The following is a 57671-nucleotide window of genomic DNA, read 5'->3' on the forward strand; positions in this document are numbered from 1 at the left end:
CTAAACAACTGATCTGGGAAGGTAAAAAACTAAATGCAACTCAAGCGCTAGAAATCGGTTTAATTGATGAAGTAATTAGTGGGGATTTTGAACAAAAAATTAATGAACGAGTGAAGTCTATACTTCAAAAACCAGTAAGTGCGATGATTCAAACAAAACAAATTTATTGTAACGGTAACTTAGAGTCTTTAAAAAATGTCCTTTTATTTGAAAAAGAAGGACAAAGTGCAATGAGAAGAACAACAGATCATCAAGAAGGTGTTCAGGCATTTTTACAAAAGAGACTGCCGGTTTTTACTGGTAAATAAGGATAATGAAATCGACTGGATTCGGTCGATTTTTTTGGTGAAGAAGGAAAGAAAAGATGTACAAATAAAATGAACAAAAGTACAATTAAATAACTTAAAATAGTAATTAACAATAAATTTGATATAATGACTATTTACTATTACACTACTATTTTCTTTCTGTAATTCTATGTTTTTAATATAAATAAGATTAAATCATTAAAAATTAGATTGTCTATTTTCTATTATGCACTAGTCTTTGTTAGTTAAATTGTGTCTAAAAATGAATAATAAACTTAACAGTTGTTTTACGAAATGGTTAATTTTAAAATACAAGACTACAAGTTTTTCTTCACTCATGGTAGAATGTTGACATTCTCAGTTTTGGGAGAGTGGTTAGATTGAAAAAGATTCAAAGTAATTCACGTTCAACGTCAAGAGCGAAAAGAAAAAAAACTAAACTCATTTTATTTGGATCAATTGGAATCGTACTGATCCTAATAGCATTTATTTCGTATTCCATTTTTTCGCCGAATGATAATAAGGCAGGATCTAAAAATAGTGCTTATGCATCGGCCAAAAACAGCGAAAAGAATGATGATAATGGTGTAAAAGAGACATCAACAACAGTTCAAACTGTTGATGATGACGATTCAGATGGCACGGCACCTGAAACACCGGAACAAACGGGTGCACAAAATGGTGCGAAGCATGTTACAAGCTATGATCGAAATTCCCAAGACTGGCAGGCGATGCTGCAGACAATCTCTTCTGCTGCTGGAATAGATTCAAGCAATATGACTGTATGGTTTTTAGGAAGTGACAAAAGTAATCCAGGCGGCTCAGTCGGGACTGTATCAGCAAAGACAAGAGGCTCGCAAAAATATCGAGTACATCTCATATGGGATGGCTCCGGCTATAAAGCTACAAAAGTTGAACCTGCTTCATAAAATGTAAATAGGATGCACGTAGGTAATCCTAAGGCTGTCGAGAATTTCTCGACAGCCTATTTTAAATCAATTATTTATTGTCTTTTAGTTTTATGTAAATCGAAAGGAGAAACAACAAGGTATGAAAAATCAAAAAACAGCATTATTAGTAATGGATTTACAAAATGGTATTGTATCCCGTTTTGGTGAAAATCAAGATATCCTGAAACCATTTCAAAAAGCTGTTGAAGCGGCTCGTCAAAATCATATTCCAGTTGTTTTCGTTCGAGTAGGTTTTAGTGAAGGCTATCCGGAGGTCAGTCCACAAAATAAGATTTTCTCAGCAATGACTAAAACAGGTGGCATGACTTTCGCTGATTCAGCAACACGTATTCACGATTCAGTTGAGCCAAAACCAAACGAACCAGTAATTACGAAGTATCGTGTTAGTGCGTTTGCAGGTAGTAATCTTGAAATTATTCTTCGTTCACAAAAAATTGATTCACTTGTACTTTGCGGTATTTCAACAAGCGGAGTCGTTTTATCGACTTTAAGAGAAGCTGCAGATAAAGACTTTTCTCTTACTGTACTTTCGGATGCATGTCTCGATATTGATCCTGAAGTTCAGCGTATTCTCATTGAAAAAATATTTCCACGCCAAGCAGAAGTTCAAAGCGTCAACACATGGATAGGTACTTTAAACTAATTTAGATAAAAAACAAAAAAGCTGCGATAAATTTTCGCAGCTTCTTTTTTATTATGGATGAAATAAAAGAAGTTTACCAGTTTGACTAATGCAACGGTGGGTTTTATCAAGTGCACCGATTGTAGTAAGTTTTTCTGTACCAATATTTTTTGCTTCTAAGTCAGAATTAGCTTCAAATTGTTCATCGACAATTGATTCTCCACTTTTTTCAAAAGCAGTAATTCGATAAGTTGCCATGTTCTAGACCTCCCTAAAGTAGTTACGATATTACTATTTTGGCATAAATTGAAAAGCTGTGTAAAGTAATAAATTGAATTATAAAAAAATTCAGTGCAGATTTAAAATTTTGACGTTTGGAGGCTTTAACAGATTTTAAGAATTGTTAGATTATGTCTTAATTTTTTGTATGAACATTGTTGGGCTAAGTATCTATTTTAACGTATAATAGGATAAGTAAAACGACTAATACATAATTTGATTTTCCTTTTTTTATTTTGTGAAATTGATTTTCCAAAATATTTTAAGCTAATTACTTAAGTAGAGCTTAAGGAAGCATATACAAAATGGAGGTACTTATGGATAAAAAAGTATATGATCATGAAGTTGGCGAACGTTTTGTAACATTTTTATTTGTCAAAGCTGTTACGAAAGGTGTAGCAAGTAATCAAAAAACATTCTTATCTTTAACTTTACAAGATCAAAGTGGAGATATTGAGGCGAAGCTTTGGGATATTTCTTCAGAGCAAGAAGAAGCGTATGTAGAAGGAACTGTTGTAAAAGTTGAAGGGGAGCTACACGATTATAGAGGAAAACTTCAACTTAAGCTACGCCAAATTCGTCCAACTAAAGATACAGACGAAGTTAATCCAGAAGATTTTTTCGCAAGAGCACCAGTTTCTAAAGAAGAATTATATGAGAAAATTACTTCATACATTAATAATATGACCAATGAAAAACTTAAAAAGCTTACCGAGTATCTAGTATTAAAAAATCAGGAGGATTTTCTTGATTTTCCAGCGGCAACTAAGAACCACCATGAATTTGTTTCTGGTTTAGCATACCATGTTTTTTGTATGTTGAAATTAGGTGAATCAATTGCAAATTTATATCCTTCGATCAATAAGGATTTACTATATGCTGGAATTATACTACATGATTTAGGAAAAGTAAGAGAATTATCTGGTCCAGTTTCAACAAAGTATACTGTCGAAGGTAATTTGTTAGGCCATATCTCACTTATGGCAATTGAAATTGGAAATGTCTCAATCGAACTAGGTATTGAGGGAGAAGAGGTTACTGTTCTGCAGCATCTTATTTTAAGTCATCATGGTAAGTATGAGTACGGTAGTCCAAAACTACCTTTAATTAAAGAAGCGGAAATTTTACATTATATTGATAATATTGATGCAAAAATGAATATGTTAGACCGCGCACTTGAAAGAGTTGAACCAGGAGAATATACAGAGCGTATTTTCCCATTAGAAAATCGTAGTTTTTACAAACCAAAATTTTAAATTAATCATACTTCCTCCTTATTAGCCATATAATGAAGCAAATGCTTGTCTACTAAGGAGGAAAATCAATGCCAATATTACCATTTTGGATGTATATCGTGATCTTAGGAATTTTTGTAAGTGGATTTATGGTGCTTTACACTTCTAAACAAGAAAGAGATGCAGATGAAGCTTTCATTGAAAAAGAGGGAGAAATTTACTTACAAAGAATTAAAGAAGAAAGAGAACGAAGAGAGCAATTACTTATTAACTCTGAGATTTCATCCAATTAAATTAAAAAACCTGCCAATTAGGCAGGTTTTGTTTTTTATGATTTTTTCTCTTGGCTTTCTAAGTCTTTATCTTTTACTTTAAATTTAGCTTTTTTAAGAAGTTCATCAGAGAATGCTGAGAAGTTTTCTTGACTTAGCTTAGACTCAGCAATTTTTTTGCGAGCATCTTTTTCGTTAGCAGTCTTTTTACCAGTTAATTTAATAACATGGTATCCAAATTGTGATTTGACTGGTTGGCTAATTTCTCCAACTTTTAATTTATAAGCAGCTGCTTCGAATTCAGGTACCATAGCACCTTCTCCAAAATAGCCTAAATCTCCACCTTTATCTTTTGAACCAGTGTCAGTAGAATATTTTTTTGCTTCTGCAGCAAAGTCTGCGCCTTTAGCTAATTCTTCTTCGACTTTTTTAGCTGTAGCTTCATCTTTTACTAAAATATGGCTAGCTCTAATTTCTGGTTTATATTTTGCAAGTTCAGTTTTTGTTACTGAAGCTTCAGCAGCTTTTTCAGTTAATAAATCAACTTTAACACGATCTTTAAATGCTGCTTCATCTTTAAATCCATACTGAGCTAAGAAAGCTTTAAATTGGTCACCATTTTGTGTTTTATACTCATTGAACTTTGCATCAACATCTTTATCACTAACTTTGTAGTTTTTCTTTAAATAATCTTCAATAGCCATTTGCTTAAGCATAGCTAAGCCTGCTGTATCCTTCATCTTGTCATATAAATCTTTTGATGTGATATCTCCCGCACTAGATGTAGCAACTACATCGTTACTAACACCAGCAGTTCCACATGCTGCTAGTCCGAATACTGAGGTAGCTAAAACTGCAGATACGATTAACTTTTTCATTTAAACATCTCCTAAAAAAAAATTTTGCTTATTAAAGTATAGAGCGTAAACCTTAATTTTTCCTTTATTTAGACATACCTTTTACTGGAAATTACTTCACTTAATATAACATATTTTTCCTCAATGTGACAAAGTTTATCCAAAAAAAGAATAATTTGGTATACTTTTTAATTAAAAATTAGTCAATTTTAAGGAATCTTGAACTAGTTATTAAATGAAATATAGGCAATTATGAGAGTAATAAATGGAAGGATAAATTCTATTTTTTATAGCTCTAATTTTATACTTTATCCCCAGACCTCACCTAAAAAACTGGCTTATCCTACAAATAAAAAACTTGTCAATCGTGACATTCGCCCAATCAATTAAGACATTCGTCTATATATTATTAAGAATTACTTTTAGGAGGGTGGAAAAATGGAGGGGAAAGCATCGAATGAATTTGTATTAATCGTGATCCTATTTATTTTGTTAATCATTATCGGGTGTTCGTTTTTATAAGTAGTATGAATCTTCAAAAATGAAGGTTATTTATACATTTGCCCAGACCATTTTTTAATACACGCATAAGATAAGATATGTAGCAAAAGGAGGTGTGAATGATGGGCGTAGGATTCCATGGTGGAGGATTTGCGTTAATCGTTGTATTGTTCATCTTATTAATTATCGTAGGAGCAGCTTGCATCTAATTTGTAAATAAGACAATTATTCGACCGGAGGTATTGTACCTCCGGTTGAGTTTTTATTCCAGATTAAAATAAGTTAAAGATGTACATATTCTTTGATTAGTTAAATTTTGAACTTGAAATGAAAAGGAAATGAGCCTGAGGGTTTCAAAGAGGTATTTATGTGAAATTTTGAACAAAAGTGGCCGAAATAAAAAGCGGAAGGATTTAATTAATCTTGCCCCGCTTCTATTTGATTGTACAATTTCAAGGACAGATAAACTGAAATTGTAACTTTAAAGAAGATATTAAGGTTTCTTAATTAAACGGTTATCTTCTTCAATAAATTCTTTATCTATGTTACCTAACGTTGTTTCGAATATATCCATAAAATCTTTTCCATAAATATTACGTAAAATAGCCATTATTTCCATGTTTTCTGGGAATTTACCATAAAATTCTTTTAATGGTAAAGTACCTTGAAAAACTGAATTTGTCTCTGGATCAAATTCTCCTAGGATCTCTAGCAGCATATTTTTACCTTTTTCAGTTAATTCAATATACGTATTACGTTTATCTTCTACTTTCTTAGAAAACACTAATAAACCACGTTCTTCAAGCTTTTTAGAGAAGTTAAAAGCAGTCGATACGTGCATTACACCAAATTTAGCAATTTCAGAAATAGACGCACCCTTTAAGTGGAAGGCGATCATTAAAATATGATGTTCATTGATATTTAAATCATAGGGCTTGATCCATTGTTGCCAGTCCTTTTCAACTGACTTCCATAATGCTTTAGAAATTTGGGCAATTCTTTGACTAAAAATCAAAGCTTCTTTCATTGTGTATAATTTTTGTTCAGTTTTCATCAATTCACCTTCTTTTCTATTTAACTATCTATTTATTATTATGCCAATAATATGTGAAGAAATAAAGAACTTTTAGTTAGAATTTTTAAAAATTTTCACAAAGTAGTTGATAAAATTCTACATTTTTATATTATAATTGAGTGTTATAGGTTGTGAAAACTATGTTTATATAATATTTTTAGCGAAACTATAGAGTGATTGTCGATAAAACATTGTTGGTAATATAGTAAATATATAATATAAATCTTTAAAAATATAGTGTAAATTGCAGAATTTAGATGGAATTTAAATGAAAAAAACGAAAACAGGAGATATTCACTCTCCTGTTTTCGTATATAAATGGGACTATTTTATTATTTTTTAATAATGTTATTTTCGATAGATTTTGCAATCTCTTGAAGCGTTTCATTTGTGTATTGATTTTGATTTGAAAGCCATTTTACATCAAAACCATCATTATTTCCGTATCGTGGTAAAATATGCATATGATAATGAAATACAGTTTGACCTGAAACTTCTCCGCTATTATTTAAAATATTTACACCTTGAACATTAAAAGTTTCTTTCATTGCATTAGCAATGTGAGGTATTTTTCGGAAGTATGTACTAGCTGTCTCTTCACTCATTTCGAATATGTTTTCAACATGATCCTTTGGAATGACCAATGTGTGTCCTTTTGTAACTTGACTTAAATCTAAAAAAGCTAAAACATCATCATCCTCGTAAACTTTAGAAGCTGGAATGCTACCTGCAACAATTTTGCAGAAAATACAATTAGCGTCATGTGCCATTTTTTATACTTCCTTTCACTTTTTTCCTTATTTTAACATAGGCGTAGGATAAAGTGGAAATAGGGGTTAAGTAAAAATAAACAAGAAGCAACCTATGTTGCTTCTTGATGAAGGGGAAAGATTATTGGAGTAATTATAAATTGTCTTTAATAGACACCTCATTTGCTTAAATGTTCAATAAATTGGTACACCTTAAAATAAATTTATATGCTCTGGTCGAGACACCTCATTTACAAATTGGTATACTAAAACCTTTGTTTATAAGTGATAATGTTCAAGCTAACCATCTCCTTTGATGTTTTCACTGCTGTTTTGTACAACGATGTTTTATCTTTGGAGATATTTCACTTCAACGAACTACCCTTGCATAGGTTTGAACGCAAATTAAATTACCTTTAACACACACCTCATTTCAAATTTTGAACTGGAAAGTGTGTTGCTTTCCCTTCAAGAATTATGATGCCCTCTATTAAAGAAAGTATGCAAAACAATGAAAAACTTTTAATAACAGTAAAAGCAGGAAAAGGATATATAATATTAAAAAAGGGCTTAGTAATGAGATTTGAGTGGAAGTTACAACTAAATTAATAATAGGAAATTAGATCAATTTTGAGTATTACGTGGAGCGTGAATGCTGAACCCTCGTAGGAACGAACCTAGGAGGAAATGGAGCACCCCGGAGTGGAATCAACATAAAAAAAAGAAGCAACCTAAGTTGCTTCTTGATGAAGGTGAAAGAGTATTGGAGTAATTATAAATTGTCTTTAACAGACACCTCATTTGCTTTAATGTTCAATAAATTGGTACACCTTAAAATAAATTTATATGCTCTGCTCGAGACACCTCATTTACAAATTGGTATACTAAAACCTTTGTTTTTAAGTGACAATGTTCAAGCTAACCATCTCCTTTGATATTTTCACTGCTGTTTATACAACGATGTTTTATCTGGGGAGACATTTCACTTTAACAAATACCCTTGCACAGGTTTGAACGCAAATAAATTACCTTTAACACACACATCATTTCAAATTTTTGAATTAGAAAGTGTGATGCTTTCCCTTCAAGAATTATGATGCCCTGCAGTAACGAAAGGATGCAAAAACAATGAAAAACTTTTAATAACAGTAAAAGCAAGGAGAGAATATTAAAAATCAGGAAAAGCAAGAAAACAAAAAGAGGTTTAGTAATGAAGTTTAAGTGGAAGTTAAAACTAAATTAATAATAGGAATGTATAAAGAGGAGCGTGAATGCTGAGCCCTCGTAAGAACGAACCTAGGAGGAAATGAAGCATCCCGGAGTGGAATCAACATAAAAAAGAAGCAACCTAAGTTGCTTCTTGATGAAGGTGAAAGAGTATTGGAGTAATTATAAATTGTCTTTAACAGACACCTCATTTGCTTTAATGTTCAATAAATTGGTACACCTTAAAATAAATTTATATGCTCTGCTCGAGACACCTCATTTACAAATTGGTATACTAAAACCTTTGTTTTTAAGTGACAATGTTCAAGCTAACCATCTCCTTTGATATTTTCACTGCTGTTTATACAACGATGTTTTATCTGGGGAGACATTTCACTTTAACAAATACCCTTGCACAGGTTTGAACGCAAATAAATTACCTTTAACACACACCTCATTTCAAATTTTTGAATTAGAAAGTGTGTTGCTTTCCCTTCAAGAATTATAATGCCCTGCAGTAACGAAAGTATTCTTAAAAACAAAAGAAAATTTAAAAGCCATCGAAAGTTTAGGGGAAAAGCGAGAAAACGGAGAGTGAAAAGAAGACATAATTGAAAGTAATGGAGCTTTAAGTTAATTATTGTTTATTGGATCAATAAGAGTATAAATAATAGAAGGAAGTAGCTTTAAAGTAAATATCTTTATGATTGGATCGAAAGTATACTCGACTCCATGGAAATGCAAGAAATAAAACCTACATTAAGTGCACATTTATTAATGATTAAATTATCATTTGTGATTTTAATTGATCTACAACTGTTTAAAATTAATTGACAAGATCGTTTTTCAACAAAATAAAACAAGGAGCAACTAATAGTTGCTCCTTGATGAAGGGGAAAGAATTTAGAAAAAATATTAGGTTAATAAGTTAAATTGTCTTTAACAGACACCTCATTTGCTTAAATGTTCAATAAATTGGTACACCTATAAATAAATTATATGTTCTGCTCGAGACACCTCATTTACAAATTGGTATACTAATGACCTTTGTTTTTATAGATCATGTTCAAGCGCACCATCTCCTTAGATTTTTGCATTGCTGTATATGACAACGATGTTAATCTTTGGAGATACCTCATTTCACTTAAACAATTTTCTGACTTAGGTTTGAACGCAAATTAAATTTCCTTTAACACACACCTCATTTCAAATTTTGAACTGGAAAGTGTGTTGCTTTCCCTTCAAGAATTATAATACCCTTAACCTAAAATAGTATTCAAAAAAAGAAGGATTTTTTTTTAGTATTCCATAAATATGATAATAAGGAAGTTAAGATTATTATTTGATACAATAAAATTTATAGGAAAAGTACATTTGAAAGGATTTGTAAAGAATGACTTTATTGCATGTAAAAGATGTCACAGGTGGATACACTAGACAGCCTGTCATTAAAGATGTCTCATTTACGATTAATAGGAAAGAGCTAGTCGGGTTGATCGGGTTAAATGGTGCTGGTAAGAGTACGACAATAAAACATATTTTAGGCCTATTGAAGCCTTCTAAAGGTGACATATTAATTAATGGTGATTCATTTGATAAAGATCCAACAGCATATCGTGCCAGCATATCATATGTTCCTGAAACACCGATGATTTATGATGAATTAACTTTACAGGAACATCTTGAAATTACAGCCTTGGCATATAATATTCCTGAAAAGGATTTTAAAAAACGTAGTGAAGAGTTATTAAAAACATTTAGATTAAATGATAAAAGAAAATATTTTCCTTCGACATTCTCTAAAGGGATGAAACAAAAAGTAATGATCATTTGTGCCCTTATTGTCCAACCACAGTTATACATAATAGATGAACCTTTTTTAGGGCTTGATCCAATCGCGATAAATGATTTACTTGAGATTTTGAACAATGAAAAAGAAAAAGGAGCAGGCATTTTAATGTCTACTCATATTTTATCGACTGCTCAAATTTATTGTGATTCATTTATTATTTTGCATGAAGGAGTCATTATTGCAAAAGGTACATTAAACGAATTACAAACTCAATATAATATGCCAAATGCTTCATTGGATGAAATTTATATATTTGCAACGAAGGAAAAAGAAATATGAGTACGATAAAAGAATTATGGTTAGCACGGTATAGGAGCTTCATAAAGGAAATGAGTAAATATGGTCGTTATATTTTTAATGATCATATAAAATTTGTGATTGTTTTTGGGTTTGGTGGAGGAGCATATTATTATCAACAAATGCTAAAAACAATTTCTCCAGACTTTCCGGCTATTTTATTAATTTCGATCCTTTTCAGTTTTCTTGTTGTAACAGGACAAGTAACTACTTTTTTTAAAGGACCTGATGTACATTATTTACTACCTTTAGAAAAAAAGATGAAAAATTACTTTGTCCGATCCTTTTTAATTACGTACATCGTTCAAGCTTATTTAATGTTAATGATGTTAGGTGTGATCTATCCAATTTATAAGAAATTTTCACTAGGACAAACAACAAGTTTTATTGTCTTTATGGTAATAATTTTCTTATTAAAAGGATACAATCTTTTTGTTTCATTCTTACATCTTACAAATAGTGGTGTATTAAACCGAGCTTTTGATTATTGTTTAAGGTTGCTAGGTACTTTCTTATTTATTTATGGTTTATTAAGTAAATGGAGCAGTTTTTTCCTTTTAATAATGATCGTAATTTTAGCTGTTTATGCATTATCTATTCAAATAGGTAGTAAAAATAAAAGAGTACAATGGGAAAGAAATGTTAAACTTGATACCTCAAGATTAGCGACTTTTTATCGGTTTGCGAATATGTTTACTGATGTGCCGTCTATTCAACAACAAGTTAAGCGAAGAAAATGGGCCGATCCAATCATTAATAAAATTAAAATGAGAAATGCTGCGAATTATTTACTAGTTCGTACATTTATCAGAAATGGTAACTATTTAAGTATGTTTTTAAGACAACTTTTCGTAGGCGGGTTTGTAGTTTACTTGGTGCCAACGACAATTGGGAAAATATTGATTGGCATTTTATTTCTTTACGTAATTTCAATACAGAATATGTCAATTTTAAAACAGTACAACTATCATTTGTTGTGGAAAATTTATCCTTATACAAATGAAGAAAATAAAAAATCTATTTCGACACTTTTGTATATACTACTGATAATATGTAGTTTAGTTTTTAGTATCATTGGTTTAATAAAGGGCTTAACAATTTTAAACTTTATTATTGCAATCGTTGTGTATACTTTATTTTCAATGTGGTTAATTAAATTTTATGTGCATAAAAGGTTAAGTAAGCCACAAAAATTGTAAAGGGTGGACAAAATGGATTCTTATGAACTTCGTATTCAGTACGAACTATCAAGATGGAAACAAAAAGTGATGTCCGATTCAAATATTTTTCAAACATCTGCAAAAAAAGTTCAGTTAAAGCTTCAATCATTATTGCCAGAACAAATCCAAGATCTGCTTACAAAAACCGTTAAAAATATGATGGTTTTATTTATGGGTGGGTCTACAGTTTTTAATGGCAGTGGTGAAGAGTATGAAGCATTAACACTTAGAGAAAGAGATTTAATCTTAGATAAAAAGTTAAACGAGTACAAAAAGATTTCAGCTGTAGAAGGTGCTGGAACGGGAGCGGGTGGAATATTACTCGGTCTTGCCGATTTTCCGTTATTACTGGGAATAAAAATTAGGTTTTTAGTTGAGGCTGCAAAAATATATGGCTACTCGCCTAAAGATGAGCTTGAACGACAATTCATGCTATATATTTTTCAACTTGCTTTTTCAAGTGATAGCCATCGAAAAAAAGTATTTCAGGTTATTGAAAAGTGGGAAGATAAAGTAGATGAAAATCCCCAAGTCAATTGGGAGCAATTACAACTAGAATATCGAGATCATATCGATTTAGCGAAACTTCTACAATTAGTACCTATTATTGGAGCACCGGTTGGAGCTTATGTAAATTATCAACTTCTTGAACAATTAGGTGAAACTGCTAAAAATGCTTATAGATTAAGGTATATGAAGAAGAAGGAAGAGCTTATTTAAAGAGTTACATACTAAAAGGAGAACTAAAAGTTCTCCTTTTTTTATTTTTATTTTTGTTCAACTAATTTTTGTGATTGTTTTAATGAAGCTAATGTCACAGACCCTAGTGTTTTTGCTGCAATTAGCATAGCTTTTTCATCAAAATCAAATTTTGGATGGTGATGAGGATATGCTTCTGTAACGTGATGAGGTTTTGCTCCTGTGAAGAAGAAAGTTCCTGGTACTTTTTGTAAGTAGTATGCGAAATCTTCTCCGCCCATTTTAGGGTCCATTTCTTTTAAGTGACTAACTTCATCAATTGATTCGGCTACTTTAACTAATAAATCAGTTTCTTTTTCATGATTTACTACTGGAGGATATCCATCATCGTACTTATATTCGTATGTAACATCATTTGCTAAACAAATTCCTTTAACTATTCTAGCTATTTGTTTTTTTACTTTTTCCTGTGTTTCCTTTTTGAACGTACGAACCGTTCCTATTAAGGTTGCTCGATCGGCGATTACATTAAAGGCATTTTTTGCTTCGAAACTTCCAATCGATAAGACTACAGTGTCAATTGGATTTGTTTCTCGACTAACAACTTGTTGAAGTGCCATAACAAGTTGACTAGCAATTACAATACTGTCTTTTGTTCGATGGGGTTCCGCACCATGACCACCTTGACCTTGGATTGTGATTGAAAAACGATCAGCTGCCGCCATAATTGGTCCATTTCGATAACCAATTGTACCTAATTCTTCAATTGCCCATAAATGAGTTCCATAAACTTCATCTACACCGTCTAAACATCCATCAGCAATCATAGAAATTGCTCCACCTGGTGCATATTCTTCTGCATGTTGGTGAAGTAACACAACTTTACCGTCCCATGAATCTTTTTTTTCATGAAGTGCTTTTGCTAAATATAATAGTGTAGCAGTATGACCATCATGACCACATGCATGCATAACGCCAGGTACTTTTGAGGAATAAGGAACATTTTTCTCATCTTGAATTGGTAGTGCGTCAAAATCAGCTCGTAAAGCGATTGTTTTTCCAGGGTTTCGACCATTAATTGTAGCAACAACACCATTTCCACCGACATTTGATTTAAATGGAATATTTAATTGTTGATAAAAGTTTTGAATGAATTTTGCTGTCTCGTATTCTTTAAATGAAAGCTCAGGATTTTCATGCAAGTATCTTCGTGTAGATACCATTTCCGGATAATATGAATCTAATAAAGAAAATAAATCTGACATTATTTCACCCTCCTACTTACTATCTATATAACCTATTCAAGAAATGTAATTGATATCCTTCAAAATTATCTTCAATTAGGAAATGACGAAAAATGTATTTCCAAGGAAATATACATCGAAAAAAAGGAAATAATGACTTATTCATGGGAATAAATGGATATACTATTTGTTATATGGTAAGAGAAATGAAGGTGAAATAATTGAAAAAATGGGGATATTTAGCAATAGGACTGTTAAGTGTCCTACTAATTAGCTTTGTAGGATTTATACTAATCGTTTTCTTAGGTAATTATGTTATAGATGAAGATAAGTTAGTCGTCCATTCATCTTCGGAAATGGTAGATTTAGAGGGGAATTTTGTATCAAAGCTATATAATGAAAATCATCAAATCGTTTCAATTAGTGATATACCTGATTATACTAAACAAGCAGTAGTTTCAATTGAAGATGAGCGTTTCTATAAGCACCACGGTATTGATACTCAATCAATCTTTCGGGCTATAGTAAATGATATAAAAGCATTTAGTAAAGTACAAGGTGCGAGTACACTTACTCAACAACTTGCAAAGAATGTATTTTTGACAAACGATAAAACATTTATGAGAAAAACAAAGGAAGTTATTATAGCAATTAATCTAGAAAGAAAGTATACAAAAGATCAAATACTAGAAATGTATTTAAATCAGGTTTATTTCGGTCACGGGGTATATGGTATTGGCGGAGCTGCAAAATATTATTTTGGGAAAGATGTTAAAAATTTGACTATTGAAGAAAGTGCTTCTTTAGCAGCATTATTAAAGGCTCCATCACATTATGATCCAATCACTCAACCAGTGAGATCTCTAGAACGTAGGAATCTTGTTCTTTATAAAATGCTAGATACGCATTATATAACTGAATCTGAGTATGAGAAAGCCAAAATCAAACCAACAGTATTACATATTACGGAACAAAAATTTGAAAACGGATATGCTACATATATTGATATGGTTATAAAAGAAGCAAAAGAGAAATATGGAATTTCTTATGATCAACTTTTAAATGGTGGATACAAAGTTGTCGTTCCAATCCATAAAAAGACACAATTAACCGCCTATAAATATTTTAAAAATGGAAACTATTTTCCTGGAACTGATCAAAATGCAGAAGGAGCCTTCGTATTAATAAACTCCGAAACAGGCGGTGTAGAGGCAGCAATTGGAGGTAGAAATTACTATTTTCAAGGTTTAAATCGAATTAACGTGAAAAGACAACCTGGTTCAACAATGAAGCCTTTACTCGTATATTCGCCAGCGCTTGAAACTGGAAACTACAATCCGTATTCTTTATTACCTAATGAACAGAGTGCGTTAGGAGACTATAAACCGAAAAATTATAATGGAGTTTATACGAAAACGATTTCGATGTTTAATGCATTAATTCAGTCAGCAAATGTACCAGCAGTTTGGTTATTAAATGATATTGGAATTGATAATGCAAAAAAGTATTTAGAAAAAATGGATTTGAATATTCCCGATAAAGGTTTAAGTATGGCGCTTGGAGGACTTAAGATTGGTTTAACTCCATTGGAGCTAGTAAAAGCATATAGTTCCTTTGATCATGATGGAGATGCATTAGAGCCTTTTGTAATTAATGCAATTTATGATCGGAACAATGAATTAGTTGCCGAAGCGAAAATTAAGGAATATAAAGTGTTTTCATCACAAACCTCTTGGTATATGACAAAAATGCTAAAAGGTGTTGTAAATGAAGGTACAGCTAGCAGAGGAAGCTTCAATGGTGATTTAGCTGGTAAAACGGGATCTACAAATATACCTGGCCAAACAAATGGAAACAAGGATGCTTGGTTTGTAGGCTATACACCAGACGTAGTAGGCGCAATTTGGATGGGATATGATAAAACAGATTCACAACATTTTTTAAGAAATGGTAGTACATATCCAACCATATTATTTAAAAAGATTTTAAAAGAAGCAGGAAGAGAACCATCAACAAAATTTAAAAAGCCAAAAAATATAGACGATTTAGAATCACCGATAAATTTAGAGCCTATTTCTAATGTTCAATCAAAAGTATCATTCTCTCCATTTGGATTATTCACTGTCGTCATTAATTGGAATGCACCAACTGATCACAGACAACAATATCGAATCTATCGAGTGAAGAATGGCAAAGAAAAATTAATAGATACTGTTACTGGTTTAGATGAGTACAAAGATTCCTTTGTAAATGTATTTAATGTACCTTCTTATTATGTAGTACCGTACAATCCTCAAACAAAAGAAGAAGGTGAGAGGTCTAAACTTGTCAAACCCAACATAAGAAATAAGGAATAGACATTTTAAGGCTCTCCTTCTTATCAAATGATTTGAAGGGGAGTTTTTTATTTCCTATTACTACTAAAACTATGTTCTTAAAAACTGTATTTGTTAAAAAAGATTAGTAAAGAGATTAAGAAGATTGAACTATGAGATAACGATTGATTGAATCGTTTAAAGTGAATAATAAAACGCTTTATTTTATAAAAAGTATTAATAAATAAAGATTATTAATTCGATATTTTAGACATATTTTGATATAATTTTTAATGGGAAAAGTCTGGTAGTAAAATAGACCTATTAATTGTGAAAAATTGTAAAATCAGTGAACATTATGTGTCAAAATTCGAGTTTTCTATACAATTAATGGTTCAATCAGTATATTTAATAGTAGAGTTTGGAATAGTGAAAGGGAGACTTTGAAGGATGAAAAAAGATTTTAACGATACATTTCTTAAAGCGATTAGAGGAGAAGAAGTAACGCATACACCAGTTTGGTATATGAGACAAGCAGGGCGTTCTCAGCCAGAATACCGAAAAATTAAAGAAAAATATTCTTTATTTGAAATTACACATCAACCTGAATTATGCGCTTACGTAACAGCGCTACCTGTGGACCAATATAATGTTGATGCTGCTATTTTATATAAAGATATTATGTCTCCACTTCCTGCAATTGGAGTAGACGTAGAAATTCAATCAGGAGTAGGACCTGTAATAAGCAATCCTATTCGTTCATTAGCTGATGTAAAAAAGTTAACTGATATTCATCCGGAAGAGCAACTACCTTATATCTATGAGACGATTAAATTATTAACAACAGAAGTACTTTCTGTTCCATTAATTGGATTTGCAGGTGCACCTTTTACGGTTGCTAGCTATATGATCGAAGGTAGACCGTCTAGAAGCTATAATAAAACAAAATCATTTATGTACGCAGAGCCAGAAGCATGGTTTGCTTTAATGGATCATTTAGCAGACATGACAATCAAATACGTAAAGGCACAAGTTAAAGCAGGGGCAAGTGCAATTCAATTATTTGATTCATGGGTTGGTGCTTTGAATGCGAATGATTATCGCATTTATATTAAACCATGCATGGAAAAGATTTTTGCAGCACTTAAAGAAGATAATATTCCAACTACTATGTTTGGAATTGGAGCAAGCCATTTAATTCATGAATGGAATGAACTACCTGTAGATGTAATTGGTCTAGATTGGAGAACTTCTATTACAGAAGCTCGCTCTTTAGGGATTACGAAAACACTTCAAGGTAATTTAGATCCTGCGTTTTTATTAGCACCATGGGAAGAAATTGAGAAACGTGCGAAGGAAATATTAGATGAGGGTATGGCAAATCCAGGTCATATTTTCAACTTAGGTCATGGGGTATTCCCTGAAGTAAATCCTGATACTCTTAAACGATTAACAAGTTTTGTACATGAGTATTCATCAAGGGTTAAAGCTTAATATAAAAGGACTATGGTGATGACATGAAAGAAAAAATCGGTTTATTAGTTATGGCTTACGGCACGCCATATAAAGAATCAGATATTGAGCGTTATTATACAGATATTCGTAGAGGTAGAAAGCCTTCACAAGAGGCGCTAGAAGAACTGACTGAACGATATCGTGCAATTGGAGGAATCTCTCCTTTAGCAAAAATAACAAGCGAACAAGCAAAAGCATTAGAAGAAGATTTAAATAAGATCCAAGACAATGTAGAATTCAAAATGTACATTGGACTGAAGCATATTGAACCATTCATTGAAGATGCAGTAGATGAAATGAAAAAAGATGGTATAACGAAAGCAGTTAGTATCGTGCTTGCACCACATTATTCAACGTTTAGTGTGAAATCGTATAACGAACGTGCTACAAATCATTCTGAAAAAATTGACGGACCAAAAATTATACATGTAGATGATTGGTATAAAGAAGAGCGATTTATTCAATATTGGGTACGTGAAGTGGAAGCAATTCTTGAACCAATGAATGAAGAGCAACGTGTGAAAACGGCGTTTATTTTTTCAGCGCATAGTTTACCTGAAAAAATTCTTTCTTATGGAGATCCATACCCGGATCAACTTAAGGAAACTGCTGAGTTAGTCGTTCAGCAATCTGATATTCGTCATTATTTTCTAGGATGGCAAAGTGCTGGTAATACACCAGACCCTTGGCTTGGACCTGATGTACAAGATTTAACACGTGAATTGAATGATAATTATGATTTTGAAACTTACGTTTATCTACCATTAGGCTTTGTAAGTGAGCATTTAGAAGTACTTTATGATAATGACATAGAATGTAAACATGTAACAGATGAAATTCAAAAAGCATATGTTCGTCCACCGATGCCTAATACAGATCCATTATTTATTAGTGGACTCAGTACGGTTGTATTAAGAAAATTAAACGAACAATAATATGGTTTTGAAATAGGAGGTAAAGAAGTGAATAAGAAGGTTGTCATTATTGGTGGCGGTATTACTGGATTGACATCTGCCTACTATTTAAAACAAGAAAAAATAAAAAATAATCTTCCGATTGATATTCAATTAATTGAAAGTTCTTCAAGGCTTGGAGGAAAAATACAAACGATTAGAAAAGATGGATTTGTTATTGAGCGTGGTCCTGACTCATTTTTGGCAAGGAAAAAAAGTGCATATCGTTTAGCTGAAAACTTAGGTATCCAAGACCAAATCGTTTTTAACTCTTCTGGAAAATCTTATGTGTTAGCCCATAATAAATTACATGGTATGCCAGAAGGTTCAAACATGGGGATCCCTACACAAATCAAGCCTTTTATTTTTTCTGGTCTATTTTCACCAGCAGGGAAAATTCGTGCAGGTTTAGATTTTGTTTTACCAAAAACACATGTCCAAGGAGATATGTCATTAGGTAAATTTTTTAGAAGAAGACTTGGTAATGAAGTAGTTGAGAATCTAATTGAGCCCCTTTTATCGGGTATTTATTCAGGCGACATTGATCAAATGAGTTTAATGGCAACATTTCCTCAATTCTTCCAAATTGAACAAAAACATCAAAGTATTGTTTTAGGCATGAAAAAAGAAATGCCTGTAAAGAAATCAAAAGGTCCGAGAAAAGGAATTTTCCAGACTGTAAGTACAGGTCTTCAAACAATCGTTGAACGAATTGAAGAAGAGTTAGATCAAGAAGAAGTTTTAAAAGGTGTACAAGTAGTTAATATAAATAAAGTTGGAAAAAAATATGAGATTGTACTTAGCAATAATGAAAAGATTGAAGCAGATTCAATTATCGTTACGGTACCTCATCGTTTCATTCCACAATTATTTAACAATAAACCTGTATTTGAGCCTTTCAAAAAAGTTCCTTCTACATCAGTTGCGAATGTTGCACTTGCATTTCCAGAGCATGCAATTAAGAAGGATATAAATGGTACAGGCTTTGTTGTTTCACGCAACAATGATTATAATATAACAGCGTGTACATGGACTCATAAAAAATGGGCACATGCTTGTCCAAAAGGTAAGGTTCTCTTACGTTGTTACGTTGGACGCCCTTACAATAAGGAAATAGTCGATAAAACAGATGAAGAACTTGTTGAAATTGTTTTAGAAGATTTAAGAAAAACGATGGATATAACTGAAAAACCAGAGTTTTATATTGTTTCAAGATGGAAAGATGCTATGCCTCAATATACGATTAATCATAAAGAGCGTACGAAAAATATGGAACAATATTTACAAAAGGAAATGCCTGGTGTATCGGTGATCGGTTGCTCATTTTATGGGTCCGGCTTACCAGACTGTATAGATCAAGGTGAAAAAGCAGTATCGGATACAATTGAATACTTGTTCACACGTGAAAAACAAGCTGTTAAGGCCTATTAAATACAATCTAGTAAAGAATAGAGCAACCAAAAAAGTATATTGATACTTTTAGGTTGCTCTTTTTATTGGCCTCTGTACTAATAAAATGTTTAATAATTTCATCCTAAAAAATGGTGCTCCTAAAAGACTCTTAACTTAAAAACTATCTTTTAAGCAATTTGAGCAAGTGTTACTGTAGCAATCATGTTGTTCTTCAATCGTCGAATTACATTGTTTACATACTTTCTTTGGTAATAGTTTTAAAAATTCGGACATTTTTGCAAGCATGATACCCTCTCCTTTAGTTAACTTATTAGTATTGTATTACTACAACTTATTTTGTGTCAATCTGTATTAGTACAATTTTTAAAAAATAATCTAAATGCCTATTTTTGTTAAACAGTAAGGACAAGCTTATAAATTTAAATTTTCATAGAAATAATAAGTACAAAGGAGTGTGTTTGTTTTATGAAAGTAACCGTTATTGGTTATTGGGGCGGCTATCCAGGTAAAGGTGAGGCAACTTCATGTTATTTATTTAAATCAAAAAATTTTAATTTATTGGTTGATTGTGGTTCAGGTGCATTAGCTACTTTACAAAATTACATAGAGCCTAATTGCCTAAATGCTGTAATCCTGTCGCATTATCATCATGACCATATTGCAGATATAGGAGTACTACAATACTTCAAACTAGTAAACGCTGGGAAGGATAAGTTTGCTTTACCTATTTATGGTCATAATTTTAATCAAGAAAAATTTAATTCATTAACATATAAAGAAGCAACAAAGGGATATGAATATAAACCAAATGAGGCCCTTGATCTAGGCCCATTTACAATCCGTTTTCTTAAGACTGTTCATCCGGTTGATTGTTTCGCGATGCGAATTGAAACGGCAAATCATTCGGTCGTATATACAGCGGATTCAAGCTTTACGGAAGAGTTCATACCGTTTTCTTCCAATGCGGATTTACTTATAAGTGATTGTAATATGTATGAAAACCAAGATGGAGCTAAAGTGGGACATATGAGCAGTAAAGATGCTGCGACAATAGCTAATGAAGCAAATGTAAAAGAATTACTTTTATCACATCTTCCGCATAAAGGTGATACAAAAGATTTAAAAGTTGAGGCCAAAAAGTATTATAATGGACTTGTTCATTTAGCCTATACAGGATTTGAATGGAAATCAAAACTTTAGGAGGATACACATGCTATTTTTAGATAATAGGGGAATAACGGATCCAACATTAAATTTAGCGATGGAAGAATATGCGCTAAAAAATCTAGATCCTGAAAATACATATTTTTTATTTTATATTAATGAACCTTCAATCATTATTGGTAAAAATCAAAATACTGCCGAGGAGATTAATGCTTCATATGTAAACGATCATAACATTCATGTTGTTCGAAGATTATCTGGTGGTGGAGCGGTATATCATGATTTAGGAAATCTTAACTTTAGTTTTATTACAAAAGATGATGGTGACAGCTTTCATAATTTTAGAAAGTTTACTGAGCCAGTGATCGAGGCATTAAAAGATCTCGGTGTAAATGCCGAACTTAGTGGAAGAAATGATATATTAGCAGAAGGTAGAAAAATTTCAGGTAATGCACAATTTTCTACTAAAGGTAGAATGTTTAGCCACGGTACATTGTTGTTTGATAGTGATATAGATGAAGTTGTAAATGCATTAAATGTAAAGCTGGAGAAAATTCAATCTAAAGGAATTAAATCAGTCCGAAGTAGAGTCGCAAACATTAAAGAATTTTTAAAAGACGATTTAACAATCCTAGAATTTAAGGATTTAATTTTACAATCTATTTTTAAAGAACATGGGAAAATAGAACGATATGAATGGACAGATGAGGATATAAAAAATATTAAAGAACTTGCTGAGAGTAGATACCGTAATTGGGATTGGAATTTTGGAAAATCTCCTAAATGCAATATTCAACAAAGTAAAAGATTTGCAGCTGGTTCGATTGATCTTCGTTTAGATGTTAACAAAGGAATCATTGAGAATGTTAAAGTTTATGGTGACTTCTTTGGGGTAGGAGATGTATCTGATATAGAACAGCTTCTGATTGGCAGTAAATTTGATCAACAAGAGATTGAAAATAAGTTAAATGAAGTTGATTTTACCCATTATTTTGGGAAAGTAACGAAAGAAGAATTTATGAGTTTATTATTTTAAAAAAAGAGTAGGAAACTACTCTTTTTTTTGTTTGTTAAATAATTAGAAGTCTAAAAAGTGCTAGTTTTCTCACTTGTCAGAACTGTTTTCTAGCAATATAATATATTTAGAATATTTTAAATTTTAATATTTAAAGGAGGTAGTTTTTCTTGAATTTAGTTGAAACACTGTCACAATCAGCTTTGAGGCATCCAAATCATTCTGCTATTATCTTTGAAGGGCAGACATTTTCATACTCAACACTAGAGACTTATATTACGAAATTTGCGAGTGGGCTCTCAAAATTAGGTATTGAAAAAGGAGATAAAGTAGCTCTAGTTGTTGGTAATTCCCCTCATTTTATTATAGCACTATATGGTGCGCTGAAGGTCGGAGCGGCTGTAATACCGGTTAATCCTCTTTATGCACCAGATGAATTAGTATACATATTAACAAACGGCGACGCAAAAGCAGTAATCACCTTAGACTTATTTCTTCCACTAGTAGAAAAAGCTTCACCGATTCTTCCTAATATCGATCACTTCATTATTTGTGAAACAAAACAAGAAAATCCTTATGAATTTAAAAACAATAAATTGAAATCGTTTACAAATGTAGTTGGACTTGGAGATCAAGATTTCAAAGGACCTAAATTACATGATGATGATTTAGCAGTCATTTTATATACTTCTGGTACAACAGGAAAACCAAAAGGAGCTATGTTAACGCATAAAAACTTATATTCGAATGCGATGGATGCTGGACACTTCTTAAGCTTTTCAAGTACAGAAAAGGTAATTGCAACATTACCTGCTTTCCATGTATTTTGTTTAACTGTAGCTTTAAACGCGCCTTTAATGTATGGAGCTACTGTTATTTTAGTGCCTAAATTTAGCCCGAAAGAAATATTTGATATAATTCGTACTTACAAAGCAACTGTATTTGCAGGTGTGCCAACAATGTACAACTTCTTATATCAATTCCCTGAAGGAAAGACAGAAGACTTTGAGTCAATTCGACTTTGTATTTCGGGTGGTTCATCATTGCCGGTTGCACTTCTAGAGAATTTTGAAAAGAAATTTAAAGTTATTATATCTGAAGGTTATGGATTGTCAGAAGCCTCACCAGTTACGACATTTAATCCGTTAGATCGCCCAAGAAAAGCAGGATCAATTGGGACAAATATTAGCAATGTAGAAAATAAAGTAGTAAATGCTCTTGGTCAAGAAGTAACAGTTGGTGAAGTAGGTGAATTAATCGTCCGCGGACCAAATATAATGAAAGGCTATTATAATATGCCAGAAGAAACGGCAATGACGATACGAGATGGCTGGTTATATACTGGTGATCTAGCAAGAATAGACGAAGATGGTTATTTCTATATAGTCGATCGTAAAAAAGAATTAATTCTTGTTGGCGGCTATAATGTATACCCTCGTGAAGTTGAAGAGGTAATTTATAATCATCCAGATGTTGTTGAATGTGCGGTGATTGGATTACCAGACGATAATTTTGGAGAAAGTGTAAAAGCCTATGTTGTTTCCAAAAATCCTTCATTAAGTGTAGAGACCTTATCAGAATATTGCAAGGCGCACTTAGCAAAATATAAAGTACCAAGATCAATAGAATTCATTCCAGAACTACCAAAAAATGCAACTGGTAAAATACTTAGAAGAGCGTTGAAAGATTCAGTTGTACAATAAATTGTGGTAATAGAGGTACAACCTGAATAAGGTTGTACTTTTTTGATTTAAGAGAGGTAAAAACCTGTGTGAAGATTGATTTTTTATTAGCTTCATATGATTCACATGTAATTGGTAATTTAGCTTAACAAGTCGTTTTGTATAGAAATTTGTACTCAATTATTTAAAGGTATAAATTCTTATTTATAAAATAATAATAGTTAATAAGTTTTTAGTTAGTTTTTGTTAATTGCAGTTACTTGCAGTTGTTGATAGAATGGAGGCAAGAGGTGATGGAAATGCCATTAACTAAAGAAGATAAAAAAGTTTTTCAAGAGTCTGCTTTAGAATTACAAGAAATGGACTTTAAGGATTGGGCATCGAAATCTTTTTCAAATAAAGATTTTCGAATAGCATTTTTTAAAATGATGAACAACATTGTCGAGTTAAATCCCTCATCAAACCAACGTTATAATTCAGCAGTATCAATAGAAAATAAAAAAATGCTTTCTGAGTTATTGCTTCTAGCTTTCGACACTGTTGAGAACCCACAAAGAAAACTTGTAATAAAGCCTAAAGTTGCAAAAAGTTTACCAAAAGAAATGCAAGGATATTCTACTGGACAGTTATCAAAATTTTTATATGTAAGCATAACCACAATAAATAATTGGGTAAAAGAAGGAAAGTTTTTTATTGAACATGAGGATGGACGAGTTATTATTGTTGGGCGCTCTAGTACCAATGCAAAACTACGATTTCATCCAAACACTTTATTTGATGCTCCAACTGGAGTTCGCTTAAAATTAAAAGATATTGCTGAAGCATATTATAAGGATCAAAAAGAAAGAGAAATGCTTGAAAACGAGTTCTCAGTTGTGACAGAAGAAGAACAAATTAGACTGTATAATGAGCACTTTATAAATAAGTACAAAGGTACTTTTGAAGAAGTATTTGGAAATAAAAAATGGGACGAATTAACACCAGAAGAGGATACAGATAAATCAATGTGGTCTTTCTTCTTAAACAGAGCAAAAAATGAAGAAAATAATTGGGATTGAAAGAACAAAATTTAATTTAATTGAATTATATTATAAAGATATAATTCGAGAAATTCAAAATTTCCCGAGTACTGATATCCCTAAACACTTTGGTCCCAATGTGTATGGTCAGGCTAAAAGGATAAAATTTACGTTCGAATCAGACATTCCTGATTTAAAATGTATTGAATACATAGATAAAAAAACAGATAAAATTGTAGCTTATTTCTATGATTGGGAAAGCAGTGCTGGTGCGATTATGAAATTTCATAACCATTACCATCACGACGAAGCATCAGAGGATGTAAAGGAGTTTGATCCTTTCCACTTACATATCGGACAGGATCGATTCGATAAACTAGCAAAAGCTAGTAAAAAAGATGAAGAATTTATGTGCTTGCAAAAAGTATTAGATTTTATCAAGCTCCATCTGTATGCGAAAATAAGAGAAAAACATTTAAATCCTAGGTGAGAAATGTTTATTCTAAACTACGATATACTAGTCGTGGTTTTATTTTTTATATTTATATTTAGTAGTAATTTAATTTCTAATTCAACTACAGTATTTAAAAATATAATAGGTTGAAGTTCTAAAAAATTGGACAAAGTTGATAATATAGAGAATGGGGGGAGATTTTATGAAAAAAGCAACTAAATCTAAATTAACCAAATTTATCTGTCTAGGCTATCTTATTTATATCATTTTAGTCCTGTTATACTTTTATGTTTTTACGACTTCTGACCTACCTTCAAAATATAAAGGAACATTTGTTGATCCACATACATTCATGAATCATAAAGAAGCTAATCTAAGCTCTAGTTATAGCACATTAAAAAATGTTCTTTATTTTATTAGCTTACCGATCGATTGGATTGTATTATCACTTTTATTATTAAGTGGAACAATTGAAAGATTAGGTGACTCTTTATCTAAGTTGACTAGATTTAAGTTTATACAAGTCCTTTTATATTTTTTCTTTGTCTCGGTCGTTACATATATTGTTACATTTCCACTTGATTTCTATCGATTTAAGTTATCAACGAAATATGGTTTATCTGTCCAAACATTTAATGCTTGGATGAAGGATGAAATGATTGGTTTTTGGATAAATTTTGCCATGATGTTTTTTGTGATGTATGTTGTGTATTTGTTAATCAAAAAGCAACCAAAGAAATGGTGGTTAACTGCATGGCTATTAAGTATTCCTTTTACAATTTTCTTAACGTTTATTCAGCCTGTAGTAATTGATCCCTTATATAATGATTTTTACCCATTAAAAGATAAAAATTTAGAAAAGAAAATTATTACCCTTGCTAAAGAAGCAAATATTCCTGCACATCGGGTATATGAAGTAAATATGTCCACTAAGACAACTACTTATAATGCATATGTTACTGGTATAGGTAAAAACGCTAGGATTGTATTATGGGATACAACTCTTAAAGGGCTAACTGAAGATGAAATTATGTTCATCATGGCTCATGAAATGTCACATTACGTCCACAAAGACATTTATAAATCAATGTTTGGTATGCTAGCAGGTAGTTTAGTTGGTCTGTATATCATTCACTTATTAATGAGGTATGTACTATCGAAGAGTAGAAGCAGTAATTCTACTGAAAAAATGGCCGTCATCTTAACACTATTTTTAATCATTAGTGGAGTAGTAAGCTTTATTACTGATCCAGTATCAAATGCATTTTCAAGAAGTGCAGAGAAAAGAGCAGATTTATATGCAGTTAAGCTAACACATGATCCAGAGGCAGGCATTATAGCGTTTCAAAAGTTATCCAAAAACAGCTTGTCTCAAGTAAATCCACCATTTTTAGTGAAATTGTTTAGATATGATCATCCGACAATGTTGGAAAGAATGAGGTATTTAGAGGCAGCTGAAAAAAGAAACAACAATAAATAGAGTAAATCCTTTGTTGAATGTTTAGCTTGTAGATTGTTTGGTTTTGTACCAATATCTACAAGCTTTTTTATTGTGTGAAATTTAAATTGAGAAAAATTTAGAAGCACTTCAAATCTCTTAATTATACATAGTATCAAATGTTTACTAATTAATTCGTGTGTTTCCTTTATTATTCTTTTACTAAACTTTATCAAAGACAATGGAACACAAATTGAAGATTTTTACTTTGGAAAAATATGATGGACCTCTCGATTAAGATAAAAAAATTTGGGTATCAGTGGACTCACAAGATACTTTCTAAAAAGTTAAGCTGTCGAAAATTCTTTTGGGAATATTTTCAGAATTTAATATCAAATCCGAATATACTGTTATATAATAACATAAGTAATCAATATCTGTTATATAACTGAATGGAGGAATCATATGACAACTGAACTTTCAAAAATTAAAGTTCTCGGTAATCATGTAGAGGGTTCAACTGACATTCTTACGACCGAAGCATTAAGTTTTTTAGAGCAATTACATCTGAAATTTGATCAACGTAGACAACAGCTGTTAATAAACAGAAAAGAAAGAATGCGTTTGTTACAAAATGGAGGTAAGCTTCAATTTTTAGAGGAAACAAAACACATTCGTGAAAGTGAATGGACAATTGCACCTATTCCAGAGGATTTACAAGATCGAAGAGTAGAGATAACGGGACCAGTTGATCGAAAAATGATTATTAATGCATTGAATTCTGATGCGTTTGTTTTCATGGCTGATTTTGAAGATGCTACTTCTCCAACTTGGGAAAATATAATTTCGGGTCAGGTTAATTTAAGAGATGCTGTGAATCGAACAATTTCACTTCATTCAAAAGGAAAAACATATAAGTTAAAAGAGAAGCCAGCTGTACTATTAGTTCGACCAAGAGGCTGGCATTTAGAAGAAAAACATATCACTGTAAATGGTGAAAATATGTCTGGTAGCTTAGTAGATTTTGGACTTTATTTCTTTCATAATGCGAAACAAGCAATTAAAAACGGCTCAGGACCTTATTTTTATTTACCAAAAATGGAAAGTTATTTGGAAGCAAGATTATGGAATGATGTTTTTTTATTTGCTCAAAATGAATTGAATATACCTGTTGGAACGATTAAAGCAACTGTATTAATCGAAACAATTGCTGCTTCATTTGAAATGGATGAAATACTTTATGAATTGAAGGATCATTCAGCGGGATTTAATTGTGGCAGATGGGATTATATTTTTAGTTTTATAAAAATGATGCGATACGACAAATCAATTATTTTACCTGATCGTTCTGTTGTGACGATGGAAGTACCTTTTATGCGTTCATATTCTCAAAAAGTTATTCAAACTTGCCATCGTAGAAATGCTCCTGCAATTGGAGGAATGGCAGCTCAAATTCCAATTAAAGATGATAAAGAGCGAAATGAAGTTGCATTTGAAAAGGTAAGAAAAGATAAAGAGCGTGAAGCAAAGGATGGACACGATGGTACTTGGGTAGCTCATCCTGGTTTAGTAGCTGTAGCTCTTGAACAGTTTAATCGATTTATGCCAACACCAAACCAGATTCATAGAAAACGTGAGGATGTTAATGTAACTGAAGCGGATCTTTTAGAGATTCCAAGTGGTGTTATTACTGAACAAGGTCTCAGAACAAATATAACAGTTGCGATTCAATATATTGAAGCATGGATAAGTGGTCGAGGCGCGGTGCCGCTATACAACTTAATGGAGGATGCTGCGACTGCTGAAATTTCGCGTGCACAAATTTGGCAATGGGTGCGTCATGAAAAAGGCGTTTTAGAGGATGGTACAAACATTACTTTACAATTAGTGGATTCATTAAAACATGAAGAAATGATGAAGCTTCAACTAGAAATAGGGAAAGAACAATTTGAAGCAAAACGATTTAGTGAAGCAATTGAATTATTTAATGAGTTAATTAGCAATGATGAATTTGCTGACTTTCTGACTTTAAAAGGATATAACTTTTTATAAAATTAGGAGGAATTGAATATGACGAAAAATCGTGAAAAGCGTATTGCTGAATTACAAGAAAGCTGGGAGCTTGATTCTAGATGGAATGGCATTACAAGAACATACACTGCTGAAGACGTAATTAAATTAAGAGGATCAATCGATATTGAACAAACATTAGCAAAAAAAGGTGCAGAAAAGTTATGGAAGCTTTTAAATGAAGAAAGCTATGTAAATGCACTAGGAGCATTAACTGGAAATCAGGCAATTCAACAAGTTAAAGCAGGTTTGAAGGCTATTTATTTAAGTGGTTGGCAAGTAGCTGCTGATGCGAATCTTTCTGGTCAAATGTATCCAGATCAAAGCTTATATCCGGCAAATTCTGTACCAGCAGTTGTAAAACGAATTAACCAGGCTTTCCAACGTGCAGATCAAATTCAATTTGTTGAAGGTGGAGAAGAAATCGATTACTTCGCACCGATTATGGCAGATGCAGAGGCTGGCTTCGGTGGGCAATTAAATGTATTTGAATTAATGAAAAGTATGATTGAAGCAGGAGCGGCAGGTGTACATTTTGAAGATCAATTGTCTTCGGAGAAAAAATGTGGTCATTTAGGTGGGAAAGTATTATTACCAACACAAACGGCGGTTCGTAACTTAATCTCTGCTCGTTTAGCAGCGGATGTAATGGGAGTTCCTACCCTTATTGTTGCACGAACTGATGCAGATGCAGCAGATTTAATTACAAGTGATATTGATCCAGTCGACCAACAATTTATTACAGGTGAAAGAACACCTGAAGGCTTTTATCGTACGAAAGCGGGGTTAGATCAAGCAATTGCTCGTGGTCTTGCTTATGCACCGTATGCAGACTTAGTTTGGTGTGAGACGTCAGAGCCAAACTTAGAAGATGCAAAACGTTTTGCAGATGCTATACATGCAAAATTCCCAGGTAAATTACTAGCTTATAACTGCTCACCTTCATTTAACTGGAAGAAGAAACTTGATGACGAAACAATTGAAACATTCCAACAACAAATTGCAGCAATGGGCTATAAATTCCAATTCGTTACCCTTGCTGGTTTCCATGCATTAAACTTTGGTATGTTTGAATTAGCTAGAAACTACAAAGATCGAGGAATGGGAGCATATTCAGAACTTCAACAAGCTGAATTTGCAAGCGAACAATATGGCTATACTGCGACAAGACACCAACGCGAAGTTGGAACAGGATATTTTGATCAAGTAGCTCAAATTATTACTGGAGGAACTTCTTCAACAACAGCTCTTAAAGGTTCTACTGAAGAACAACAATTTTCATCTAATTAACTAGTAAAAAACCACTTTTTTTAAATGTGAAAAAGGTGGTTTTTCTATTGGGTTTTATCCTAAAATTTAGTAAACAATGACACTTTTGTTAAAGTATTTAAAAAATGATATTACAAATAAAGATTTATGATATTATTTCTCTAACATCAATGTTGCTACTATACTTCATGTTAAAATTTTTTATCTGAACTTGTTAAACTTAATTGTTGGCCTTTAATTTAATTATTTAATTATTTAATTATTTAATTAAGGAAGAGGGAGAGTCAATTAAAGCCAATAAGATTTAACATTTCATAATACTAATAACAGAAGGAGTTGTAAGGATGAATCATGTGAAAGGACAAGTTAAAGTATTAAATGAGTACGAGATTAATAAGTCGACAATGGCAATCATTCCAGAATTTACGGTCGACTTAGTTGTGATTTCAAAGGTATATGAAACAGATGATAGTTTTTATGTTTTAATGAAACCGATTGAAATTATTGAAAGAAGCTGTGCTTATTTCGGGAGTAGTTACCGGGGTAGGCGTGAAGGAACTAAACAAATGATTTCCATCACCCATAAACCACCAATAGCGATCAGCTCAATGAATCAAATTTTCTTTTTCCCCACTTCATCTTCTTTAAAAGTAGAATGCTCTTGGATCTCCTACAATCATGTTGCTAATTTCAGAGGCGGTAAATACAATCGATCAGTGGTTGAATTTTTTAACGGCGTTGAACTTCCATTAGAAATATCTCGTGGATCATTTGAAAACCAACTATACCGAACTGCACATCTAAGAGCTATTTATGAAGACCGACTCAACCCTGAAAATACCCAACAAAAATCTTACAAATTAATCCCAGATAACGAAATTACATCATATATAAAAGGAATATCCATACACGAAAAATAAAAATGAAAGATTAAAAATTTAACTACTTTAACATATAGTAAAGTAGTTTTTTTATGGGAATTATTTGGAAATTATATTTATGAAAATTAGTCCTTTTAATTCTTAATTAGTAGGATCTATTAAAGTAGATTGTTGAAATCTTATTCAATATAATGGCAGTTTAGTTGCATAAGAAATGATAAAATAGTAAGTCAATAATTAATAATTTTTTAAAAAAACAGAATTATATTGACAATTATCGAATGGATTGATATGGTTATAAAAAAATATTTCTTATCCAGAGAGGTGGAGGGACTGGCCCTTTGAAGCCTCAGCAACAGGTCTGCTTAAGTAGACACTGTGCTAATTCCAGCGGGTGTTAACCTGATAGATGAGAGCTTTCGTTTTTATTTGTCAGTAGCGCACTCTTTTTTAGAGTGCGTTTTTGTTTTTTCTGGATAGTAACTAAAGGAGAGTAGAAATGGGGAACAAAAATGGGCAAGAATTTCAAAGGAACATGCAAGCACGTCATTTAGTCATGCTATCACTTGGTGGGGTGATTGGAACTGGCTTATTCTTAAGCTCGGGCTACACTATTCAACAAGCTGGCCCGTTTGGAACAATACTATCCTATCTGATTGGTGCGCTAGTGGTTTATCTAGTTATGCTATGTTTAGGAGAGCTTTCCGTACATATGCCTGAAACGGGCTCATTTCACAGTTATGCAGTTAAATACATTGGACCGGGTACAGGGTATACAGTAGCCTGGTTGTATTGGTTAACTTGGACTGTTGCTTTAGGTTCTGAATTTACAGCCGCAGGATTACTTATGAAGCGATGGTTTCCATCGATTAATGTTTGGATATGGAGTGCTATTTTTGCCATTTTGATCTTTGTATTAAATGTCATGACTGTTAAATTTTTCGCCGAATCCGAATTTTGGTTTTCATCGATAAAGGTTATAGCTATTGTGATTTTTATTGTTTTAGGAGCAGCGACAATGCTAGGGTTTCTTCCGATGAGTCATTCAAAAGCAGCGCCATTATTTTCTAATTTTACAAGTGGAGGTTTATTTCCTCATGGTGCTACGGGAATTATAATGACCATGCTTGCGGTTAATTTTGCTTTTTCAGGAACAGAATTAATAGGCATTGCAGCTGGAGAAACCGCGAACCCGGAAAAAATGATACCGAAGGCCATTCGAACTACTCTGTGGAGATTGATCATCTTTTTTGTAGGAACGATTTTTGTTTTATCTGCGTTATTGCCTATTTCCGATGCTGGTGTATTAGAGAGCCCTTTTGTTGCAGTTCTAGAACGAATTGGGGTGCCATATTCAGCTGACGTAATGAATTTCGTTATCTTAACAGCTATTTTATCTGCGGCAAACTCAGGCCTTTATGCCTCTTCTAGAATGCTTTGGTCGCTTGCTAATAAGAATACGATATCTCCGGTTTTTGGAAAAATGACGAAGCAAGGTGTTCCAATCAACGCCGTCATTTTCAGCATGGTGGGTGGAGCTTTGGCTTTGCTCTCAAGTATTGTGGCACCAGATACTGTCTATATCGTACTTGTTTCCATTTCCGGTCTAGCAGTAGTTGTAGTTTGGATGAGTATTAGTGCTTCCCAGTTCCTATTTCGCAGACAATTTTTGAAAGAAGGAAATTCTGAAAAGGACTTGATTTATCGCACACCACTGTATCCATTAGTACCAATTGCTTCTTTTATCCTTTGTCTGGCATCGTGTATTGGAATTGCATTCGATCCAACACAGAGAATTGCCTTATATTGCGGCATACCGTTTATTTTGTTTTGCTATGGAAGTTATTATCTAACAAAAAATTTAAAAAAGAGGGGCGTAGATTATGTCGAACAAAGTCAATCCAATTGATGCTATTTTATCCCAACATTCCATTATGCTTCTTGACGGAGCATTAGCTACAGAATTGGAGGCGCATGGATGTAATTTGGACGATCCCCTTTGGTCGGCACGTGTGTTACTAGAAAATCCGGAACTTATTTATCAGGTTCATTCGGACTATTTTCGTGCTGGTGCGGACTGTGCCATAACAGCAAGCTATCAAGCTACTATTAGTGGTTTTTCCGCGCGTGGAATACAAGAACAGGAAGCTTTGGAATTAATTAAGAAAACGGTGTTACTTGCAAGAAGGGCAAGAGATGATTTTTGGAAGGAAAATAAGCAAACGAATAGGCCTAAACCATTGGTTGTTGCATCGGTTGGGCCGTACGGGGCTTACCTTGCAGATGGTTCAGAGTATGTAGGCAACTATGGTGTGACAGATAAAACATTAGCAGACTTTCACCGTTCGAGAATGTCAGCGTTAATTGAAGCAGGTGCAGATCTATTGGCATTTGAAACGATTCCTTCTTTGCAAGAAGCAAGAGTATTAGATACATTATTACGTGAGTTTCCAGAAACATTTGCGTGGCTTTCCTTTTCGTTAAAAAATGAGAAAGAGATTAGTGAAGGTATAAAACTCGTAGAGTGTGCACGAGTTTTTGAGAAAAGTGAACAAATTGTAGCGATAGGCATCAATTGTGCGCCAGTAACCGTTGTGACTGGTGCAATACAAGAGTTGAGGGCAAACACCAAAAAACCGATTATTGTTTATCCAAATTCTGGTGAAACTTATAATCCAGAAACAAAAACATGGCATGGTCATGAACAATGTAACGTGTTGGATATTCAATCTGAAGAATGGTACCAAGCAGGTGCACGTTTAATAGGTGGATGCTGCAGAACGACACCTTATCACATTGAGGAGATATCGAACAAGTGGCGTTCTTCCGAGTATTGAACCAATTGAAGGTGAAGGGGATATTCGTAATTAAAGTTAACGAATAAGTTCATTTAGTTATTCAAAAAATAGTTCATATTTCTGAAAGTTATTCAACTAACGTGTTCTTTATTTGTACAACGTGATCGACGATTTTGTCGATCTTTTTTCAAGATTTTAATCTAACAGAGCCAATAAGAAAAACAATATAAATTAACATGAAATTTGATTTCATCTATATTAAACTTTGGTGTTTCTGGAATGAAGATTTAAATACTTCTTATGTATAGAGTTATTTTGATTTATTGATTTTAAATGTAGTATTTTATTCCTGTTTTTAAATTCTTTTTACTTTATTTGCTCCGTAATCGTGGCTTTATTTGAATTTTTTTTAAAACTTTTACTAAATCTTTTAAGAAATTACTTATTTAATTGACAACTACTTTTCCATTTAGTGAAGTAGTTTTTTTATTTATTCAAAGAATAGTTTATTAGAATTACATTAAGCATCATTAGGAACAAATTAGTAAAAAAATAATTATAAGATGAACAGTCAAATTATTACAAAAAATACTAGTTAGAATCATTTATTATTATTGAATAAATAGTTATATGTGATAATGTTAACAGTAAGGATATCTATTTAGAAATACGGCTTAAGGAGAGATTCATATTTAAATGAACGTTTTTGACTTAAAGGCTTTTTTTACAGAAGAACATTTTTTACATCTCATTCAACAGTACAAAGACTATGGTCCATTAGTTGGAATATCAATCCCTTTTATTGAAGCAATTTGTCCAATTTTACCTTTAGTCATTTTTGTATTTGCTAATGCTGCAGCATTTGGGCCTTTATTAGGTTTTTTATATTCATGGATTGGTTCTTGCTTAGGTTCCATTTTACTATTCTATGTTGTTAGAAAATTTGGTCAGAAACGATTTTTTTCATTTGTAAGTAAGCATAAGAAAGTAGAATCTTCAATAGGGTGGATTGAAAAAAGGGGATTTGGCCCTATTTTTATTATGTTTGCATTTCCGTTTTCACCATCTTTTTTAATAAATATTGTAGCTGGTCTGTCACGTATTAAAATATCACAATTTCTAATCGCATTAGTACTTGGAAAGTTTACTATGATTGCCATGATTAGTTATTTAGGGAAAGATTTAACTTCAGTGTTTCAAAACCCGATTAAAGCAGTGTACATAGGAATTTTTATATTCGTATTATGGATTGTTGGGAAAGTGATTGAGAAACGTATGGACATCAAAGAAAAAACACCAGAGAAAAAGAGAGCGCCTCAATCATCTGATGAGCAATAAAGCATTATTACTCAAAAGGGAGAGAGCAACTTTATGCTAAGAAAAGAAGTATTTGACTGGGGAAAAGCGATCATTATTGGGATCGCAATTGCTTTTATTGTAAGAACGTTCTTATTTTCTACATATGTAGTTGATGGGGAATCTATGATGCCAACATTAAAGGATGGAAACTTACTAGTTATAAATAAATTTGGATATGAGATTGGTGATATTAACAGATTTGACGTAATTGTATTTCATGCAAATAAGAAAGAAGATTATGTTAAGCGTGTGATTGGTTTACCTGGAGATTCAATTGAATATAAAGATGATCAGCTTTATGTTAACGATAAAAAATGGAATGAACCATATTTAAATGATTACAAGAGTTCTTTAAAAGGAACAGCTTTTACACCTGATTTTAATTTAAACGAAGTTACAGGTAAAACGAAAGTTCCACCAGGTTATGTTTTTGTTGAAGGGGACAATCGACCAAAAAGTTATGACAGTCGTTTGTTTGGATTTGTAAAAATTGATAAAATTGTAGGGAAGGTCGACCTACTTTATTGGCCAATTTCAAGTTTGAATACGAATTTTAACAAATAAGCTCCTTATGGGGGCTTTTCTTATTAATTACACATTTATTATTCTAATACTTTAAGGAGGGAGCTAGTTAATGTCGTTTCAATTTATATTAGGACGTGCAGGAAGTGGAAAAACGCATCATATTTTAAATGAAATTACAAATAGATTAAAAAATGAAACAAAAAATATCATCTTTATTGTACCTGATCAAATGACCTTTCAGATGGAATATGAATTAGTTAGAAGGCAGGAAAAGAAGGCGATTATTAATTCCCAAGTTTTTAGTTTTACTCGATTAGCTTGGAAGGTTTTACAAGAAACAGGTGGAATAAGTCGGATTCATATTGGTGAAATTGGAATTTCTATGATTCTTCGAAAGATTATTGAAGAAAAGAAAGAAGAATTGAAAGTATTTCATCACGTTGCTGATCGACAAGGATTTTATAAGGAACTAACAGGTCTTATTGCTGAGTTTAAAGGTTTTCAAGTTTCTTCAGATGAATTATCTTCTGTTATTTTACAAATGGAGCAAAATTCATCAAAGGATCATATCTTTATTCAACAAAAGATAAATGATATTCAAATAGTGTTTGATGCTTTTAATACATATATGAAAGATAAATACCTTGATTCGGAAGACTATTTAAATTTGTTGATTCAAGAATTACCTAAAAGTGACTATATAAAAGACAGTATTATTTATATTGATGGATATTATGACTTAGCACCTCAAGAGCGAAATGTAGTTGAGGAGCTAATGAGATATTGTAGTGAGGTAAATTTCTCTCTAACAATTGACCGACCATATGATGATTTTTTACCACATGAATTGAATTTATTTTATAAACCAGCGCTTCTATATCAACAAATTAAAGAGATAGCTTTAAATACAAAGCAAACAATAGAGGAACCGGTTATTTGTCATCATAACTTTAGAAATCAATCGAATGATTTGAAGTATTTCGAAACAAATTTTGATAACAGGCCAGTTAAGCCTTCGTTTGAATCAGATGGAATTAAGATTATGTCGGCATCTAATCGTCGGGCTGAAGTAAATGGGATTGCGAAAGATATTATTCATAAGGTACGTGAACAAGGATACCGATATCGTGATATAGCAATTTTCTTAAGAAATGGAGATTCATATTCACATTTGATATCAACTATTTTTCATGCGTATGAAATACCAATTTTCATAGAAGAAAAGCGTTCAATGCTAACGCATCCATTATTTACGTTTTTACAAGCTACTTTCGATATCATTCAAAAAAATTGGAGATATGAATCAGTTTTCAATGCATATAAAACAGAATTAGTTTATCCATTTGAAAGTAATCGTGATCAGAATCGTGAACAGCTTGAGTTATTTGAGAATTATTGCATAGCGTATGGTAAGCAAGGAAAAAGGTGGACGATTGAAGAACCATGGAAGTACCGAAAGTATCGCTCAACTGAAGGTATTGATAGAGGGATAACAAACGAAGAGCTAGAATTTGAGGCATTAATCAATTCAGTAAGAGATTTATTAGTAAAGCCAATTCTTACATTTCAAAGCAATCTAAAGCAAGCAAAAAATGCGAGAGAAATGTGTGTAGCATTGTATGAATTTGTTGAATCACTGGATATTTCAAGGAAGCTCCAACGTTTAAAGGATGATGCTGAAAATCGATCTAATTTAATTGAAAGCAAAGATCACGAGCAAGTTTGGAAAGGGTTTATCCAACTTTTAGATGAATGCGTTGAATTAATTGGAGAAGAAAAGCTGTCACGTAAAACATTTTTTGAAATTCTTCAAACTGGTTTTCAATCACTTGAATTTGCGAATGTTCCTGCATCATTAGATCAAGTAAACATAGCTGATTTTGATCATTCAAGATTACAAAATGTAAAGTGTGCTTATATCATTGGTGTAAATGAAGGGGTTATTCCAAGGAAGGCCAATGAAGATGGGCTATTAGGCGACACTGCTCGAGAGTTTTTACAATCATTTGGAGTGGAAGTAGCACCAACAAGCAAGCACCAATTATTTGTAGAAAATTTTAATATCTATACTGGAATTAATCGAGCAAGTCATGAGTTAATCATTAGTTATCCGTTAGCAAGTGATGATGGGAAAAGTCTTGCCCCATCAAGTCTCATTCAAAGAATAAAATCGATTTTTCCAAATATACAGCAAAGATTTGAAAGTGGAGATTTAACATTTAGTTCTGTAGAAGAACAACTAACATCTATTACAAATTATGGTACAGCATTAACGAATTTAGTGTCTCAGCTTCAAGTTTGGTCGACTAAGGAAACTGAAACGAATATGGATTTATGGTGGACGCTTTATAATGTTTTACGAGAAAATACTGATTCAAAAGATAAACTGTATAAAGTGATAAGTAGCGTAATGTATAACAATGTTGCGAAAGATCTTGGAGAAGATTTAAGTACAGAATTATATGGGGAAGAATTGAGTGGATCGGTATCACGAATTGAGCTTTTCCATCAATGCGCATATGCCCATTTTGCACGTTATGGACTAAAGCTACAAGAACGTGAAATTTATAAGTTTGAATCATTTGATATGGGTCAATTATTCCATAGTGCTTTAACAATTATTGGAGAGAATCTTTTACAGGCCGGGAAAAGCTGGAGTAGTTTAACGAATTCAGAATGTGATGAATTAGCAGCAAAAGTAGTAGACGAAATCTCTCCAAAGTTTCAACGTGAGATTTTGTTAAGTACGAATCGATATATGTTTTTAAAGAAAAAAATGAAGGATGTTATTGCTAAAGTATCCTCAATTTTAAGTCAACAAGAGCATTCAGGTAAATTTGTCCCTGTTGCTTTAGAAGTACCATTTGGTATGGGTAAACAGTTGAATTCTTATGAACTTCCGATTGATGGAAAAAGAAGAATGGTATTAAATGGCCGAATTGACCGAATTGATAAAGCTACAAGTGAAAAAGGCGATTACCTTCGAATTTTGGATTATAAATCAACAAAAAAGGAATTAAAATTATCAGATGTTTACTATGGACTTGCTTTACAGTTACTAACTTATTTAGATATAGCTGTAGCAAATTCAACAACTTTACTTGGAAAACACGCGGACCCGGCTGGCATTCTGTATTTCCATGTTCAAAATCCGATTGTTAAAGTTAAAAATAATATCGAATTCGATGAAATTCAGGATGAGATCTTTAAAAAGTTTAAAATGAATGGATTACTATTAGAAGATCGTGAAAGTAATACGTTAATGGATGAAGCATTAATTCAAGATGGAAGCTCTTCAAAAATTGTGCCGATTAGGCTTAAAAAAACCGGAGAGTATATGGCGAAATATTCAAAAACGGTAAAGCCTGAACAATACCCAATGATGACGAATTATATAAAGCAAAAATTTACTGAAGCTGGTCAGCAAATATACAACGGTTTTGTAGAAGCAAATCCATATCAGCAAAAGGATAAAATACCATGTACATATTGCTCGTACCAATCAGTATGTCAATTTGATGCGAATGTAAAAGGAAATGAATATCGTGTTCTACCTCCTTTAGAAGATAGCGAAGCACTACAAAAAATGATAGAGGTGGTGAATAAAGATGAGTAAAGAAGAAAATAACGCAAGTAAAACAACATGGACAGTCGACCAGCAAAAAGCGATCGATTTCGAAGGGTCAGATATTCTTGTAGCCGCTGCCGCTGGTTCTGGAAAGACGGCTGTTCTTGTTGAACGAATTATTCAAAAAATCATTCGCGATGAAAATCCAATAAATGTTGATGAATTACTAGTAGTTACTTTTACAAAAGCAAGTGCCCAGGAAATGAAAGAAAGGATTGGTATTGCATTAGAGAAACAACTTGTAAATAATCCTGAATCTGATCATTTAAGGAAACAAGCTTCTTTATTAAATAAAGCTTCAATCTCAACTATTCACTCTTTTTGTACTGAAGTCATTCGATCAAATTACTATATGGTAGAATTAGATCCGAACTTCCGTACTGCAGAAGAAATTGAGATTCAATTACTGATGGATGAAGTGTTAGAAGAGTTGATGGAGTCAGAATACAGTGATGAATCTAATTTAGTCTTCTTTGATTTAGTTGATCGATATACTAGTGATCGAGATGATAATGATTTACCAAAATTAATATTAAAGCTATATCGTCACGCAATTTCTAACCCAAATCCAAGTGAGTTTTTAAATGCGTTCATTCATCAATATAATGTAGTAGGTAAACCAGTTGATGAGATTCCTTTTATTCAAGAGCTTAAGAAATTTATTCAAAATGATATGATTGCTTGTATAAACACTTATAAACAAGCTTTAGATATAATAGAAAGTCCTGATGGCCCAATTAAGTATGCTGAAGTGTTTAAAGAGGAGTATGGTAATTTAGAATGTTTATTCCATGCTTCAGAAAAATCATGGGAAGAAATTAATGTTGGTCTACAAAAAATAGTATTTAATCGATTGCCAACGATTAAGAAGACAGAGGGAGATCAACAGAAAAAGGAATTAGTAGCGAATTTCCGTAAAGATGTTAAAAAGAAGGTTGAAGATATAAGAGATAAGTATTTTAGTCGAAGTATTGACCTTCAATTAAAACAAATAAGTGAATTAAAGACTTTGGTTGAAAAATTAATTGAACTTGTTAATCGTTTTATCGTGTTATTTAAACAAGCAAAATTGGAAAATGGAATTTTAGATTTCAATGATTTAGAACATTATGCACTTGAAATTTTAAAGGAAAAAAACGAGGAAGATTTATTACCTTCGTCAGTTGCGAGAGTTTACCAAGAAAAGTTTAGTGAAGTGCTAGTTGATGAATACCAAGATACGAACTATGTACAAGAATCGATTTTAAGATTAATCACAAAAGGCTCTGGTGCTTCTGGTAATCTTTTTATGGTTGGGGACGTAAAGCAATCTATTTATCGCTTTCGATTAGCAGAACCACAGCTATTTATAAATAAATACAATTTATACGAAAAAGAGAAAAATGAAAGAACTGGCTTGAGAATCGATTTATCTAAAAACTTTAGAAGTAGAGCGGAAGTATTAGATGCAACCAATTTTATTTTTCAACAAATCATGGGAAGAGAAATTGGTGGTATTGAGTATGATGAAGATGCAATGTTAAAGCTAGGTGCGAGCTATCCTGAATACTCAGATTGCGCTGCTGAATTAATCTTATTAACGAATTCGGATGAAGAAGAAAATGAGCCTGAGTACAGTGAACAAGATGATGATGATCTTGTTGAAGAAAAGCTTGAACAAATTGAGGCAAGGTACGTAGCGAGAAGAATAAAGGATTTAGTTGAAAGTGAATATTTAATAACGGAAAAGACTGGAGAAATGCGACCAGTAAAATATAATGATATTGCTATTTTAGGTCGTTCATTATCGAATGCTGATTTGTATATAGAAGAATGCAAAGCGTTAGGTATACCGCTATATGCTGAGAAATCAAAGGACTTATTTCAAACAATTGAAGTTGCCGTCTTTTTAAATTTATTAAAGTTAATCGATAATACGATTCAAGATATCCCGCTTGCATCTGTCTTACGTTCTCCAATTGTAGGTCTGTCGGAACCGGAATTAACGATGATTAGACTAAATCATAAAAATGGATCTTTTTACGATGCATGCCAGGATTATCTAAATAATTATGAAAACCGACATAAACAACTTTCAATTAAATTAGTAAATTTCTTTGCACAAATAAAGGAATGGAAACGACTCGTTAAAAGAGAGACACTTTCAATCTTTATTTGGAAGGTATTAAAGGAATCTACATACTATGACTTTGTCGGAGGATTACCAGGAGGTAAACAAAGGCAAGCAAATTTAATTACGATATTTGATCGTGCTAAAGCATTAGAAGAATCAAATTATAGAAGTCTATTTCAGTTTTTAAGATTTTTAGATCGTATGCAAGAAAGAGATGAAAAGCTAGATGAGGTTCGTATTTTAAGTGATCAAGAAAATGTCGTTCAAATGATGACAATCCATAAAAGTAAGGGATTAGAGTTTCCTATCGTGTTTGTCGTGAATACTTCTAAGCAATTTAATATGCAAGATTTAAGGGCAAAATTCATTTTACAAAAGGAATTAGGTCTAGGAATGAATTTTGTACATCCTGTGTATCGTACGACTAATTCAACTCTTTTGAAGGAAACAATCAAGCGCAAGGAACAAGAAGAGTTAATTTCGGAAGAGTTACGAATTCTTTATGTTGCATTAACTCGTGCAAGAGAAAAGCTTATTTTAGTAGGTAAAGTAAATGATGCACAAAAAATGATTGAAAGTTGGAAGGAAGTTGAAAACCATAAAGAGTGGCTTTTGCCATTAAATGTTATTAGTGGTGCTAAAAGTTATCTTGATTGGATTGGTCCTTCGATCATTCGTCATGATTCTAGTAATGCAATTAGACTTGAAGATGATTTGTGGCACACAAAAAATGAAATTCAGTTTTACCCATGTCGCTGGAATTATTCAATTGTAGATGCTTCTACAATTCAATTATTGGAAGCTGAGGAAGTAGAAAATAATAAAGTCGAAGTATTTCAAGCTTTTCAGTTAAAGGAACCGATTCAAATTAATCATGAAGAGCTTCATGAAAAACTAGAGAATCAATTAAACTGGCAATATCATCATAGACAATCTACTCTATATCGACCAAAACAATCTGTTACAGAATTAAAAAGAAAAATGCAAGAGGAGGATCCATATAGTCAAAGTTTTACAGCGACTAAAACAAAAGATTTTCCACTTGAAAGACCGAAATTTATGTCAGAACAAAAAATGAACTCAGCTGAAAAAGGGACTGCTACCCATGCTGTTATGCAAAATTTAGATTATCAATATGTCTCATCTCATGACGACATCATAAATCAGATAAATCGTATGGTGTTAAAAGAATTAATTACCCAAGAGCAAGGAGAAGCGGTAAATAGCTTGGAGATATTTGATTTCTGTCAGTCAAAGCTTGGCCAATTAGTGACAAACTCAAATCAAAATCTACGCGAAGTACCTTTTAGTTATGGGGTTTCAACAAATGAAATTTATAAAGATTGGGAAGATGAAGAGGAAGTCGTATTAATCCAAGGGATCATTGACTTACTTTTAATTGATGGAGACGAGGTTATCTTAATTGATTATAAAACCGATCGAACTGGTGCGTTTGCAACAAGCGATGCCTTGAAGCAAGAAGCCATTAGAAGATATGGTGTTCAACTCGATCTTTATTCAAAGGCAATTGAAGCGGGGATGGATAAACTAGTTAAAGCTAAGTATCTATACTTTTTCGATGGTGGTCATATTGTAGAGTTATAAAAAAAGCGATGCATTTGCATCGCTTTTTTTTGTGTACTAAAGAGTTGCAACTTCGTTTTGATCTACTAAATCAGCATCTAAAGTATTAGTGGCACTTGCACCATTTAATGCTACTGGTAGGAATCCTGTATTACCTGAACCTGAACCGAAATATGATTTCGTTTGAGTTTTTGGTGAGATATTATTAAGATCTCCTGTATTTATATTTCCTTCATTGCTTGTGATGACAATTGCACCAAGAAATGTTGGCATGAAGAATTCTCCTTTCCTAATCGGATAATGGTGGTTTCTTTGATTCTGTTAATCGTCCTGCTACCGCCGGCACTGCCGGAACAACTGGGACATGTACTGCAGGTACGGGTGCAACTGGATGTGCTGCGACTGTTGCTGTCGGTACGGCTATCTGTGACGGTGTTGTTGGTTGCATAAGTACATCTGATTGAACGGCTTGCATTGGCTGTGACATGAGTGGTTGCATTAACTGAGCAAAAGTAGGCTGTGTATGAACGCCTGGAGTTTGGTAGTGTAATGTAGGTGGTGTGATAAAATGCCGTATTTGGTGTACACGCGATAACATAAAAGCATTATAAATTGAGCCAATAATGGAAGCGCTGGCTGAGCTTATACCATTATAATTAACTGAACCAACTTGGATTGTAGGGTTAAGATTTACTCGGTTTAATTTAACGTTCGGAACATAAGGAAGATGTTTTGGCATTACTTTATAAAGAGGATAAGTTTCAAAAACATCTTTGCCTGGTTCAGTTAATACGTTTCCTTGTTCCTGTAGCGCGAGAGCATTTGACTCTGCACTCATTGATAATGCATCCCCAAACTGCAAAACGCTTGAAAATAGTACTGTATTTACATTGTAACTTTCTAAGGCGGCTAAACGAAATCTTGGATCAATTTTAAACATTAGCTTACAGATAAAGGTACAAAAGGTCCTACAATTAACGATTCTGGTGGTGTGTCAAATATAGAGGATAGTGAAATATTATGAGCATCTCCAATTATAAATAATGAAGATGATGAAATAGCCGTAAATTTTATTTCTTCTACTTGTAAATTACAATTTGTTACATTTAAATTCATCCTTTATTCTCCTTTCCGATATTATGCGGTAAGTTTTGTAAAAAGGCACTATAGGCAGTTCGAATATCATTTAACATGTGTAAAACGACTTCTTCAGAATATCTTAGAGGATTATCAGCGAAGTTTGGTTTATTCTTATATAAATCAATATAGTAAGGAATCCTGATATCCATTTGATTTCGAATATCATCGATCATCATTTGACGATAATAATCATCTACTGACACTCTAAGCTCTGTTTCTAATTGGAGAATGGTTTCTAGCGCTTCTTCCTTTAAATGGAAATGGATTCGGTCTTCTATATATGATTTCAAAGCTTTCATGTGATTGTCAGGTTTAATATCAATTTGTTGGTTTTCCACGGTTAAATCATCGAATGTTGGGGCTTGAAGCGGATTCAGCCCGATTGTTAACGTACCATTTAAATTTTCTACTTTTAATTGATCAAATTTATATTCGATTTTATCAATTTTTGTCTCAGGTCTTTGAGAAAGTTCAATAACAGTAACTTCAAGTTGAGCTATTTTAGCTTTTAATTCTTCAATTATTTGGGACTGCTCATATAGTAATTGCTCAATTTGATTCTGTCTTAATTCTAGCTGATTCATAGAATTCCCTCGCTTTCACTTTGCTACAGGAATAAGATTATGTCTCTTGCGAAGTTTGAACGATTTGACCTGGTTCAGTAAGTGGTGGTGCTGGTTCTAAATAATCTCCAGTATTATTCGTTATCGTTCTTGCATTTATATTTCCTGTTGTACCAATTTGAAAAACAGATGAGTTTACGATCCCACCAGTTTTTAGCTGATTAATAATAATTGTTTGATGTATATATATATTCAAACGACACCCTCCTTTACATGTTGCCAACCATTGGTTGATCCACTTGATCTTGATCATATACGGTCGAAATACTTTTATTGTTATAAACTGTTACGTTATCACCTGTATTAAACGAACCAGCACCGGCATAAGTTTGAGCATTACTTTTAGGCATGATATTATATGCGTCACCCACGTTAACTACAGCGCTGCTACCGATACTGACAATATTTATTACTCCAACATAAGCAGGCATGACTGCACACCCTTTGTTCTTTTATGATTATGTATTATATGGCCATTTACCCCAAAACGTGATTGTAGACTATATATTGTTAATAAGTATTAAGTTTTAAATAGGAAGAAAAGGGGAAGGGGCATAAAAAAAGAGATGAGATCTCGTATTCTATAACAAAAAAAATACTAGCTGCAATTAGAATAAACTAATCGCAAGCTAGCTATTAGGCTCTCCTTTTAGAAGAGGTAAAGGTCGAGATCATATTCATGAGCCTGTCCAATTCCTGGCTACATAAAACTGTTTTTTTGTTCGTAAAACCATATCGTCCCGCATAATATACCATTCGGGCTCGTTTTTTCTCTATAACATGAAGCAGCAATTTAGTCACCAACTTTGTTCAAGAATAGGGAATTATGTCTAGGTCTCACGATGTATGTAATGCTATTATACAAAATCATTTTCATATGAGAAGACATTCGCTAAAAGAAGTGTAAAACTTACAAAATACTACAATATTCAGCTGCATTCAATCTTGTGATAGTGGAAATTGAAAGGTTTTTGTAGGATAAACTAGACGAAGTGTCGAATCGTAAGGAGCTATAGATGATATTGAATTTATTTTCGACAGTAGATTACAATCCTAGATTAATATAATTTATGATTTTTAAAAATGAATATTTTGTCATGCTTTTTATAACGGTTAATAGGTATAAAATCATAGCATATATTTTGAACAATTTGTGAATTTTTTAAAATCTTTTCCATTTCCAATTCATCTAGATTTTTCCTTATTCAAGCACTTATGTTATGATTATTGAGAATATATAATTGGGAGGAAATGAAATGATTCACTTACATATTACAGCGTGGGTAATCGCTATTATCTTAGCTTTAATTGTTGGGCATGGATACAAAAATGGTTGGAATGTGAAAGTTGCCCATATGATTTTACGTCTTTTATACTTCGTTATATTAGGAACTGGACTGTATTTATTTATTCATATTTCGAATAAAGAAAATATGCCTTCTAATATGATGATGCTTTATAACATAAAAATGACACTTGGTATTCTTATGTTAGGTGTGTTTGAATATTTCACTGTGTCTTCTAAGAAGCACCGTAAAATGGTTGTTCCTGCAACAATTTTTACAGTATTTATTTTAGCTTTATTATATTTAGGATTTAGATTGCCACAAGGTTTACACTTCTTTGCTTAATAAAAAAACTGTCACAATTTTCTTGTGGCAGTTTTTTGTATTTATGAAAGTTGTGTTAATAGGTAGCGGTTACCTGTTGCTTTCGTAAGTTCAAATCGATGGTTTTGTTCTTCAGATGAAATTCTAAATTGGTGATATACTGAACAAACAAGTTCTCCATTATCAAATACGATGAAATTTACTCCATCTGAAGGTGAACCCTCAGGTTGAAATGAAAGAAAGTTATGACAGTACAAGCAATCGTATAGGGAAAAACTATGTGTATTCAGTAGGTAAGCTAAAGTATAAAATGATTCATCGCTCAAATTTTTCAAGAGTGAATCGAAGCTATATAAAAGCTTTCTTTGAATACGAAGAATATCGCCATTTTGTAATTTTTTCTTTTTGGAATACTGAATAAGAAAATTACCATTTTTTAAAGAAGCAGGTACCCACTCTTCATTTATAGAAACTTCAAAATCTTCATCGACAAGATCCTCAAGTAAAAAAGCCTCATCAGTTTCATCATCGAAAAAGACCCATTCATCATTTATTTCTTCAATTGCTCCAATAGTGAAAGCGCGAGGTTGCTTTTGAAATAATTGTGATCGGTGCTTAAATTGCATTAAGTAACCTCCAGTTACAAGCGTTCTGCTGTTCATTGTTTATTTAGGTAGGTTCAGGTGAAAAGTAGTGATTCGGACATTTTATTGAATCATAAAATTAAGTATCTAATAGAATCTTTTTTTCGTTCGAACCTTTTTTTGAAACTCGAATATTGTTTTAAATGGATTAAAAATTTTACTCTATTTTCCGACCGGTATTAGGATTTATAAATCAGACTAGCTGCGTTTATTTCGATTTTAATAAAGCTGCTACTTTTTTCATTTATTGACATAACTTAACTATTTTATAACTATGCAAAAATTTAAAAAACGTATGGACAAATAATGATAAGTTTCCAACTTTTTTTGCGGATTAACGCACCTATTTTTAAAAACAATAATACGATATAGAATTAACTTTAGTTTTATAGGGAAATAGCCCAGAAAGGAGAAAAAAACATGTGCGGTATAACTGGGTGGGCAGATTTTCAAAATGATTTATCTAATGTAAATTCAGTGACAAAAAAAATGGCTGAAACATTGTCTAAACGAGGTCCAGATGATACGAATGTTTGGTCTTCGAATCATTGTAGTTTTGGCCACAAAAGGTTAGTTGTAGTTGATCCAGTAGGCGGAAAACAACCGATGCGTAAAACGAATGGTAACCTCACGTATACGCTTTGCTACAATGGTGAGTTGTATAATACAGAGGATCTTAGAAAAGAACTTCTAAAAAGAGGCTACACGTTTCAAGGGCATTCAGATACTGAGGTTCTACTAACAAGCTATATTGAGTGGAAGGAAGCTTGTGTAGACAAATTTAATGGAATATTTGCTTTTGCAATATGGGATGAAGAAAAGGAAAGTTTGTTCATTGCAAGAGATCGTTTAGGTGTTAAACCTCTATTTTATAAAGAAGATTATAAAAGATTATTATTTGCTTCAGAAGTAAAGGCGATTTTAGCAAACCCTGGGGTAAAGGCTGAATTAACTGAAGAAGGGCTCTCAGAAGTATTCGGACTTGGTCCATCTCGTACGCCTGGAAATGGTGTTTTTGATGGAATTAAAGAACTCCGTGGTGGTCATGCAATGACATTCTCAAGAAATGGACTTAAAATATGGAAATATTGGGATGTTAAAAGCGATATACACACGGATTCAGTTGATGAAACCATTGAAAAAGTACGTTTTTATGTTGAAGATGCAATCGTAAGACAATTAGTTTCTGATGTGCCTTTATGTACGTTTTTATCAGGTGGAGTGGATTCTAGTGCGATTACAGCCATCGCAGCAAATCATTACGCTAAAGAAGGAAAAGGACAATTAACCACATATTCAATCGATTATGAGGAAAATGATAAATACTTCACATCAAGTGTATTCCAACCGAATTCAGATGCACCATGGATTGAGTTAATGTCTTCAACATTTAATACGAATCATCAAAGATGTGTCATTACAAACGAAGAGCTAGTTCAATATTTAGACGAGGCTACGGAGTGTCGTGATCTTCCGGGAATGGCGGATGTTGATTCTTCATTATTATGGTTTTGTCAAAAAATTAAACAGAACTTTGTAGTAGGTTTATCAGGAGAATGTGCTGATGAAATTTTTGGTGGATATCCTTGGTTTCACCGAGAAGACGACTTGAATAGACCAGCGTTTCCTTGGATGAGATCAACAGAACTTCGTCAAAAGCTTTTAAAAGACGAATGGAGTAAGAAGCTGAATTTAGCTCAGTACGTTCAAGATCGATACAACGAGACTGTAAAAGAAACGCCAATCCTTGAAGGAGAAAGTCCATTAGAAGCTAAAAGAAGACAACTGTTTTATTTAAACCGCCAATGGTTTATGGCGCAATTATTAGATCGAAAAGATCGGATGAGTATGGGAGCGAGTCTTGAAGTGCGTGTTCCTTTTGCAGATCACCGACTTGTCGAATATGTATGGAATATCCCTTGGGAGCTTAAAATGTATGGTGATCGCGAAAAAGGTATCTTAAGAAAGTCACTTGAAGGTCTGTTACCAAATGATATCCTATACCGCAAAAAAAGCCCATATCCAAAGACGCATAATCCAGTATATACAAAATTAGTTGTTCAAAAATTAAAAGAAGCTTTAAAAGATAAAAGCTCAGCACTTTACGAGTTTCTTGATAAAGAGCAATTAAATAGTTTAGTTGAAAGTGAAGGAAAGGCATTTCAAGTTCCGTGGTACGGACAATTAATGTCTGGACCTCAATTACTAGCTCATTTATACCAAATTCATGTTTGGTTTAAAAAATTCAATATTAATGTGAAAGCTTAAAGTATAGGGGTGATCTTTTTCACCTCTTTTTTGTTTTTGATTAAATAAAGAAGCTTGAGCGGAGTGTGGAACTGCAAATGAGAAGTGGGGAAGTGCAATTTAATGAGAATTGCAAAAAAGAATGAGAATCGCAATTAAAAACGTAGAATCGCAAATAAATCAGGGATAATAAAAGCAAATGTCATATTCTTTGGGATAGTAGATGATATTCAATAAAAAATATAAGAATATAATTCAGATTCAACTGCTAGATAGAAAAAACAGCCACTTTTTCCGAAAAATCGTTTTGGTAAGACGGGGCATTCTTTAAAATTCTATCGAACAGTTTCACCAAGCATATATTGATAAGTTTCATAGCTGTATTAGTCTTAAGTCTCATCTATGAAAATGTAATATAATTAATCAATAAAAAACCTAGCCATGTAGAATGACTAGGTTTTAAAAATCTAATAATCATTTTGTAATGCGTCTCTTCCTTCTTCCCCAGTGCGAATTTTAATCGCGTTTTCAATAGGATATACAAATATTTTTCCATCCCCAGGTTTTCCGGTTTTTAAAACTCTTTTTGCTTCATCGATTATAGATTGAACAGGTACATCACATACGACTATTTCAACCTTAATTTTTTCATGTAAATTGATCGTTCGTTTTTTCCCTCGATACACTTCTGTATAGCCTGATTGCATTCCACAGCCTAAAACGTTCGTTACGGTCATTCCAGTGATTCCTACTTTTGAAAGGGCATCCTTTAAAATATCAAATTTATCTGGCCGAGTAATGATTTCAATTTTCGTTAATTTTGCTGTCATTTTTATCCCTCCTTAAATACTTGCGTCGTGATATGCTTTTTCTCCATGTATGCTTAAGTCAAGGCCGAGGTTTTCTTCCTCTTGATCGACACGAATGCTGATGAAAAAGCCTATAACTTTCACAATTAAAAAGGTAATAATTCCTGCAAAAAGATAGGTTGCACAGATAGCGAGTAGTTGTTTCCAAAGAAGTGATATGTCACCGTAAAAAAGTCCGTTTGCACCAGCACTATTTACTGATTTTGTAGCGAATAATCCTGTTGCAATAGCTCCCCATGTCCCTCCGATTCCGTGACAACCGAATGCATCTAATGCATCATCATATCCGAATTTGTATTTTAAGTATGTTACTGCTAAAAAGCATATGACGCCACCTAAAAATCCAATCACGATTGATGAGAGAGGAGTGACGAATCCGCAAGCAGGTGTAATTGCAACTAATCCAGCTACGGCACCACTAACTCCACCTAAAATAGTCGGTTTTTTATTTACATACCATTCCACAAGTACCCAAGCAACTGAAGCTGCAGCAGCTGCAGTATTTGTATTAATGAATGCAGTTAATGCTACTTCATTTAATGTTAAAGCACTACCAACATTAAATCCGAACCATCCAAACCATAATAGTCCAGCACCTAATACAGTTAGTGGTAAATGATGAGGTGATGTAGAGCCAAAATCTCGTCTTTTACCAAGAAGTAGAGCTAGAACTAAACCTGAAACACCGGAGGAAATATGGACGACTGTTCCACCGGCGAAGTCTAATGCACCTAGATTACGAAGCCAGCCATCTACGCCCCAAACCCAGTGAGCTAATGGATCGTAAACAAATGTCGTCCATAAAAGAGTGAATAATAGAAATGCTGAAAATTTCATGCGCTCGGCGAAGGCACCTGATATAAGAGCAGGAGTTAAAATTGCAAACATTAGCTGGAACATCATGAAAAGATTATGAGGGACTGTTGCGCTGTAGTTTTCATTTGGAGTAAAACCAACATCCTTTAAAGCTGCCCAAGAAAAGTTACCAATCAAATGATGAAAATCTGGACCGAATGCTAAAGAGTAACCAATTAACACCCACTGGATTGATACAATTGCCATAGCAGAATAGCTATGCATTGTAGTACTTAAAACGTTTTTACTTTTAACCATGCCGCCGTAAAAAAGTGCTAAACCAGGTGTCATGATCATGACTAAAACAGTTGAAATAAAAAGAAATACACTATCCGCAGCTTGAATACCGTTCATCTTCATTCCCCATTTCCTTAATGTTAGTTTTTATAACATCAAATGTTATATAAGTTATCATATTCAAAATATATGCAAAATTCAATAATAATTTCACGGAAAATCGAAAAAAATATATAAAATAATTATGAAAACGCTAACATATATCTGATTTGTTAGAAAATCTAACATAACGTAAATGAGTGAATAAAAATACAGACTCACATAAATGAGTCTGTATCTTCAATTTGCAAAATTAAAAAGTCGGTTTCTAGTAGATCAACACCAATTGAATCAGATTCAGTTGCAAACTGTTCGCCATTCCATACATTTGTAATTCTTTTCTTACCTAAATTTATTGGTGCTTGAACTGACTGTTTTTCGCTTGAGTTATTAATTATGATTAAAAAATGAAAATGATTATTCTTCCTTTCATACATAACAATGTCAGGTTGGTCAGTTTGTACCCAATTAAACTCACCGTCATTTTCTAAAACTGAGTATTTATTTCTTATAGAAATCAATTTTTTGATTGAATCAAAGATACTTAAATTAAATTGTGTTTTGTCCCAAAGCATACAGCTTCGACATTCAGGGTCATTTCCACCTTGTAGACCAATTTCATCTCCGTAGTAGATACATGGAGTTCCAAAGAAAGTAAATAAAAAAACATATAATAGGATCACTCTTTTTTCATTTTGATTACATTGTGTCAGTATTCTTGGTGTATCATGTGAACCTAATACATTGAAGAGTGCTTTGATTACAGGTAATGGGTACTGAGCGATTAAATCGTTAATCGAATATTGAAATTGTATCTTTGAAATCGTTTGATAACCGAAATAAGCAAAAAGTGATTTCATTAGAGGATAATTCATAACAGAATCAAATTCGTCACCTCTTAGCCATGGCATTGCATGGTGCCAAATCTCACCTACAATAAATAAATCCTTTTTTAGTTCCTTCATTTTTTTATTAAATAGTTTCCAAAAATAATGATCGATTTCGTTTGCTACATCTAAACGCCAGCCATCAATATTAAATTCTTTTATCCAATAAGAACCTATTTCGATTAAAAAATTCTGTACTTCTTTATTTTCTGTATTCAATTTTGGCATTTCCTTTACAAATGAAAAAGTTTCATATGCCAAGTTATTTTGTTCATCTTCAAAAAAGTGAAACCACTCAAAAAAGGCGGATTCCCTTCCGTTTTGCAAGGCATCCTGAAATGGGGGAAAGGATGCACTAGTGTGGTTAAATACTGCATCAAGCATTACTCGAATATTATTTTCATGACATTTTTCGATTAATATTTTTAAGACTTTTTCATCTCCAAAAGTAGGATCTATTCTAAAATAATTAATTGTATTATATTTATGATTAGAATTTGCTTCAAAAATAGGAGTTAAATAAATTCCGGATATTCCTAAATTTTTAAGATAATCTATTTTTTGAATAACACCTTCTAAATCACCACCAAAATAGCTTGAACTCGTTGGGAGAGTAGATCCCCACGGAGTAGAATTTTTAGGGTTATTCTTGTTATTTCCACTAGCAAAACGGTCGGGGAAAATTTGATACCAAGTCGTACTATTAATCCAACTTGGGGGCGAAATTAAATTGTTATTATGAAGAAATGGCAATGTAAAACAATTCGACTGATCATTGAGATTAAAATTGTTTGAAAATCCGCCCTCACCGTAAGATAGAGAATCTTGCTCATTTTTTAAAAGGAATTGATATTTCATTCGTTTATTCGGAGGGATCACATTTACTTCCCAGTAGTCAAATAGTTCTGTGGAAAATGCAAGATACATGGAGAGTGATGATTCAATTTGCCAACCTGAATCATTAAATTTGAATGGATCTCCGAAATAAAAAATAATTTCTGTGCAATCACCTTTTTTTGTTCGAATTCTTATACGATAGGTTTTATCATCTATTGAAAAAGCATATTGATCATATGGCTGATGATATATTGATTCAATTTGCATGATCCCACCCTTTATTTTTTAGTAAAATGTTATTATTAATGTCTATAAGGAATTAACTTGCTATCTAATTTAGTAACAGTATAATTAAATAGTGTGTGCAATCGCTTCCATTTTTATGAAATTTAAATTAACATTTGAATTTCATTGTAATATTTTGCAAAATAATGTAGAGAGTGAAATTTATGTACATGCGAGTGTCTTGCAGGGGGAGAAAAAATGAGGCGATTTGGTTTATTAATACTAGCGTCTGTACTATTTTTTAGTACATTACCAAGTATTAGTTTTGCAGAAAAAAAGACAACAGATTTAAAAAAAGAAATGATTTATCGAATTTTAGTTGATCGTTTTTTTGATGGTAATCCTATGAATGATAAAAATACAGACCCGAAAGATTTAAACAAATCTCAGGGTGGGGATTTAGATGGTATTACCCAAAAATTAGATTATCTTAAGGATTTTGGATATAATGCTATTTCGATTTCACCTATTTTTGAGAATGACGTAAATTCATATGATGGATTCTCCGTCGTTAATTTTAGAAAAATTGATCCAAGGTTCGGAACAAATAAAGACCTTCAGAAGTTGGTCAAAGAAGCGCATAAACGTAAAATAAAAGTTTATATTGATTTTGTTACAAATAATGCTTCGCCAAATAGTGAACTTGCTAAAAAAACGGATTGGTTTAATCCAGAAAATAGTACAAGTTCAGAAAAGAAATGGATAAATGGGTTACCTGATTTTAACCAAGATAACAATGAGGTAGCAAATTACTTAATCGAAACAGCTAAGTATTGGATGGATCAAGCTAATTTTGACGGATATAATTTACAAGAAGTAAATAATGTACCTGTTTCTTTTTGGAAATCATTTAACAATGAAATAAAAAAGAAAAATCCAAACTTCATCTTATTTGCTGATTTAAATGCTTCAAGTGAAATAGATCTAAATAAATATAAAAATTTAGGTTTTAATGGGATTTATAATGTAGATTCTGTAGATGATTTGGCAAATTCATTTTCTTCACAAAATCAATCTTTAACTGACATAATGAAGCTACAAGTGGATTTAAGTAAGCAGTTAGGCTCGACATTAATGATTAACTATTTAGATGATGAAATGACTAAGCGCTTTGTTTCATTAGCCGTAGAAAAAGGTGAGTATCCACCTTCAAGATTAAAGTTGGCACTTGCTTATTTATTTACAACACCAGGAATCCCATTGACTTATTATGGGACAGAAATTGCACTAAATGGTGGAAACATCCCTGATAATCGAAAAGGAATGGATTTCCGTACTGATGAAGATTTTTCAAAATATATTAAAAAACTGACTGAATTAAGAAGAACTTTACCGTCTCTTTCTGAAGGGGATTTTGAAGTGCTTTATGATGATTCTAAAGGTATGACTTTAATTAAGAGACATTATAATGATGAAACTACGATCGTTGCAATAAATAATACTTCTCTTGATCAAAAGGTTCATTTAGATTTTGATGTCATTAAAAAATCTAATGAATTAAGAGGTATGTTAAGTGATGATTTGGTTCGTCCAAATAAAAAAGGATTCGATATAGTCCTTAAAAGAGAATCTTCAAATGTTTATGCAGTTGCACCTAAAACTAGTTTAAACATTGGCGTGATTATTGCAATACCATCCATTTTTGTTGCGTTTATCATCTTTTTATGGTTTGCAAGAAGACGTAATAATGAGGTTAAATAAATACTAGTTTGCTTAAGCTTAGAATACTTGAAATGATTGCTGTCTTTTTTAGTATTCTAAGCAAATTAGAAGAGATTGAATCCACTAGATTCCAGTAAAATAAACGGGACATCGCCTTGTGAAGGAAGATGTGGATTTTATCAAGAATCAATAATCTTTTAAATAGAGTCTACATCTAAAGAGAAAATGATAACGTTTACATTCATTCGTAAATAAGGGGAATTAAAATGACGATTACAATTAAGGATGTTGCGAAGAAAGCGAATGTAGCGCCTTCAACGGTGTCTCGAGTTATCTCAAACAACCCAAGAATTAGTGAAAAAACAAAGAGGAAAGTTAGAAAAGTAATGGATGAACTAAATTATCATCCTAATTTAAATGCAAGGTCGTTGGCTAATCGATCTACGAAATCGATTGGATTAGTTTTGCCACCAGCATTAGATACATCATTTCATAATCCTTTTTTTGCAGAAGTGATTAGAGGTGTGACAGCGTATTCGAATCAAAAAGATTACTCTCTTTATTTTATTACAGGAAACAATGAAGATGAAGTTGAGCAAACTGTGATTAAAACAATTAGGGGTAGAAGAGTCGACGGAATTATTCTACTTTACTCAAAGGAAAATGATAAGATTATCGATTATTTAAATGAAAATAATTTTCCTTTTGTATTAGTAGGGAAGCCTGTTCATTCAATGGATGATATAACGTATATTGACAATGATAATTATGCTGCTGCGAGAGATGTGACTAATTATTTAATTGATCTTGGACATCGACAAATTTCATTTGTTGGAGGAGACAGTAGTCTTCTAGTAACTCAAAACCGATTACGAGGATTCCAAGATTCAATGCAATTAAACGGACTTTCTGTAAATGAAGAAGAAATTATATTTACATCATTTACGAGAGACGGTGGAAGGAAAGCAGTAAATCAAATGCTCGAACTTAAGGAGCTTCCGACTGCAATTGTTGTGACTGATGATGTATTAGCATTAGGAATTATAAGTGTATTAAGCGAACATAACATTTTAGTCCCAAATAATATTTCAATTATTAGCTTTAATAATGCAATTTTTGCAGAATTAGCAAATCCACCATTAACATCTGTAGATATTAATATTTATCAATTAGGCAATGAAGCAGCAAAAAATATTATTTCAAAAGTTGAAGAACCAGATGGTACTGAAAAAAGTATTATCGTTCCATATAAAATAGTAGTCCGTGATACATGTGTAAAGAATGAGAGATTAACGTTAGTAAGTGGTTAATTAAATTTATAAAAGTTAAAAAAGAGGATGATTACTTTCATCCTCTTTTTCTATGTATAAGTTTATCGGTAATTCAGGAATTGAACGTCAATAGATAAATCTGCACCTTTTACAGCAGCGATAATTGCTTGTAAATCATCTCTACTTTTTGCAGTTACACGGATTTGATCATCTTGAATTTGTGATTTTACTTTTAATCCACTATTTTTAATGATTGTATTGATTTTTTTTGCATTTTCTTTATCAATACCTTGAACTAATTTAGCTCTTTGTCTTACAGTACCACCTGAAGCACCTTCAACCTTACTGTAATCTAGGTTTTTAATAGGAACATTACGTTTAATTAATTTATTAATTAATACGTCTTTTAATTGCTCTAATTTATAATCGTCATCTGATACTAAAACTAGTTCTTCTTTTTCTAATGCAATTGAGCTTTTGCTTCCTTTAAAGTCATAGCGAGTTGCGATTTCTTTTGTAGCAAGTTGAATCGCATTCGAGACTTCTGGTAAGTCAACTTTTGAAACAATATCAAATGAACTTTCTTTTGACATAGATAGAATCCCTCCAATTCGTTAATACTTGTATTATAGTGTATGATAGACGAAGTAACAAACTTTCAGGTTAGCATGATATAATAATTTTTAGTTTGAAAGTTAAGAGAGGATGTAACAAAAAATGAGTTTACAAGCAGGAGAGATTGTAACTTTAGTTTGCAGTCGAGAAACGGATATTGGGTATATGCTTGTCCAAGATCAAGAAGAAGTATTTTTACATAAAAATGAGGCATCTGGTGAAGTTGAAATAGATCAAGAAGTTACTGTATTTTTATATCATGATTCCAAAGGTAGACTTTCTGCAACGATGGAAATGCCATTCATTACAACAGAAGGTTATGGATTTGCAAAAGTAGTAGATAAACTTGATGGAGTGGGTGTTTTTGTAAACATCGGCATTTCAAAAGATATTCTATTAGAAAAAGGTGACCTTCCACCTCTTCAAGAAGTATGGCCTGAAGAAGGCGATGAAATTTTTTGTACGTTAAAGCAAACAAACAAAGGTAGACTATTAATTAAAATTGCTACTGAACCAGTCATGAAAGAGTTTTCTGTACCGGCTGAACCGAGTATGCTTAATAAAAACGTTACAGGAATCATCTATCGTACTTTAAGAGTAGGTTCTTATATTTTAACTGATGAACGATTCATAGGTTTTATCCACGAATCACAGAGAAAAACTGAACCTCGTATTGGTGAAAGGGTAAGTGGACGCATTATTGATGTAAAAGATGATGGAAGTATTAACGTGTCACTTTTACCAAGGGTACATGAAGGATTAGATCAAGAAGCAAATGAAATTTATGAATATATGATGAGCCGTGGTGGGGCAATGCCTTACTGGGATAAGAGTGACGCAGAGGATATTAAAGTAAGATTTAATATTAGTAAGGCTTCATTTAAACGAGCGATGGGTAGATTATTAAAGGAAAATAAAATCTATCAAGAAGACGGTTGGACATACGCAAAAGAACTGTTTGAGAAGAAAGAGCAATAATTAGAATGTGAAACCACTTTATAGAATGAAGTGGTTTTTTTGCTATTTTTTTACAATTTACAGGCATACTAAACATATGAAAATTTAGGAGGCTTGTAGGTGAATGACAAAAAAGAATTGTTCATAAAAGTTCTTGTAGTAATATTTGGTGCATTTATGAATGCATTTGCAATGAATTGTTTTTTAATTCCTGTCAGTGTTTATTCAAGTGGTTTTTCTGGTTTAGCTCA

Annotated in this window: 53 protein-coding genes and 1 riboswitch (2 of these 54 only partly in view); of the genes, 35 read left to right on the forward strand and 18 right to left on the reverse strand. The window is 32.5% G+C overall.

The features are described 5' to 3' along the window. The 3 genes from AB1282_RS11600 to AB1282_RS11610 all read left to right on the forward strand — a co-directional run. On the forward strand, positions 1 to 308 hold the end of the coding sequence (locus AB1282_RS11600; protein ID WP_056472068.1) for an enoyl-CoA hydratase. It extends 481 nt beyond the left edge of the window; only the last 308 of its 789 coding nucleotides appear in the window; its start codon lies off the left edge, out of view; its stop codon occupies positions 306 to 308. 380 nt (positions 309 to 688) lie between these two features. Further along, positions 689 to 1237, forward strand: a complete 549-nt coding sequence (locus AB1282_RS11605) for a YrrS family protein (protein ID WP_056472069.1) — start codon at positions 689 to 691, stop codon at positions 1235 to 1237. 121 nt (positions 1238 to 1358) lie between these two features. Further along, positions 1359 to 1922 carry a cysteine hydrolase family protein gene (locus tag AB1282_RS11610; protein ID WP_429899140.1) on the forward strand — a complete coding sequence of 188 codons (564 nt, stop codon included), beginning with the start codon at positions 1359 to 1361 and terminating at the stop codon, positions 1920 to 1922. Positions 1923 to 1973: 51 nt separating this feature from the next. Here the strand turns inward: AB1282_RS11610 and AB1282_RS11615 are convergent, their stop codons facing one another. Next, complete coding sequence (locus AB1282_RS11615; protein ID WP_056472075.1) at positions 1974 to 2159, reverse strand: YhzD family protein; 186 nt, start codon at positions 2157 to 2159, stop codon at positions 1974 to 1976. A gap of 338 nt (positions 2160 to 2497) precedes the next feature. Between AB1282_RS11615 and yhaM the strand changes: the two genes are divergently transcribed. Next, complete coding sequence (yhaM, locus tag AB1282_RS11620; RefSeq protein ID WP_429899141.1) at positions 2498 to 3436, forward strand: 3'-5' exoribonuclease YhaM; 939 nt, start codon at positions 2498 to 2500, stop codon at positions 3434 to 3436. Positions 3437 to 3504: 68 nt separating this feature from the next. Further along, the gene (locus AB1282_RS11625) at positions 3505 to 3708 is read left to right on the forward strand and encodes a sporulation YhaL family protein (RefSeq protein ID WP_056472082.1); all 204 of its coding nucleotides are present in this window, start codon (positions 3505 to 3507) and stop codon (positions 3706 to 3708) included. A 35-nt stretch (positions 3709 to 3743) separates the two neighbouring features. Here AB1282_RS11625 and AB1282_RS11630 read toward each other — a convergent pair whose 3' ends face one another. Further along, a complete protein-coding gene (locus AB1282_RS11630; RefSeq protein WP_056472085.1) occupies positions 3744 to 4565 on the reverse strand; it encodes a peptidylprolyl isomerase in 822 nt (273 codons plus the stop codon). Between the two features lie 417 nt (positions 4566 to 4982). On the opposite strand from AB1282_RS11630, the gene AB1282_RS11635 reads away from it, so the two are divergent. Both AB1282_RS11635 and AB1282_RS11640 read left to right on the forward strand, forming a co-directional pair. Beyond that, a complete protein-coding gene (locus tag AB1282_RS11635) occupies positions 4983 to 5066 on the forward strand; it encodes a YjcZ family sporulation protein (protein WP_082459494.1) in 84 nt (27 codons plus the stop codon). A 98-nt stretch (positions 5067 to 5164) separates the two neighbouring features. Next, positions 5165 to 5254 carry a YjcZ family sporulation protein gene (locus AB1282_RS11640; protein WP_097973758.1) on the forward strand — a complete coding sequence of 30 codons (90 nt, stop codon included), beginning with the start codon at positions 5165 to 5167 and terminating at the stop codon, positions 5252 to 5254. Positions 5255 to 5538: 284 nt separating this feature from the next. On the opposite strand, the gene AB1282_RS11645 is transcribed toward AB1282_RS11640, so the two are convergent. Both AB1282_RS11645 and AB1282_RS11650 read right to left on the reverse strand, forming a co-directional pair. Then, the gene (locus tag AB1282_RS11645; protein ID WP_056472088.1) at positions 5539 to 6099 is read right to left on the reverse strand and encodes an HTH-type transcriptional regulator Hpr; all 561 of its coding nucleotides are present in this window, start codon (positions 6097 to 6099) and stop codon (positions 5539 to 5541) included. Positions 6100 to 6452: 353 nt separating this feature from the next. Further along, a complete protein-coding gene (locus tag AB1282_RS11650) occupies positions 6453 to 6890 on the reverse strand; it encodes an HIT family protein (protein WP_056472092.1) in 438 nt (145 codons plus the stop codon). Positions 6891 to 9468: 2578 nt separating this feature from the next. Here AB1282_RS11650 and AB1282_RS11655 point away from each other — a divergent pair. From AB1282_RS11655 to AB1282_RS11665, 3 genes are read left to right on the forward strand one after another with little or no spacing between them, the layout of a single operon-like run. Further along, positions 9469 to 10206, forward strand: a complete 738-nt coding sequence (locus AB1282_RS11655; RefSeq protein WP_429899142.1) for an ABC transporter ATP-binding protein — start codon at positions 9469 to 9471, stop codon at positions 10204 to 10206. Beyond that, positions 10203 to 11423 carry an ABC transporter permease gene (locus tag AB1282_RS11660; protein ID WP_429899143.1) on the forward strand — a complete coding sequence of 407 codons (1221 nt, stop codon included), beginning with the start codon at positions 10203 to 10205 and terminating at the stop codon, positions 11421 to 11423. Before AB1282_RS11655 ends, AB1282_RS11660 begins: the two co-directional genes overlap by 4 nt. 12 nt (positions 11424 to 11435) lie before the next feature. After that, positions 11436 to 12164 carry an EcsC family protein gene (locus AB1282_RS11665; RefSeq protein WP_056476181.1) on the forward strand — a complete coding sequence of 243 codons (729 nt, stop codon included), beginning with the start codon at positions 11436 to 11438 and terminating at the stop codon, positions 12162 to 12164. A gap of 47 nt (positions 12165 to 12211) precedes the next feature. Here AB1282_RS11665 and AB1282_RS11670 read toward each other — a convergent pair whose 3' ends face one another. Next, a complete protein-coding gene (locus AB1282_RS11670; protein WP_082459634.1) occupies positions 12212 to 13411 on the reverse strand; it encodes a M20 family metallopeptidase in 1200 nt (399 codons plus the stop codon). A gap of 197 nt (positions 13412 to 13608) precedes the next feature. Here AB1282_RS11670 and AB1282_RS11675 point away from each other — a divergent pair, with 197 nt between their 5' ends. The 4 genes from AB1282_RS11675 to hemY all read left to right on the forward strand — a co-directional run bounded on the left by AB1282_RS11675 (position 13609) and on the right by hemY (position 19601). Then, positions 13609 to 15744, forward strand: a complete 2136-nt coding sequence (locus AB1282_RS11675) for a transglycosylase domain-containing protein (protein ID WP_056476186.1) — start codon at positions 13609 to 13611, stop codon at positions 15742 to 15744. A 408-nt stretch (positions 15745 to 16152) separates the two neighbouring features. Then, entirely contained in the window at positions 16153 to 17196 is a 1044-nt protein-coding gene (hemE, locus tag AB1282_RS11680; RefSeq protein ID WP_056476188.1) for a uroporphyrinogen decarboxylase, read from the forward strand. Positions 17197 to 17219: 23 nt separating this feature from the next. Continuing rightward, positions 17220 to 18152, forward strand: a complete 933-nt coding sequence (hemH, locus tag AB1282_RS11685) for a ferrochelatase (protein WP_056476192.1) — start codon at positions 17220 to 17222, stop codon at positions 18150 to 18152. 27 nt (positions 18153 to 18179) lie between these two features. Further along, positions 18180 to 19601, forward strand: a complete 1422-nt coding sequence (hemY, locus tag AB1282_RS11690) for a protoporphyrinogen oxidase (RefSeq protein WP_429899144.1) — start codon at positions 18180 to 18182, stop codon at positions 19599 to 19601. A gap of 135 nt (positions 19602 to 19736) precedes the next feature. Here hemY and yhfH read toward each other — a convergent pair whose 3' ends face one another. Beyond that, positions 19737 to 19868: a protein YhfH gene (gene yhfH, locus AB1282_RS11695; protein WP_082459635.1), complete on the reverse strand. Its 132-nt coding sequence runs from the start codon at positions 19866 to 19868 to the stop codon at positions 19737 to 19739. Between the two features lie 180 nt (positions 19869 to 20048). Here yhfH and AB1282_RS11700 point away from each other — a divergent pair, with 180 nt between their 5' ends. From AB1282_RS11700 to addA, 15 genes are all read left to right on the forward strand, one after another. Continuing rightward, positions 20049 to 20783 (forward strand): MBL fold metallo-hydrolase, encoded by a 735-nt coding sequence (locus AB1282_RS11700; protein WP_056476198.1) that lies wholly within the window; start codon positions 20049 to 20051, stop codon positions 20781 to 20783. A 10-nt stretch (positions 20784 to 20793) separates the two neighbouring features. Beyond that, positions 20794 to 21783: a lipoate--protein ligase gene (locus tag AB1282_RS11705; RefSeq protein ID WP_056476200.1), complete on the forward strand. Its 990-nt coding sequence runs from the start codon at positions 20794 to 20796 to the stop codon at positions 21781 to 21783. A gap of 149 nt (positions 21784 to 21932) precedes the next feature. After that, the gene (locus tag AB1282_RS11710) at positions 21933 to 23465 is read left to right on the forward strand and encodes a fatty acid--CoA ligase family protein (protein ID WP_429899145.1); all 1533 of its coding nucleotides are present in this window, start codon (positions 21933 to 21935) and stop codon (positions 23463 to 23465) included. 272 nt (positions 23466 to 23737) lie between these two features. Further along, the gene (locus AB1282_RS11715) at positions 23738 to 24502 is read left to right on the forward strand and encodes a hypothetical protein (protein ID WP_429899146.1); all 765 of its coding nucleotides are present in this window, start codon (positions 23738 to 23740) and stop codon (positions 24500 to 24502) included. Then, the gene (locus AB1282_RS11720; RefSeq protein ID WP_429899147.1) at positions 24480 to 24953 is read left to right on the forward strand and encodes a toxin-antitoxin system TumE family protein; all 474 of its coding nucleotides are present in this window, start codon (positions 24480 to 24482) and stop codon (positions 24951 to 24953) included. Before AB1282_RS11715 ends, AB1282_RS11720 begins: the two co-directional genes overlap by 23 nt. Positions 24954 to 25119: 166 nt before the next feature. Further along, a complete protein-coding gene (locus AB1282_RS11725; RefSeq protein WP_429899148.1) occupies positions 25120 to 26397 on the forward strand; it encodes a M48 family metallopeptidase in 1278 nt (425 codons plus the stop codon). Between the two features lie 423 nt (positions 26398 to 26820). Further along, a complete protein-coding gene (aceB, locus tag AB1282_RS11730; protein ID WP_429899149.1) occupies positions 26821 to 28407 on the forward strand; it encodes a malate synthase A in 1587 nt (528 codons plus the stop codon). 18 nt (positions 28408 to 28425) lie between these two features. Next, positions 28426 to 29715 (forward strand): isocitrate lyase, encoded by a 1290-nt coding sequence (gene aceA / locus AB1282_RS11735; protein WP_387360585.1) that lies wholly within the window; start codon positions 28426 to 28428, stop codon positions 29713 to 29715. A 323-nt stretch (positions 29716 to 30038) separates the two neighbouring features. Beyond that, positions 30039 to 30614, forward strand: a complete 576-nt coding sequence (locus AB1282_RS11740; RefSeq protein WP_056476218.1) for a competence protein ComK — start codon at positions 30039 to 30041, stop codon at positions 30612 to 30614. A gap of 270 nt (positions 30615 to 30884) precedes the next feature. Further along, positions 30885 to 30991: riboswitch (SAM riboswitch) on the forward strand. An 83-nt stretch (positions 30992 to 31074) separates the two neighbouring features. Then, positions 31075 to 32484, forward strand: coding sequence for an S-methylmethionine permease (gene mmuP, locus AB1282_RS11745; protein ID WP_429899150.1), 1410 nt, complete (start codon positions 31075 to 31077; stop codon positions 32482 to 32484). Next, entirely contained in the window at positions 32459 to 33412 is a 954-nt protein-coding gene (gene mmuM / locus AB1282_RS11750) for a homocysteine S-methyltransferase (RefSeq protein WP_429899151.1), read from the forward strand. The genes mmuP and mmuM overlap by 26 nt, the downstream gene beginning before the upstream one ends. A gap of 657 nt (positions 33413 to 34069) precedes the next feature. Further along, a complete protein-coding gene (locus tag AB1282_RS11755; protein WP_056473567.1) occupies positions 34070 to 34711 on the forward strand; it encodes a TVP38/TMEM64 family protein in 642 nt (213 codons plus the stop codon). A 33-nt stretch (positions 34712 to 34744) separates the two neighbouring features. Next, the gene (lepB, locus tag AB1282_RS11760) at positions 34745 to 35296 is read left to right on the forward strand and encodes a signal peptidase I (protein ID WP_056473570.1); all 552 of its coding nucleotides are present in this window, start codon (positions 34745 to 34747) and stop codon (positions 35294 to 35296) included. A gap of 70 nt (positions 35297 to 35366) precedes the next feature. Continuing rightward, on the forward strand, positions 35367 to 38873 hold the full coding sequence (gene addB / locus AB1282_RS11765; protein ID WP_429899152.1) for a helicase-exonuclease AddAB subunit AddB: 3507 nt from the start codon (positions 35367 to 35369) through the stop codon (positions 38871 to 38873). Beyond that, complete coding sequence (addA, locus tag AB1282_RS11770; RefSeq protein ID WP_429899153.1) at positions 38866 to 42603, forward strand: helicase-exonuclease AddAB subunit AddA; 3738 nt, start codon at positions 38866 to 38868, stop codon at positions 42601 to 42603. The genes addB and addA overlap by 8 nt, the downstream gene beginning before the upstream one ends. 36 nt (positions 42604 to 42639) lie before the next feature. On the opposite strand, the gene AB1282_RS11775 is transcribed toward addA, so the two are convergent. The 7 genes from AB1282_RS11775 to AB1282_RS11805 form a co-directional block, all read right to left on the reverse strand. Further along, positions 42640 to 42855, reverse strand: coding sequence for a spore germination protein (locus AB1282_RS11775; protein WP_056473576.1), 216 nt, complete (start codon positions 42853 to 42855; stop codon positions 42640 to 42642). Positions 42856 to 42871: 16 nt separating this feature from the next. Beyond that, positions 42872 to 43522, reverse strand: a complete 651-nt coding sequence (locus tag AB1282_RS11780; protein WP_429899154.1) for a spore germination protein GerPE — start codon at positions 43520 to 43522, stop codon at positions 42872 to 42874. Next, the gene (locus tag AB1282_RS11785) at positions 43522 to 43698 is read right to left on the reverse strand and encodes a hypothetical protein (RefSeq protein WP_056473579.1); all 177 of its coding nucleotides are present in this window, start codon (positions 43696 to 43698) and stop codon (positions 43522 to 43524) included. Before AB1282_RS11785 ends, AB1282_RS11780 begins: the two co-directional genes overlap by 1 nt. After that, the gene (gene gerPC, locus AB1282_RS11790; RefSeq protein ID WP_056473582.1) at positions 43695 to 44306 is read right to left on the reverse strand and encodes a spore germination protein GerPC; all 612 of its coding nucleotides are present in this window, start codon (positions 44304 to 44306) and stop codon (positions 43695 to 43697) included. The genes AB1282_RS11785 and gerPC overlap by 4 nt, the downstream gene beginning before the upstream one ends. Positions 44307 to 44343: 37 nt before the next feature. Continuing rightward, positions 44344 to 44541, reverse strand: coding sequence for a spore germination protein GerPB (locus tag AB1282_RS11795; RefSeq protein WP_056473584.1), 198 nt, complete (start codon positions 44539 to 44541; stop codon positions 44344 to 44346). 13 nt (positions 44542 to 44554) lie between these two features. Further along, positions 44555 to 44776: a spore germination protein gene (locus AB1282_RS11800; protein ID WP_056473587.1), complete on the reverse strand. Its 222-nt coding sequence runs from the start codon at positions 44774 to 44776 to the stop codon at positions 44555 to 44557. Between the two features lie 205 nt (positions 44777 to 44981). Then, the gene (locus AB1282_RS11805) at positions 44982 to 45137 is read right to left on the reverse strand and encodes an aspartyl-phosphate phosphatase Spo0E family protein (RefSeq protein WP_088012099.1); all 156 of its coding nucleotides are present in this window, start codon (positions 45135 to 45137) and stop codon (positions 44982 to 44984) included. Between the two features lie 464 nt (positions 45138 to 45601). On the opposite strand from AB1282_RS11805, the gene AB1282_RS11810 reads away from it, so the two are divergent. Further along, entirely contained in the window at positions 45602 to 45976 is a 375-nt protein-coding gene (locus tag AB1282_RS11810; RefSeq protein WP_056473589.1) for a DUF1516 family protein, read from the forward strand. 41 nt (positions 45977 to 46017) lie between these two features. Here AB1282_RS11810 and AB1282_RS11815 read toward each other — a convergent pair whose 3' ends face one another. Next, positions 46018 to 46581: a DUF2777 family protein gene (locus AB1282_RS11815; RefSeq protein WP_056473591.1), complete on the reverse strand. Its 564-nt coding sequence runs from the start codon at positions 46579 to 46581 to the stop codon at positions 46018 to 46020. A gap of 438 nt (positions 46582 to 47019) precedes the next feature. Between AB1282_RS11815 and asnB the strand changes: the two genes are divergently transcribed. Then, a complete protein-coding gene (gene asnB, locus AB1282_RS11820) occupies positions 47020 to 48867 on the forward strand; it encodes an asparagine synthase (glutamine-hydrolyzing) (RefSeq protein ID WP_056473593.1) in 1848 nt (615 codons plus the stop codon). A 446-nt stretch (positions 48868 to 49313) separates the two neighbouring features. Here asnB and AB1282_RS11825 read toward each other — a convergent pair whose 3' ends face one another. The 3 genes from AB1282_RS11825 to AB1282_RS11835 form a co-directional block, all read right to left on the reverse strand. Then, positions 49314 to 49676 carry a P-II family nitrogen regulator gene (locus tag AB1282_RS11825; RefSeq protein WP_056473594.1) on the reverse strand — a complete coding sequence of 121 codons (363 nt, stop codon included), beginning with the start codon at positions 49674 to 49676 and terminating at the stop codon, positions 49314 to 49316. Between the two features lie 12 nt (positions 49677 to 49688). Further along, positions 49689 to 50915, reverse strand: a complete 1227-nt coding sequence (locus AB1282_RS11830; RefSeq protein ID WP_156339718.1) for an ammonium transporter — start codon at positions 50913 to 50915, stop codon at positions 49689 to 49691. 209 nt (positions 50916 to 51124) lie between these two features. Then, a complete protein-coding gene (locus AB1282_RS11835) occupies positions 51125 to 52897 on the reverse strand; it encodes a glycoside hydrolase family 13 protein (RefSeq protein ID WP_056473596.1) in 1773 nt (590 codons plus the stop codon). 216 nt (positions 52898 to 53113) lie between these two features. Between AB1282_RS11835 and AB1282_RS11840 the strand changes: the two genes are divergently transcribed. Further along, positions 53114 to 54616: an alpha-amylase family glycosyl hydrolase gene (locus tag AB1282_RS11840; RefSeq protein ID WP_056473598.1), complete on the forward strand. Its 1503-nt coding sequence runs from the start codon at positions 53114 to 53116 to the stop codon at positions 54614 to 54616. A gap of 227 nt (positions 54617 to 54843) precedes the next feature. Further along, complete coding sequence (locus AB1282_RS11845) at positions 54844 to 55887, forward strand: LacI family DNA-binding transcriptional regulator (protein WP_390311005.1); 1044 nt, start codon at positions 54844 to 54846, stop codon at positions 55885 to 55887. 62 nt (positions 55888 to 55949) lie between these two features. Here AB1282_RS11845 and AB1282_RS11850 read toward each other — a convergent pair whose 3' ends face one another. Further along, positions 55950 to 56441 (reverse strand): YajQ family cyclic di-GMP-binding protein, encoded by a 492-nt coding sequence (locus AB1282_RS11850; RefSeq protein WP_056473601.1) that lies wholly within the window; start codon positions 56439 to 56441, stop codon positions 55950 to 55952. 124 nt (positions 56442 to 56565) lie between these two features. Here AB1282_RS11850 and AB1282_RS11855 point away from each other — a divergent pair, with 124 nt between their 5' ends. Then, positions 56566 to 57441, forward strand: coding sequence for a CvfB family protein (locus tag AB1282_RS11855; protein WP_056473604.1), 876 nt, complete (start codon positions 56566 to 56568; stop codon positions 57439 to 57441). A 99-nt stretch (positions 57442 to 57540) separates the two neighbouring features. Next, positions 57541 to 57671: the start of a YitT family protein gene (locus AB1282_RS11860; RefSeq protein WP_056473606.1), read on the forward strand. Its footprint extends 721 nt past the window's final position; the window shows 131 of its 852 coding nt (coding positions 1-131); it begins with the start codon at positions 57541 to 57543; the stop codon falls past the right edge of the window.

The organism is Gottfriedia sp. S16(2024), from assembly GCF_050473765.1.
Classification (GTDB): domain Bacteria; phylum Bacillota; class Bacilli; order Bacillales; family Bacillaceae_G; genus Gottfriedia.

Excerpts from the sequence above, each read along its gene's own strand:
- yhaM (WP_429899141.1), top strand. The coding sequence starts at position 2,498 with ATGGATAAAAAAGTATATGATCATGAAGTTGGCGAACGTTTTGTAACA.
- AB1282_RS11655 (WP_429899142.1), top strand. The coding sequence starts at position 9,469 with ATGACTTTATTGCATGTAAAAGATGTCACAGGTGGATACACTAGACAG.
- AB1282_RS11660 (WP_429899143.1), top strand. The coding sequence starts at position 10,203 with ATGAGTACGATAAAAGAATTATGGTTAGCACGGTATAGGAGCTTCATA.
- asnB (WP_056473593.1), top strand. The coding sequence starts at position 47,020 with ATGTGCGGTATAACTGGGTGGGCAGATTTTCAAAATGATTTATCTAAT.
- AB1282_RS11800 (WP_056473587.1), bottom strand. The coding sequence starts at position 44,776 with ATGCCTGCTTATGTTGGAGTAATAAATATTGTCAGTATCGGTAGCAGC.
- hemH (WP_056476192.1), top strand. The coding sequence starts at position 17,220 with ATGAAAGAAAAAATCGGTTTATTAGTTATGGCTTACGGCACGCCATAT.
- aceB (WP_429899149.1), top strand. The coding sequence starts at position 26,821 with ATGACAACTGAACTTTCAAAAATTAAAGTTCTCGGTAATCATGTAGAG.
- AB1282_RS11835 (WP_056473596.1), bottom strand. The coding sequence starts at position 52,897 with ATGCAAATTGAATCAATATATCATCAGCCATATGATCAATATGCTTTT.
- AB1282_RS11810 (WP_056473589.1), top strand. The coding sequence starts at position 45,602 with ATGATTCACTTACATATTACAGCGTGGGTAATCGCTATTATCTTAGCT.
- addB (WP_429899152.1), top strand. The coding sequence starts at position 35,367 with ATGTCGTTTCAATTTATATTAGGACGTGCAGGAAGTGGAAAAACGCAT.
- AB1282_RS11740 (WP_056476218.1), top strand. The coding sequence starts at position 30,039 with ATGAATCATGTGAAAGGACAAGTTAAAGTATTAAATGAGTACGAGATT.
- AB1282_RS11625 (WP_056472082.1), top strand. The coding sequence starts at position 3,505 with ATGCCAATATTACCATTTTGGATGTATATCGTGATCTTAGGAATTTTT.
- AB1282_RS11815 (WP_056473591.1), bottom strand. The coding sequence starts at position 46,581 with ATGCAATTTAAGCACCGATCACAATTATTTCAAAAGCAACCTCGCGCT.
- AB1282_RS11665 (WP_056476181.1), top strand. The coding sequence starts at position 11,436 with ATGGATTCTTATGAACTTCGTATTCAGTACGAACTATCAAGATGGAAA.
- AB1282_RS11705 (WP_056476200.1), top strand. The coding sequence starts at position 20,794 with ATGCTATTTTTAGATAATAGGGGAATAACGGATCCAACATTAAATTTA.
- AB1282_RS11645 (WP_056472088.1), bottom strand. The coding sequence starts at position 6,099 with ATGAAAACTGAACAAAAATTATACACAATGAAAGAAGCTTTGATTTTT.
- AB1282_RS11630 (WP_056472085.1), bottom strand. The coding sequence starts at position 4,565 with ATGAAAAAGTTAATCGTATCTGCAGTTTTAGCTACCTCAGTATTCGGA.
- addA (WP_429899153.1), top strand. The coding sequence starts at position 38,866 with ATGAGTAAAGAAGAAAATAACGCAAGTAAAACAACATGGACAGTCGAC.
- hemE (WP_056476188.1), top strand. The coding sequence starts at position 16,153 with ATGAAAAAAGATTTTAACGATACATTTCTTAAAGCGATTAGAGGAGAA.
- AB1282_RS11855 (WP_056473604.1), top strand. The coding sequence starts at position 56,566 with ATGAGTTTACAAGCAGGAGAGATTGTAACTTTAGTTTGCAGTCGAGAA.
- AB1282_RS11840 (WP_056473598.1), top strand. The coding sequence starts at position 53,114 with ATGAGGCGATTTGGTTTATTAATACTAGCGTCTGTACTATTTTTTAGT.
- lepB (WP_056473570.1), top strand. The coding sequence starts at position 34,745 with ATGCTAAGAAAAGAAGTATTTGACTGGGGAAAAGCGATCATTATTGGG.
- mmuP (WP_429899150.1), top strand. The coding sequence starts at position 31,075 with ATGGGGAACAAAAATGGGCAAGAATTTCAAAGGAACATGCAAGCACGT.
- yhfH (WP_082459635.1), bottom strand. The coding sequence starts at position 19,868 with ATGCTTGCAAAAATGTCCGAATTTTTAAAACTATTACCAAAGAAAGTA.
- mmuM (WP_429899151.1), top strand. The coding sequence starts at position 32,459 with ATGTCGAACAAAGTCAATCCAATTGATGCTATTTTATCCCAACATTCC.
- AB1282_RS11650 (WP_056472092.1), bottom strand. The coding sequence starts at position 6,890 with ATGGCACATGACGCTAATTGTATTTTCTGCAAAATTGTTGCAGGTAGC.
- AB1282_RS11780 (WP_429899154.1), bottom strand. The coding sequence starts at position 43,522 with ATGTTTAAAATTGATCCAAGATTTCGTTTAGCCGCCTTAGAAAGTTAC.
- AB1282_RS11720 (WP_429899147.1), top strand. The coding sequence starts at position 24,480 with ATGAAGAAAATAATTGGGATTGAAAGAACAAAATTTAATTTAATTGAA.
- AB1282_RS11610 (WP_429899140.1), top strand. The coding sequence starts at position 1,359 with ATGAAAAATCAAAAAACAGCATTATTAGTAATGGATTTACAAAATGGT.
- AB1282_RS11755 (WP_056473567.1), top strand. The coding sequence starts at position 34,070 with ATGAACGTTTTTGACTTAAAGGCTTTTTTTACAGAAGAACATTTTTTA.
- AB1282_RS11640 (WP_097973758.1), top strand. The coding sequence starts at position 5,165 with ATGATGGGCGTAGGATTCCATGGTGGAGGATTTGCGTTAATCGTTGTA.
- gerPC (WP_056473582.1), bottom strand. The coding sequence starts at position 44,306 with ATGAATCAGCTAGAATTAAGACAGAATCAAATTGAGCAATTACTATAT.
- aceA (WP_387360585.1), top strand. The coding sequence starts at position 28,426 with ATGACGAAAAATCGTGAAAAGCGTATTGCTGAATTACAAGAAAGCTGG.
- AB1282_RS11825 (WP_056473594.1), bottom strand. The coding sequence starts at position 49,676 with ATGACAGCAAAATTAACGAAAATTGAAATCATTACTCGGCCAGATAAA.
- AB1282_RS11775 (WP_056473576.1), bottom strand. The coding sequence starts at position 42,855 with ATGCCAACATTTCTTGGTGCAATTGTCATCACAAGCAATGAAGGAAAT.
- AB1282_RS11615 (WP_056472075.1), bottom strand. The coding sequence starts at position 2,159 with ATGGCAACTTATCGAATTACTGCTTTTGAAAAAAGTGGAGAATCAATT.
- AB1282_RS11635 (WP_082459494.1), top strand. The coding sequence starts at position 4,983 with ATGGAGGGGAAAGCATCGAATGAATTTGTATTAATCGTGATCCTATTT.
- AB1282_RS11725 (WP_429899148.1), top strand. The coding sequence starts at position 25,120 with ATGAAAAAAGCAACTAAATCTAAATTAACCAAATTTATCTGTCTAGGC.
- AB1282_RS11850 (WP_056473601.1), bottom strand. The coding sequence starts at position 56,441 with ATGTCAAAAGAAAGTTCATTTGATATTGTTTCAAAAGTTGACTTACCA.
- AB1282_RS11785 (WP_056473579.1), bottom strand. The coding sequence starts at position 43,698 with ATGAATTTAAATGTAACAAATTGTAATTTACAAGTAGAAGAAATAAAA.
- AB1282_RS11715 (WP_429899146.1), top strand. The coding sequence starts at position 23,738 with ATGGAAATGCCATTAACTAAAGAAGATAAAAAAGTTTTTCAAGAGTCT.
- AB1282_RS11845 (WP_390311005.1), top strand. The coding sequence starts at position 54,844 with ATGACGATTACAATTAAGGATGTTGCGAAGAAAGCGAATGTAGCGCCT.
- AB1282_RS11700 (WP_056476198.1), top strand. The coding sequence starts at position 20,049 with ATGAAAGTAACCGTTATTGGTTATTGGGGCGGCTATCCAGGTAAAGGT.